This window comes from Nonomuraea sp. NPDC005501, assembly GCF_040605905.1.
Classification (GTDB): domain Bacteria; phylum Actinomycetota; class Actinomycetes; order Streptosporangiales; family Streptosporangiaceae; genus Nonomuraea.
The window spans coordinates 56,849-105,778 of sequence record NZ_JBEXDT010000015.1; the positions used below are offsets into that span (position 1 = coordinate 56,849).

Below are 48,930 nucleotides of genomic sequence, written 5' to 3' on the forward strand. Positions count from 1 at the left end.
AGTCCCGCATCCCGGCCGCAATCAGGTTGGCGACGGGTTCGTCATCGGAGGCGTCGGCTCCGCCGGAGATCCAGCTGAGCAGCCTCCGACGCCACGACTCGGGGAAGAACGGCACCACCGAGCCCAGCGAAACGACGACGACCTTCCAGGTGATCCGGCCGAAAAGGCCGGCGGGATCGAGCAGGCTCAGCGAGGCGATCTTCTCCGGGACGTTCAGGGCGAGGTGGAAAGCGCTCCACCCGCCGATGGACGCTCCGACGAGGTGCACCCGGTCATGGCCGAGCCGGGTCAGCAACTCCGCCAGCCAGTGGGCCTGGTCGGCCGCGCTCGCGAACGCCCGGGTCTGCACCGAGCGACCAGGCTCGCCGAGGAGGTCGACCGTGTACACCGGCCGGTGGGCGGTGAGGCCGGCCAGGTTCGGCTCCCACATCGGAGTGGACGCGGTGCGCCCTGGCAGCAGGAGAAGCGGTACGCCGTCGCCAGTGCCGAAGCGATAGACCCGGACGGTCCCGAAGTGAGTCGCCACGTCCTGGATCTGATCGGGCTCGGGAAGCTCGGCCATCGCAAGGTCGTAGGCGTTCCGGTAGCGGGCGAAGGCGGAGGCGTCACGGAAGTGGCCGAGCCGCCGCCGGCGGAACGCGGCTCCGACATTGGGTTCCACAAGGTCGTTCATGTTCGGACTCCGTTCGCCTTTCACAATACGATCGTATTGCGCCGAATTCACCATACACTCGTATCGCAAAGAGAGGAGGCCAGGGCGTGCCGAAGCAGGTGGATCACGCGGCCCGGCGGGCGGAGATCGCCCATGCCGCACTCAGGCTGTGCGCTCGGGACGGCCTGGCCGGTGTGAGCATCGGGCGCGTCGCCCAGGAGGCCGGCGTCTCCAAAGGGCTGGTGCAGCACTATTTCGCGGCGAAGGCCGACCTGCTGCGCGCGAGCGCACACCTGCTCAGGCAGGAGATCGAATGCCATGTGCGCGCGGCGCTGCGGGACGCCGGCAGCCCGGCCGACACGCTGCGGCGCACGCTGCTCGCCGTCGTGGAGCTGGGCGCAAGCGCTCCCGTGCTCCTGCTCGCCGGACACGCGTTTCTGGCCAGGGCCGTCGCTGACCCTGATGTACGGGAGCTGTACCGCGCAGGCGGCGACGCGGTCCATCGCGAGACCGCCGCGCTGGTGGCCGCCGCCGCTTCGGAACCCGGCGTCGAGGCGGAGGCCGAGGCCCACGTCCTTCTCGGGCTCGCGCGGGGCCTGGCCGACGGCGTGCTGGTCGGGGAACTGAGCGTCGCGGAGGCGACCGCGGTCCTCGACCACCAGCTCGGCCGGATCGGCTTGCCGGCGGACTTGTGACGGGAAGGCGGGTTCCCGAAACATGTGGACGACGGCGGCGGGCCGCGACCAACGTTGCCAGGCAGCAGAGGCTCGGGCCGCGACAGAGCCAGGCCCGAGGGTCATCTCTGGCCGCGCGGCGCTCCCCCGTGCACGGGGAGACCCGCCCCTGACGACGAAACGGACATCAACGCGCGAACAGCCCTGTGGGACATGTCTCCACCGCCCTTCTGGAGGCGGCCCTGCGCACCTGGTTCGGCGGACCGCTGTGAGGTGGCCCGCTGTCAGACGGGCGGTCGTGAGACGGGCGGTCGTGATGCGTGATGGTCGGTTGACGGAGTTAAGTCACATGGCTTAGATAAGGGGGTCGGCCCGAGCGAGGAGAACCCGTGAGCGACGTCGTCCCGGACTACCCCTTCCGCAACCCCTCCGCGCTGGAGCCGCCGCCCGAGTGGGCGAGCCTGCGCGACGGCTGCCCGGTCGCGCCGATCCGGCTGGCCAGCGGCGACCAGGCGCTGCTGCTGACCCGCTACGACGACGTCCGCCAGGTGCTGTCCGACCCGCGCTTCACCCGGCAGCTCGACGCCGGCGACGCCGCCCGCGTGACGGCCAACGAGTCCGGCGGCGTGTTCGGCCGCTCCGACACGGCCTCCTCGGCCGGCGGCGAGGCGCACATGCAGTGGCGGCGCCTCGTGGGCAGGGCGTTCACGGCCAAGCGCGTGCTGGCGATGCGGCCGCGCATGGAGGAGATGGCCGGGCACCTCGTGGACGCCATGGTGGCGCAGGGGTCGCCGGCCGACCTGGTCGCGGCGCTGGGGTTCCCGCTGCCGGTGTGGGTGATCTGCGACCTGCTGGGCGTCCCCGACTCCGACCGCGACCGGTTCTCGTACTGGTCGGACACCATGCTCAGCATGACCCGGTACGGGCAGGAGGAGATCGACGCGGCGCAGGCGGAGTTCGACGCGTACCTGTCGGCGCACGTCGCCGCCAAGCGGGCCGAGCCGGGCGGCGACCTGCTCAGCGAGCTCATCGGGATCGTGGACGCGGCCGACGGGCGGCTGACCGAGCCGCTGCTCGTGGGCACCGCCCGCGGCCTGCTGGTGGCCGGCCACGAGACCACCGCAAACATGATCGGCAAGATGGCCGCGATGCTCCTGTCCGACCGGTCCCGCTGGGAGGCGCTGCTGGCCGAGCCGTCGCTCGTCCACCCGGCGGTGGAGGAGGTGCTGCGCTTCGACGCCAACCCCGGCTTCGGGATGCCGCGCTACCTGACCGAGGAGGTGGAGGTGGCCGACCGCAAGCTGCCCGCGGGCACGACGGTGATCTGCAGCATGGCCTCGGCCAACCGCGACGAGCGGGCCTTCGAGCGAGCCGGCGAGATGGACCTGCGCCGCTCCCCCAACACGCATCTCGCCTTCGGCGTCGGCCCCCACTCGTGCCTCGGGCAGGCGCTGGCCCGCACCGAGCTGCAGACCGTTCTCGACGTGCTGCTGCGTCGGCTGCCGGGCCTGGAGCTCGCGGTCCCGGCGGCCGAGCTGGCGCCCCGCGAGGGGCTGCTGGTCGGCGGGTTGCGGGCGGTCCCGGTCCGGTGGTGAGCACAGCGGGCACGGCGAGCACCGGCGGCCCCGCCCGTACGCGCGGCAGGCCCGAGCGCGGGGCGGGCACCCGCGAGCGGATCCTGGCGGCGGCCGAGCGGCTGTTCGCCGAGCACGGCATCGCGGCGGTCTCCAACCGGCAGATCGGCGAGGCCGCCGGCCAGTCCAACAACTACGCCGTCGGCTACCACTTCGGCACCAAGACCGACCTGGTGCGGGCCGTCCTGCGTCGCCACAACGGCGGCATGGAGGAGCGGCGGGCGCGCATGCTGGAGTCCGTCGGCGACGACTCCGGCGTGCGGGAGTGGGCGTCCTGCCTGGTACGGCCGGCCACCGACCACCTGGCCTCGCTGCCGGCCCCCACCTGGTACGCCCGCTTCCTGGCGCAGGCCGACACGGAGCCGACGATGCGGGCGGTGGTCATCGAGGAGGCGGTCGCCACGCCGTCGGTGGGGCGGATCGTGGAGCACCTGTTCCGGCTGGTGCCGGGGGTGCCGGAAGCCGTCCACCGGCAGCGGACCGACATGTGCCGGGTGCTGGTCGTCCACATGCTGGCCGAGCGGGAGCGCGCCCTGCACGAGAACCCGGCGGCCGACCCGGTGACCGTGTGGCGGGACACGGCGACCGCCCTGGTGGACGCGCTGACCGGCCTGCTGGCCGCCCCGGTCACGCCCTCCGCCGCCTAGCTCCGCCGGGGTCCACGCCGCGGCCGTCAGATCGGCGTCAGGACCAGCTTGCCGCGGACGTGCCCCGTCTGGCTGTCGCGGTGGGCGGCGGCCGCGCCGGCCAGGGGGTAGGTGCGGGCGATGGTGACCGTGATCGTGCCGGCCGCCACGAGTGCTGCGGCTTCGTCCAGGATCCCGCGCATGTCGCCGGGCTCGCCGTAGACGAACCGCGCGCCCAGCGACTCCGCCGACGCGTCGGCGAGACTGATCACGCGGTGGGGGTTTCCGGTCAGCTCCACCAGTGCCGGGAGGGAGCCGCGCCCCGCCGCGTCCACGGCGGCGTCCGCACCGTGTGCGGCGACGGCCCGGACCCGGTCGACCAGGCCGTCGCCGTAGGCCACGGGGATGGCGCCGAGGGAGCGCAGGTAGTCGTGGTTGCGCGGGCCGGCCGTGCCGATCACCGTGAGTCCGCGATGCCGGGCGACCTGGACGGCGACGGTTCCCACCCCACCGGCCGCGCCGTCGATCACGATCGTCTCGCCCCGCTCCAGGCCGAGCAGGGCGAAGGCGTGGTAGGCCGTGGTGGCGGCCACGGGGAGGGCGGCGGCCACCTCCCAGGACACCGCTTCGGGTTTGGCGGCGATGGCATCGAGATTCGCCAGCGCCAGCTCGGCGTAACTTCCGGAGACCGCCTTGCCGAACACGTCGTCCCCGACGGCGACATCGGTCACGCCCGGCCCTACGCATTCGACGACGCCGGCCACATCGACACCGGGAACGGCGGGAAGATCCACCGGCATCACGGCGGCCATGGCGCCGCTGCGGATCTTCCAGTCGATCGGGTTGACGCCGGCGGCGCGGACGGCGATCCGGACCTGCCCCGGGCCGGGCTCAGGCACCGCACGCTCGGCCACCCGCAAGACCTCGGCGTCACCGTACTCAGCGAACATGACAGCCCGGCAGATCCGTTCCATAGCTCCCTCTCTCGACGCGGCGTCCGATCGACGACGTCCCGTCAACAGGCCCCGACCGCGCACTCCCCCCACATCGGGGCTCACCCCGCCACCGGCTCGGCAAGGACGCGGGACGGGACATGAACCGGTCCGCTGGTCCGGTACGATACGGTCCACTGGTCCAGTTATGCAAGGAGGTGCCGCTGTGACCGAACGCGCCGATGCCGCCCGCAACCGCGCCGCCGTGCTGGCCGCGGCGGAAACGCTGTTCCAGCGCGAGGACCTCGACCATGTCAGCCTGGCCCGCATCGCCCAGGCCGCCGGCGTCGGCAAGGCCACGGTCATGCGCCGCTTCGGCGACCTGCTGGGACTGGTCGATGCGCTCATCGCGCCACGCGTCACCGCCCTGCAGAGCCGCGTGCGATCCGGAGAACCCCCGCTCGGACCCGGAGGAGATGCCGCCGCGAGCCTCCACGCCTACCTCGACGCGCTGTTCGACTTCGTCCTCGACAACTACACGCTCATCCGGGCGCTGGAGCACTACGGGCCGCACGCCTACTACGCCAATCCCGCCAGCCAGTTCTGGATCGACGAGCTCGCCGACCGGATCCACGCCGCGCGGCCCACCATCGACGCCGGGTACCTCGCCCACGCCGTGTTCACCGCGCTCCGCGCGGACGTCATCGACTACCTGCGCCGGCATCGACACATGGACACCGAACGCATCCGTGCGGGCGTGCACACCCTTGCCGACCCACCCGACCTCCGGCCCGGCCCCCGCCGATGAGAAGGGGCACGAGACCGGCACACACGAACTCCGGCGGCTTCGCCCGCAACCGGCACCGGCTCCGCGCCTGGCTCCACGCCTGCCTCCGCGCCTGGCTCTACGCCTGGACGAGCCGTTCGCGCAGCGCCTCCAGGTCGGGGACGAACCAGACGTGCCCGCCGCGGTTGCTCTCCACCACGAAGTCGCGCAGCGCGGTGCTGGCCTCGACGTGCCGGGAGATGTCCCCGACGACGGCCACGCCCAGCCGGTAGTTCGCGAACTTCTGCAGGATCTCCCCGGCGACGCGGGTGCGCAGCCGGAAGAAGCCCTCCCCGAGCCGCTCGGCCGGGATCGCCACCCAGGTGGCCTGGCAGGAGAACGCCTCCCCGAGGAGATCCACCGCCTCGCGCTCGCCGCGCAGGGGCTCGCCGTCGGCCGCGCACACGAGAACGGGCGTGCCGGCGACATGCTGGAGGGTGTCAGGCAACGGGATCAGGGCTCCTCGTCCACGAGCAGATCGATGATTTTGAGGAGTTCGGCGGTCCCGTCGAGGTCGCCCAGGACGATGACCTTGAGGCTGGCCCGCTCCTCGTCGTAGACGGTCTCGACGCGCAGCGTGCCGCCGTCGCGGGGACGGCTTCCGGCCGCCGCTATGACGGTGTTGGCCAGCCGGATGACCGCCTCGCGGCCGATGCCGTCGATCCGCACGATGGCGGACGTCTCGGCGTGGGGTCCGCCGCGTGCGGGCGTCGTGGCCGGGCGCCCGGTGAACGCCTCCAGGTCCTCCGCGGCGATCCGGTACTGCCGGCCGATCCGGGTGGCCCTGAGCCGTCCGTCGCGGACGTAGCCGCGCACGGTCTTGACGTGCAGGCCGAGCAGCTCGGCCACCCGCTCCACCGAGTAGTACCGCTCCGCCATCGCCACCCCTCCGTCGAACTCCCTCGCGTTCCCCAACTTAGCACCTTTGGGGGAGTTCTAAGGCTGCATGTCGGCTTCGCAGAGCCGCCGTCGAGGCACTCCCCCGCATCGGGCACCATGGACGCGTGACCGTGAGCGCAGAGGACCGCGAGACGGCGCCGCTCGCCGCCCTGGCCGAACTCGTCGCAGGGGGCGGCCTGGTGGTGCTGAGCGGGGCGGGGCTGTCGACCGAGTCGGGCATCCCCGACTACCGCGGGCCGACCGGACGGGCTCAGCGGGCCGACCCCATGACGTACCAGCGGTTCGTGGGCAGCGCCGAGGCGCGGCGCCGCTACTGGGCGCGCAGCCACGTCGGCTGGCGGCGGATCGGCGAGGCCGCCCCCAACTCCGGCCACCGGGCCGTGGCCGACCTCGAACGGCGCGGCCTGGTCGACGCCGTCATCACCCAGAACGTCGACGGCCTGCACCAGGCGGCCGGCGCACGGCGGGTCGTCGAGCTGCACGGCGGCCTGGACCGGGTGGTGTGCCTGTCGTGCCGGCAGCGCACGCCCCGCATGGAGCTCGACCGGCGCCTGCGCCGCGCCAATCCCGGCTGGGCGGCCGCCGCGACGGCGATCAAGCCCGACGGCGACGCCGACCTCACCGACGAGCAGGTCGCGGGCTTCCAGGTGGTGGACTGCACGGGCTGCGGCGGGCTCCTCAAGCCGGACGTGGTGTTCTTCGGCGAGAACGTGCCGAAGCCGCGGGTGGACGAGTGCTTCGCGCTGGTGGCGGGGGCGCGGGCGCTGCTGGTGCTCGGGTCGTCGCTGGCGGTGCGGTCGGGGCTGCGGTTCGTCGGCCGGGCCGCCGAGCTGGGCATCCCGATCGCCATCGTCAACCAGGGGCCGACGCGCGGCGACGCCGAGGCCGCGCTGCGGCTGGACGCGCCGCTCGGCGCCACGCTCACGGAGCTGACGAAGGACCTCCAGCGGGGTGAGCCTTCGGGGCGCGCGGTCGTCGGCATGGCCGCCTCAGGAGGCGATGCGGCTCCATCCGCTCCGACCGTCCCTGCCGTCCCGGCACAATAGGGGTCATGTCCCGTCGCGAACCCGCCGGCTGCCCGTGCGGCCTGCCGGCCCCCTACCGTGACTGCTGCGGCCGCTTCCACCGGGGCGAGGGCTCGGCGCCCACGGCCGAGCTGCTCATGCGGTCGCGGTTCGCCGCGTTCGCCGTGGGCGACGAGGCGTACCTGCTGCGCACCTGGCATCCGGCCACGCGGCCGGCGCGCCTCGACCTGGACCGCGGGGTCCGGTGGGTGCGGCTGGAGATCCTGGAGAGCGTCCGGGGCACGGTCCTGCACACCGAGGGGACCGTCCGCTTCCGCGCCCACTACGTGCAGCGCGGGCGCGAGGGCTCCATGGAGGAGCGCAGCCGGTTCGTCCGGCTCGACGGGCAGTGGGTGTACGAGGGACCGCGCGACGACGGTCCGCCGGCGCGGCGACTATAGTAAGTCAGGTGACCAACTCAGTTAAGGGCGCCCGAGGCGGCAAGCGGGAGCGCCTGGCGACCGCGGCGGCCAAGGTGCTGCACGAGCAGGGTGTCGAGAAGACGACGCTGGCCGACATCGCGCGCGAGGCGGACGTGCCCGTCGGCAACGTCTACTACTACTTCAAGACCAAGGACCAGCTCGTCGAGGCCGCCATCGACGCGCACGCCGGGGCGCTGCGCGGCCTGCTCGAGCGGCTCGACGGGATGCCCGGCCCGGCGGAGCGGCTCAAGGCGCTCGTGCGCGGCTGGGTGGACCAGCGCGACGTCGCCGCCCGCTACGGCTGCCCCACCGGGACGCTGGCCTCCGAGCTGGACAAGCGGGCCGACGGGCTGGACCAGGCGGTGGCCGCGCTGATGCGGGAGCTGCTGGACTGGATGGAGCGCCAGTTCGCCGCCCTGGGCCGCGCCGACGCGCGCGAGCTGGCCGTCGCCCTGCTCTCCTCCTACCAGGGGATCTCGCTGCTCACCAACACCCTGCGCGACCCGGCGCTGATGAAGGCCGAGGGCGACCGGCTGGAGCGTTGGATCGACGGTCTCGCCTGACGGCGCCGCACCCCGCCGGAGGCCCTCCGGGCGCGTCAGGCGTCTCGTACGCGCAGCAGCACGCCGCCGCCGGCGAGCGCCGCGACGGCCCACGCGGCGAGCACACCGAGGCCCGCCCACGGGCTGAGCGGCAGACTCGCCAGGTTCGTGGTGGCCTGGATGGACATGCCCGCGTTCGACGGCGACAGCCGCCACAGCGCGAGCTGCCAGTCCGGGTCGGCGACCATGAGCGGCAGGATCGCCGACACGTACAACAGCCCGAGCACCACCCCGATGGCCGCCGCCGAGTCCCGCACGGCGAGCGCGATCCCCAGGCTCAGCAGCGCGACGAGCGCCAGGTACAGGACCGACCCGGCGGCGGCCCGCAGCGTCGGCCCGTCGGCGAGCGACAGCGGCGGGTGGCCGTTGCCGGCGGTGAAGCCGCGCCCGGGCAGGATGAGCCGCCCGGCCAGCAGCGAGGCCAGCACGGCGAGGGCTCCGGCCGGCACAGTCACGCCGATCAGCACGGCCGCCTTGGCGGCCAGCACGGCGCCCCGGCGCGGCATCGCGGTGAGGGTGGTGCGGATCATGCCGGTGCCGTACTCGCCCCCGACGACGAGGACGGCCAGCACGGCGACGACCGCCTGCCCCACCTGCACCCCGGTGAGCGCCAGCTTGACCGTGTCGTGGCCGCAGCCCGCGGCGCCGCAGGTCACGCTCGCGCTCACCCCGGCGGCCGCCGCCGCCGTCAGCCCGACCAGCGCCGGCAGCAGCCGGCCGACGCCCGTCTCGGTGCGCAGCTTCGTCCACTCGGCCCGCAGTTCGCGCCTCATCCACCCTCCTCGGCCCGCCTGCCCGCGGCTCATGCGTCCCTCCTGTTCAGGCGGTGCACGGCCAGGGCGAGCGCGAGCACGGCGTAACCGCACAGCACCGCCAGGCCGGCCCACGGCGCGAGCGGGTAGTAGCCCGCCGACGGCACGTAGTTGGCCAGGACCTGCGGGTACGCCGGGATGCTCTGCTGGATCGCGAACCCGGCCGCCGGAGTCAGCCGCAGCAGCCACCGCGCGGCCTCGTCCGGCAGGATCGACGCGGTCGCCAGCAGATGCGGCACCACGACGACCACGACGGCGGCCGTGATCGCCGCCGTGCCGCGCCGGAACAGCGCGCCCAGCGCGAGCGCAAGGACGGCAGCGGCGGCCATCAGCAGCGCCACACCCGCCACCACCCGGACCTGCGTCAGCCAGGACACCGGCAGGACGATGTTGCCGTTGTCGCGCAGGACGCCCGTGCCCAGCGGCACCGTGACGGCTGTGGCCGCCAGACCGGCGGCGAAGGTCACCCCGGCGATCACGACGGCCTTGGCCGCCAGCGCCCGTCCACGCCGCGGGACCGCCAGCAGCGTGGTCCGGATGAGCCCGCGCCGGTACTCCGACGTGACGGACATGACCGCCACGACGATCACCACGATGAGCGCGGTCACCACACCGGTCAGGGTGTTCTCGACGCTCTGCCCGTCGGTGGCCGGCGCGATGTCACCGACGCCGACCACGGTGTACGTGCCGCCGGACTGCCGGAAGCCGCCCGGATGGTGGATCGCCCCGCCGGGCTCCCTGACGGCGCCGATGTCGTCGCCGCTCCACGCCTCGCCCGTGACGCGGCCCGACAGGCCGACCCGGTCGAAGACGGCGGTGGTCTCGGAGAAGCGGACCTGCTCGATGCTGCCGCCGAAGTCGGCGGGCTGCACGGTCAGGTCGCCGGGCGAGGCGGCGAACATCCCGATCTCGGCCGTGGCCGGCAGCCCGGCGAGCCGTGCCGTCCCCACCTTGGTCCACCGCTCGCCGTCGGCGGACTCGTACCCGGTGACGTCCTCGCCCGAGCGGACCAGCCGCAGCCAGCGCGGCGACGACGCCGACACTCCGCCCGGCCGGCCGGCCGTGTCGTGGGTGAAGTCGACCTGCATCCGCACGCCGTGACCGCCCGTCGCCATGACGGCCGCGTACGTCGAGCCCTGCCGGACGCCGTCCTTGATGATGAGCCCGGCCTTGGCCCACGGCACGACCCGGTTCTCGACCCGCCGGACGCCCTGGACGAGGTCCGGCAGCCGTACCTGGCCCGTCATGGACGTGAGGCGGGCGGTGACGGAGCCGTCGCCGGTCAGCGTCCGATGGGCGAAGAAGAAGTGGTCGGTCACCGCCTCACCGCCCGGTCCTACGGGCGGGGCGGGGCAGGCGTCGCCGGGACCGCCGCACGACGTGTGGCTGCCGGCCGCCGTCATCAGCCCGAGCAGCACGGTGACCAGGGCGGCGGCGGCCATGCCGGCCACCCAGCCGCGGACCGTGCGGAACTTCGTCCACTCGGCCAGCACCAGCCGCCCGAACCCGCCACCCCGAGCGGAGTCTCTGCCCGCGCTCATCGCGCCGCTCCGCCGGCCGACGCACGGAACTCGACCGCGTCGCGGGTCAGCTCCATGTACGCCTCCTCCAGCGTCGCCCGGTGCGCCGACACCTCCGAGAACGGCACCCCGCCGGCGTTGAGCAGTCCCACGACCCGCTCGGCCGGCACCCCCGAGACCGTCACCGTGTCCTGGCCGGACACGGCCACGACGGCGCCCGCCCCGGCCAGCACCGTCATCGCCGCGGTCCGGTCGGAGGTGCGCAGCATGACCCGGCCGCGGGAGGCGGCGCCGACCAGATCGGCCACGGCGGCGTCCGCAACCACCCGGCCACGGCCCACCACCACCACGTGCCCGGCGGTGTCCTCCAGCTCGCTCATCAGATGGCTCGACACCAGCACCGCCCGGCCCTCGCCGGCCAGCGAGCGCAGCAGCCCCCTGATCCAGACCATGCCTTCGGGGTCCAGTCCGTTGAACGGCTCGTCCAGCATCAGCGTCGGCGGGTCGCCCAGCAGCGCCGCCGCGATGCCCAGCCGCTGGCGCATCCCCAGCGAGTACCCGCCGGCCCTGCGCCGCGCCGCCGGACCCAGCCCGACCAGGTCGATCACCTCGTCCACCCGCCGGGCGCCCAGCCCCTGCGAGTGGGCCAGCCACAGCAGGTGGTGGCGGCCGGTGCGGCTCGGCTGCAACGCGCCCGCGTCCAGCAGCGCGCCGACGTGCCGCAGCGGCTCACGCAGGCTCCGGTACGGCCGGCCGCCGACCAGCGCGCTGCCCTCGTCGGCGGCGTCCAGACCGAGCACCACCCGCATGGTGGTGGACTTGCCCGCGCCGTTGGGGCCGACGAACCCGGTGACCCGTCCCGGTGACACGGTGAACGTCATGCCGTCCAGTGCCAGGGTCGGGCCGTACCGCTTGCGCAGGCCGGCGACCTCGATGGTGGTTTCCATGGCACCGCAGGCTAGGCGGCGGCGCCGGGCGGGCGCGTCACGCGGGGGAGCGATCATCACCGGTGTGGCATCCCTCGATCGAGGGATGCCACGAACCTGGACGACCAGGACAATGACCAGGGTGGACGGAACGCATGACCAGCCGAAGCGACTCCCCCGGCCGGGAGCCGCGGCCCCGCCGGGCGCCGCCGCCTCGCCGGACGCCGCGGCCTCACCCGCCGTGAACGGACCGGACGCGGACCGGTCCGGAGCACGGGAGTCGTGGGCAGGGCGGTCGTGGGCAGGGCGGTCGTGGGCAGCGCGGTCGTGGGCAGCGCGGTCGTGGGCAGCGCGGTCGTGGGGGGAGCGTCTCGGCGGGTCGTACGGGCCGGTCGTGGTGGGGGCGTTCCTGGTGGCCGGGGCGCTGGTGGAGTCGACGGCACACGCCGTGAGCCCGGCGCTCGCGCTGACCACCGACCGGCCGCTGTTCCTCATCGTGTACGGGCTGCTGGCCCTGGCCACGACGCTGCCGGTGGTGGCGCTGCGGGGGCAGCCGGTGGCGGCCGGGCTGGCCGTCTCGGCGGCGGGCGTGCTGTCCCTGACGGCGTTCCAGACCATGACCGTCGCGGGCGCGGTCGCCCAGCTCCTCACCGGTTACCGCCTCGGCCGGGCAGCGCCGCGGCTCGTGGCGGTCGCGCCGGCGGTGCCGTTCCCGCTGCTGGCGCTGCTGGGCCAGGCCCAGGGCGAGGCGCGGCTGCTCACGCTGGTGCTGGCCTCTCTGGCACCGGCCGCGGCGCTGGCCGGCATCGCGCGGCGGGCACGCGGGGAGGCGCGTGAGAGCGCGGCGGCCCGCCAGGCCGCCACCGAAGGGCTGCTGGAGCACGTGGCGCGGGGCGAGCGGGCCCGCATCGCCCGCGACCTGCACGACGTGGTGGCCCACCACATCTCGATGGTGGCCGTGCAGGCCGAGACGGCCCGGCTGGCCACACCCGGCATGCCTCCCGCGGGCGCGGAGCGGCTGACGGCCATCGGCGACACCGCCCGCGCCGCGCTGACCGAGATGAGGTGGCTGCTCGGCGTGCTGCGGGAGGACGCGGGCGCCGCCCCGGGGGTTCGCAGTCCGCAGCCCGGCCTGGGGCTGGGCGAGCTGAACGAGCTGCTCGACGCGGCCCGCGACGCCTCCGGAACGGGGATGCGCCTGATCCTGCGGGGCCGTCCCGTCCGGCTGGATCCGGGTGTGGAGCTGACGGCGTACCGGATCGTCCAGGAGGCGCTCACCAACGCCCGCCGGCACGCGCCGGGGGCCGCCGTGGACGTCGAGCTGCACTACACGGGCGAGGTGCTGCGGGTCCGGGTCCGCGACAACGGGCCCGGACCGTCCCACCATCCCCCGCAGCCGAATGTCGGGCACGGCGCGCCGGCCGGCCAGGGACCGAGCGGGCACGGACCCGGCGGACATGGGCCGGCTCGTCATGGGCCGGCCGGGCATGGGCCGGCCGGGCATGGGCTCGCCGGGATGCGGGAGCGGGCGGCGGCCGTGGGCGGGCGGCTCACGACCGGGCCCGCGCCCGGCGGCGGCTTCCTCATCGAAGCCACTCTCCCCGGCGCGGCCCCGGGCCCGGACGAGCCTCGAGGAGGCGTGGGCAGGCGGGCGGAGACAGGTGCCGGCGTGGCGGTCGGGAACGGGGGTGCGGGCGGATGACGGGTGCCGGCCTCTCCCCCGCCGTGCGCGTCGTCGTCGCCGATGACCATCTCGTCGTCCGCACCGGGTTCGCCGAACTGCTCGCCACCCAGCCGGACTTCGAGGTGGTCGGGACGGCCGCCGACGGCGCGCAGGCCGTGCGGGTGTGCCGTGACCTGCGCCCCGACGTGGTTCTCATGGACGTGCGGATGCCGGGCATGGACGGCATCGAGGCCACCCGCCGCCTGGCCGCGGCCCCCGGTGAAGGGCCGCGGGTGCTGATCCTGACGACGTTCGACCTGGACGAGTACGTCTACGACGCGCTGCGCGCCGGGGCCAGCGGGTTCCTGCTGAAGGACGTCACCGCCGAGCGGCTGTTCGACGCGGTCCGGGTGATCGCCGCGGGCGAGGCGCTGCTGGCCCCGGCGGTGACCCGGCGGCTGATCGGCGAGTTCGCCCGGCTCCAGCCGGGGCCCGACGCCGGGTCGGCGGCGGCGCTGGCCACGCTCACGCCGCGCGAGACGCAGGTGCTGCGGCTCATCGCCGAGGGCCTGTCGAACCCGGAGATCGCCGCCCGGCTGACCGTCACGGAGGAGACGGTGAAGACGCACGTGAGCCGGGTCCTCGGCAAGCTCGGGCTGCGCGACCGGACGCAGGCGGTGGTCGCCGCGTACGAGACGGGCCTGGTGGTCCCGGGGGCGCGGTCACGTACCCAGGGAAGTGGTTGATCGGCGCCCCAGCCCCGGGAAGAGCACGGCGGCGACGGCCAGGTGCAGAAGGACCAGCGTCAGTGTCGCGGCCGGGCCCACGGCGCCGCCGAGCGGCCCGAGAAGGGAGACGATCAGCACGACCAGGGCCATGATCGTCCAGAGGCGGCCGGGCCTGGCCGAGAACCGCTCCAGGGCGGCCAGCAGCGCCCAGCCCGCCAGACCGGCCAGCAGGCTCGCCAGGGCGATCGTCACCGGGCCGACCGTCTGGGTGACGCCGCCCTGCCGCACCGTCAGCACGACGCCGGCCAGAGGTACCGCCAGGCACCACACGGCCAGGGCGGCGGCGGGTGCGCCGATCACGGTGACAAGGAGTCTCTTGGTGAAGGTGTTCACGCCGTTCAGCCTGGCCGGGGGTGCCGTGCCGCCGCATCGGGCCCGCGGTCGCGCCATGTCCTTCTCCGGAGGGGAGCGCCTCCTCCTTCGGTAGGTGCCGGCGGTGCCGTACCGGGGGCTAGCCTGACCCGATGACCGAGCGCCGGCTCCACAGAATTGTCACTGCGGCGATCGTGGTCGCCGGGATCGGCGGACTCGCGGCCTTGACGCTCCGGGGGCAGGCCGGCACGTCCTCGGCCATGCACGTTCTGGACATCGCGGTCGCGGCCGTGAGCGTGACCGCGGCGGTCGCCCAGCTGTGGTGGCCGATGGCCGGCGCGCTGGTCGCCACCCTCCTCGCGGTCGCCTCGCCGGTGGCCACCCCGGCGGCGACCCTGGGGGCGTTGCAGGTGGCCCAATGCCGGCGCTTGCCCGTCGCGGGCGCGGTGGCGGCGGCCGGCGTCGCGATGCACCTGGCGCAGGGGCTGTGGCGGCCGAACACCGGCATCTCCCTCGGCTGGTGGCTGCTGCTGATCTCCGCCGGGTACGGCGCGATGCTCGGCTGGGGCGCCCTGGCCCGTTCCCGCCGCGCGTTGCTGATCTCGCTGCGCCAGCGAGCCCGCCGTGCCGAGGCCGAGCAGGGCAGGCGGGTGGCCGAGGCGCGGATGGCCGAGCGCCGCAAGCTCGCCGGGGAGATGCACGACGTGCTGGCCCATCGACTGTCTCTGGTGGCCACCCACGCCGGCGCGCTGGAGTACCGCCCGGACTCCTCGCCGGAGCAGCTCGCCCGTGCCGCCGGGGTGGTTCGGGCGGGAGTCCACCAGGCGCTGGAGGAACTGCGCCAGGTGATCAACCTGCTGCGCGAGGACGGCGAGGGGGAGGACGGCGGCCCGGAGCCTCGGCCCACGCTGGCCGACCTGCCGCGGCTGGTCACCGAGGCACGCGAGGCCGGAGAACAGGTCCGGCTGCGCGATGAGGTCGCCGATGCCCTCACCCTCCCGGCCGCCACCGGCCGGACCGCCTACCGCGTCGTGCAGGAAGCGCTGACCAACGCCCGCAAGCACGCCGCCGGCCGGCCGGTCGAGGTGCTGCTGCGGGGCGGTCCCGGGGCGCGGTTGCTGATCGACGTTCACAACCCGATGCCCGAGGCCGGTGCGGCGCCGACCTCTCCGGGCAGTGGCACGGGTCTGGTCGGGCTGACCGAACGCGTACGGCTGGCCGGGGGGCGGCTGGACCACCAGGTCGTCGACGGGCGGTTCCGGCTGCGGGCCTCGTTACCATGGCCTGCGTGATCCGCGTTCTCCTGGTGGACGACGACGCCCTGGTCCGCGCCGGGCTGTCCATGATGCTGGACGGCGCCGCCGGCATCACCGTCGTCGGCGAGGCCGCCGACGGCCGGGAGGCCGTCGCGGCGACCGACGCCCATGCCCCCGACGTCGTCCTGATGGACCTGCGGATGCCGCACGTGAACGGCATCACCGCCACCCGCCGTTTACGCGAGCGCGCCCGCCCGCCCGAGGTGATCGTGCTGACCACCTTCGACACCGACGAGAACATCCTGCACGCGCTGCGCGCGGGCGCCGGCGGCTTCCTGCTCAAGGACACCCCGCCCGCGCAGATCGTGGAGGCGGTCACGCGGGTCGCCGGGGGCGATCCGATCCTGTCCCCGCGGATCACCCGCAGGCTGATGGACCGCACCATCACGCAGGCCGGAGCCTACGAGCAGGCCCGCGCCGCGCTGGCCGCGCTCACTCCACGCGAGTTGGAGGTGGCCCTCGCGATCGCACACGGCCGGACTAACGCGGAGATCGCCGCCGAGCTGTTCATGGGCATCACCACGGTGAAGGCCCACGTCTCCAGCATGCTCACCAAGCTCGGCCTGGACAACCGCACGCAGATCGCCCTGCTCGCGCACGACGCCGGCCTGGCCTGACGCGCTCACCCCGCGCCGGCCATGCTGACGCGCTGGGCGAAGGGACCGCCCTGACTCAGGTCACCGCCGCGCCGGAGCCGCCCGTCCGGCACCCTCAGCCGGACGGGCACGCGCTCAGCCGAGCGCGATCGACCGGAGCGCGTCCTCGAAGACGTCGACGGTGGCGGCGACGTCGGCCTCGGTGTGCGCGGTGGACAGGAACCACAGTCCCCGCGGCACCATGTTGACCCCGCGCTCGAGCAGCGCGGCGTGCAGGCGGCCCATCAGGGCGCGGTCGGTCCTGGCGAAGTCGCGATAGTCGCGCACCGCGGGCCGGTCCGTGAAGTACGTCTGGAAGACCGGGCCCGGCCCGTCCACCAGCATCGGGACTCCCACCTTGGCGGCGGCCTCGCGCAGGCCCGTCATGAGCTGCCGGCCCCGGGCGTGAAGGGTGCCGTAGACCTCCTCGCGCTGCTCGTCCAGGATGCGCAGGGTGGCCTCGGCGGCGGCGATGCCGACGGGCTGCGAGTTGAACGTCCCCGCGTGCGCGACCTTGCCCGAGGAGATGGCGTCCATCACGAACGCCCGCCCGGCCAGCGCGGACACCTGCATGCCGCCCGCCATCGCCTTGCCGAAGACCGACAGGTCGGGGCTGACGCCGAGGTACTCCTGGGCGCCCCCGGGGGCGAGCCGGAAGCCGGTGATGATCTCGTCGAAGATCAGCAGGCTGCCGTGACGGTCGCACAGCTCGCGCACCGCCTGGAGGTAGCCGGGGTCCGGCTCGATGGCGCCGGTGTTGCAGAGCACCGGCTCGGTGACGACGGCGGCGATCTGCCCCGCGTGCAGGTCCATGAGCCGGGTCAGCGACTCCAGGTCGTTCCAGGGACAGATCACCAGGTCGGCGGCGGGCGGCTGGCCCGCGGTCCCGGGCACGGCGCGGGGCCGGTCGTGCGGCCCGGCGTCGTCCAGGGGCGGGTGCACGCTGTAGAGGACCGGGTCGAGCCAGCCGTGGTAGTGGCCCTCGAACTTGAGGATCTTGGGGCGTCCCGTGAAGCCCCGCGCCAGCCGCCAGGCGGCGTGTACGGCCTCGGAGCCGACGGTGTTGAAGCGGACGCGCTCGGCCGAGGGCACCATCGCGCACAGCCGCTCGGCGACGCGGGCCTCGGCCGCGTGCTGGGCGGAGTACACGATGCCGCGGGCCACCTGCGCGGTGACGGCGTCGACCACCGCGGGCGGGCAGTGGCCGAGCAGCGCGGGGCCCTGGCCGAGCACGTAGTCGAGGTAGACGTTGCCGTCGACGTCCCAGAGCCTGGCTCCCGACGCCCTGTCCACGTAGAGCGGCACGCCCGCGGTCCGGCGCGCGTCGCTGGAGACGCCGCCGGCGATGTAGTGCTGGGCAGTGGTGTAGAGGTCGCGGCTGACGTCCAGAATCCGGGTCATGCCGACCATCAAACGGTGCCAGATCGCCCGACGACAAGAAAGACAGCAAGAAGCGGGTCGTAAGCGCAAATTTCGATGCTTGTGGAGGTCGTGGGCCCTTGATGGGCTTACGGACATGTTTCTTGGACGCATTCGGCGTACCCCCTCCAGCCCGGTCGAGCTGGTGGCCCGGCGCGCGCCCGGCGAGCTGGTGAGCCTGGCCGGCCTCGCACCAGAGCTCGACCCGGCGCCCGGCCGGGAGCTCGGAGCGGACCCGGTGGCCGCCCTGGACTTGTTCGGGCTCGACCGCCTGAGCGAGCTGGCGGCCAGCCGCGGCGGCTCCCTCCTGGACGAGAGCGCGGTGCTCTTCGAGCCGCCCGTGGCCACCTGCACGAAGATCTGCTGCCTGGCGCTGAACTACCAGGAGCACGCGGACGAGAGCGGCCTGGAGGTTCCGCCGGAGCCGGTGCTGTTCTTCAAGCCACCGTCCGCGCTCGTGGGCCACAACCACCCGGTCCTCCCCCCCGCCCGCACCCGCCATCTGGAGCACGAGGTGGAGCTGGCCGTGGTCATCGGCAAGGTGACCAGGGACCTGCCGGCCGAGCGGTGGCGCGAGGCCGTCGCCGGATACACGGTGATCAACGACATGACGGCGCGCGACCTGCAACTGGCCAACATCGCCCGCAACGTGCCGTGGGACCAGTCCAAGGGCTTCGACACCTTCGCGCCGGTGGGCCCGTACCTGGCGACGGTGGACGAGGTGCCCGACCCGCAGGCGCTGGAGCTCACCCTGGAGGTGGACGGCCAGGTCAGGCAGCGGGCCAACACCAGGCAGATGGTCTTCGGCCTGCCCCGGCTCATCGCCGACCTGTCCGACGGGATGACCCTGATGCCGGGCGACCTCATCGCGACCGGCACCATCGCCGGCATCGCCCCGCTCAAGGACGGCGACACCATGCGCGCCACCGTGGAGGGAATCGGCACACTGGTAAATACGGTCAAATTCCGGTCAGCCTAAAATGGGGGCATGACATACGCTATGGCCGCCCTGGTGGACATCGACGACTTCATGGTCTCGGAGCAGGTCCGGGGGCGGCCATGGGCACAGCGCCAGCTCCGGCACGCCGACCAGGCGGTGCGCGCCGCCGCCGGGGGCCGTCCGGGGGCGACCTGCCACCCGCGGCCGCCCGAGGAGTGGCTCGTCATGCTGACCGGGGCCGATCCCGCCACGCTGATGTCCGACGCGGCCGCGCTGGCGGAGGACGTCCGCGCCGCGATCGTCCGGGAGACCGAGTGGACCGCCACCGTCAGCCTGGGCTTCCCCAGCGTGGGCTCGGTCGCGGCCGAGCGGGACGCCCGGCGGGTCAACGGCTACAAGCTCGTGCTCGGCGGCGACCGGGTGATCGAGCCGCCGTCCGCCGGCCGGGTGGCCGCCGCACCTCCCGTGCGGATCGAGCGGGAGCTGACCAGGCGTGTGCGCGCGGGCGACCACAACGGCGCGGCGGGGCTGCTGGCGAGCTGGGTCGACAGGTGCGCCCGCGACGCCGACCCCGAGACGCTGCGCAACTGGCTGATCGGCCAGTTGCTGTTCGTCGTGGACGTGGCCAACCGCGCCACGCTGGCCGACGGCTCGACCGACTGGGTCATGACGTGCGCCCGGCTGCCCATCGAGGACATCGTCACGGTCGGCGACATCCACGAGCGCTCCTACCTGCACATGTGGCTGCGTGACACGCTCGGGCGGCTGGTGCCCGAGCCGCCGCGCAGGGACGTGCTCGCGCTCGCGGAGGCGTACATGGACGAGCACTACACCGATCCGGAGCTGCGCCTGGCGACGGTGGCGGAGGCGGTCAGCGCGAGCCCGTTCTACATCTCGCACCTGTTCGCGGAGAAGCGCAGGACGACGTTCCTGCGCCACCTGACGGGGCTGCGCCTGCGGCACGCGCGCCGGCTGCTGTCCACCTCCGGCCTGCCGGTGGACGTGATCGCCACGCGCACCGGCTACCCGACCGCGAAAGCGCTGCGTGGCGCGTTCCGGCGGCACGTCGGCTGCTCCCCCACGGAATACCGCAGGGCCGGGTTCCGGCCCGACCGTGACCAGGCCCGACCGTGACCACGCCTGATCATGACCAGGCCCGATCGTGACCAGGATGGTGCTGATGGACTTGGCGATAGACGGCGGACAGACGGGCCTGCGGCTCGGCCTGGCCGAGCGGGGCAGGATCAAGGAGATCCGCGAGCTGCCCGGCCTGTCGTACGCGGAGGGCTCCCCGGTCAAGGCCGTGCTGGAGCGCATCGGGACGGGATGGGGCGAGCTCGGCACCGTCTGCCTCGGGCTGACCACGATCCTCGACGACGCCGACGCGCTGGCCGGTCACCTGCTCGGCATCGCCCGCCGCGTACTGATCACCACCGATGTGGTCACCTCGCACGCGGGCGCGTTCGCGGGCGGCAGGGGCGTGGTGCTGGCCGCGGGCACCGGAGCCATCGCCCTGGGCGTGGGGGACGGCATCCGGCAGGTGGACGGCTGGGGCTACCTCTACGGCGACGCGGGCAGCGGCTTCTGGATCGGCCGGCGCGGCCTCGACGCCGCCTACCGGGGCTTCGACGGTCGCGCGGAGCCCGGCCCGCTCACCGAGCGCGCTCAGGACGTGTTCGGCGACCTGGCGGGACTGCCCGAGCGCCTCTACCTCGCCCCGGACGCGGTGGCGCGCATCGCGCGCTTCGCCGTCCAGGTCCTGGAGCTCGCGGAAGACCGTACGGCCCGCGCCATCGCCGAGGAGGCGGCCCGCGAGCTGGCGGGCACGGTGGCGGCGGCGGCCCGCTGCTTCGCGGAGGGCGCGGCGGTGCCCGTCGCGTGGACCGGCCGCCTGCTGCGCGACGCGGGGCTCCGCGCCGGGTTCGAGGCGGAGCTGACCCGGCTGCTTCCCCGGGCGGCGCTCCGGCCCCCCGCGGGGGACAGCCTCGCGGGCGCCGCCCTGCTGGCCGCCTCAGCCGTACCCGGCCACTACCAGACGATGATCAGAACGGCGGAACGATGAGAGTGGGTCACGGCACCACCGATCTGCCCGTGCCGGACGGCACGCCGATGGGCGGTTACCTCGACCGGCCAGGGCCGTCAGCGGGTCTGGCCGATCCGCTGACCGTGAGCGCGGTGACCTGGTCGGACGGCGAGCGGCGGTTCGCGCTGGCCACCGCCGACGTCATCTGCGTCAACGAGGACCTGGCCGGACGGGCCAGGTCGGCGGCCGGATGCGAGCTGTGGCTGGCGGCGAGCCACACCCACTCCGGGCCCGAGACCGGCTGCGTGCCGGGCGGCGGGCCGACGCCCGAGCCGTGGCTCGACCGGATCACCGAGGCGGTCCGCACGGCCGTACGGCGGGCGATCGACGGGGAGAGGCCGTGCGAGGGCACGGTGCACCGCGGCGAGCTGCACGGCGTCGGCGCCGACCGGAGCAGGCCACAGGCGCCGGCCGTGGTGCCGCTGGACCTGGTCGCCGTGCGCGACGGCGGGCTCGCCGGGGTGCTGGTGGTGCTTCCCGTGCACCCCACCGTGCTGCCCGCGACGAGCCGCCTGGTCAGCGCCGACCTCGTCGGAGCCGTACGCAGGAGTCTGCGGGAGCGGCTCGGCGGGAACGTCTGGGTGACGGTCGCCACCGGCGCGGCCGGCGACATCAGCACCCGCCACACCAGGCGCGGCCAGGACGCGGCGGAGCTGGAGCGCCTGGGCGCGCTCGTCGCGGACCGGTGCGCCGAGCTGCTGGCCGGTCCGGGGACCCCGCTCTGGGGAGCCGGACCGGCCGGCGGGCGGATCTCCTGGGCCACGCGGCGCCTGACGCTCGAACCCGCCGCCACGACGGCCGACGAGGGCGCGCTGACCGCCGGGTACGAGCAGGCCGTGGCGTCGGGCGATCCGGTCGCCACGCGCCTGGCCCGCAGCCGGCTCGAAGGGGTGCGCGCCCGCACCTCGCCACCCGCCCGCACGGGCGTGGACGTGAACGTCGCCCGCCTGGGCGGGCTCGCCCTCGCCGGACTGCCCGGCGAGCCGTTCCTCGCCGTCGCCGAGCGCATCGCCGGGCGCGACGCCGGGCGCGACGCCGGGCGCGACGCCGACAGTCCAGGTGAGCCCACCGTGGTCCTGGGCTACGTCAACGGCTATCCCGGATACCTGCCGACCGCCTGCGCCTACCGGCGCGCCGAGTACGAGGTGCTGGCCAGCCACGTGGCCGCGGGCAGCGCCGAGCTCATCGCCGACACCGCACGACACCTGCTGGAGGAAGTGTGATCGACCAGGGCGCGTACGCGCTGATCGCCCGATCGGCCGTGGACCGGCTGCTCACCGCGGAGCGCGACGCGATCGAACGGGCCGGCGCGCTCATCCACGCCGCGTTGCGGGCGGGCGGGGTGCTCCAGGCGTTCGGCACCGGCCATTCGAGGTCCGTCGCCCTCGAACTCACCGGCCGGGCGGGCGGCCTGGTGCCGGCCAACCAGCTCGGCATCCGCGACCTCGTCTACTACGGCGACGCCTCACCGCGGGACATCCTCGACCCGAGGATCGAGCGCGAGCCCGGCCTGGCTGCGCGCGTCTGGGCGCTGGCCGACATCCGGCCCGAGGACATCTTCGTGATCATCTCGAACTCCGGCGGCAACGCGGCGATCGTCGAGATGGCCCGCCTCGCCGTACGGCACGGGCACCAGGTGATCGCCATCACCTCCCGCGCGCACACCGCCGAGGTGGCCGTCGAGGAGCGGCTGGCGGACCTGGCCCAGGTGGTCATCGACAACGGCGCGCCGTACGGCGACGCCGCGATGCCGCTGCCGGGCGGCGGCACGGCCTGCGGCGTCTCGACCCTCACCGGCGTGCTGGCCGCGCAGCTCCTGGTCGCCGACGTCGCCGGCCGCTTCGTCGCCGCCGGGGAGCCGCCGCCCGTCTTCCGGTCGGCCAACACCCCGGGCGGGGACGCGCACAACGACCGGCTGCTGGAGAGGTACGGCTCCCGCGTGCGCCTCGGCGACGCCTAACCCCGCACGAGCCGGTACGGCTGGCGGGGCCGGCCGGCCTGGGTGCCCTTGACCGGGGGCAGAGGCCAGGCCAGCCCCTCCTCCGCGAGGCTCTGCAGGACCCTGCGGGCGCTGCGCGGAGACAGCGACAGCACGTCGGCCACGATCTCGGCGTCGACCACCATCGTGTCGCCGTCGTCGAGGCTCTCCACCAGGCGGTCGAGCAGTTTGGCCGCCTTGGTGGCGACGACGGGCCCGCTCTCCTGCGGCCTGCGCCGGCGTACCGGCAGCGACAGCACGGTGCCGTCCGCCCCGACAAGGTACGCGGCGGCGGCCCCCGCCTGGCGCGCCTTCTCGACGGCCGCCAGCGCGTTGGCGTCGGCGTCGCGGGCCGTGCTGCCGAGCCCGATGCCCACCTCGACGGCCACCCCGGCGTCGGAGTGGATCCGGTCCATGAACGGCGCCACCCTGAACCCGTCGGTGGCCTGGCCGAGGGCGCCCACGGTCGCGGTGACCACGTAGCCGTTCTCGTCCCGGGGCACGACGGTGGCGCCCATCAGCCGCGCGTCGGCGAGCAGCGAGCGGTGCAGGGACAGCTTCAGCTCCTGCTGCCAGTAGTTGCCCGGCCCGGAGTAGGCGGGCTTGGCGGAGGCGGCCAGCTCGACGACCACGATGGCGATCTGCGCGTCCTCCAGCCTGCTGCCGGTGCCGAGCAGGGCGGCGGTGTTGAGCGCGAGGCGCAACGTGTGGGAGGTCGGCAGCAGGCGCAGCACGGGCACCCCGGCGGCGGCCAGCCGGTTGGAGACGCTCCTTATCGTGGTGAGCGCCGCGGTGGTCTCCCCCTGGCGGTAGAGCTGCTCGTGGAAGGCGCTGAAGCCGCGCGCCGACTCCGGCTGGTCGTACTCGGACAGGTGCACGCCGCCGGTGCTCACCCCGATCTCGGCGTACGCCTCGTCCACGTCCGCGGCGGGCAGCGAGTCGATGCTCACCCGGGCAGGGTCGATGCCGTGGGTGAGCACCCCGCGCAGCAGGCTGGCGTACAGGCTGGCGCCGCTCATCGGCACGAACGTGGCGGGGATGGGCAGCTCGCCCGCCTTCCTGGCCAGGTCGTGCTGGAGCGGCCCCGTGAACAGCACCACGTCGATGCTGTCGGCGATCTTGGAGAACTTCTCGAAGGTCTCCTGCTCCTCGGCGTGCGGGGCGCCGACCAGCCGCCAGTCGGTCGCGGCCGGGAGCTCGGCGCCGATCATCATGATCTGCTCGACGAGATCGTGCGGTCCCACGACCCCGATCGCCACCCGTGACCGCGTTTCGGAACGCAGCCGATCCATGATCTTGATCACCCCAGTCCGGATCTCCACTGCAGCAAGCGGGTCATCGTCGCACCGAGCACCGCGGCCTGGTCCCCCTCCGCAAGACCACTGAAGATTACCCTCCCCAGCGATATCCGAAGATCGATGAACGGGAAGTCGGACCCGTAGACCACCCGGCCGGTCCCGACCTCCCGCACCATCCTGGCGATGTCGGGACCGGTGTTGTAGGACCCGCACACCTCCAGGATCACCCCTGGGCGCCGCTGCGCCACCTCGATGGCCCGCTCGAAACCGAGCGGTGTGGCGCCCGCGTGCCCCGCGATGATCACCGCGTCGGGGTGCTCCGCCGCGACGGCGTCCACCTGGTCCAGGTCGTTGTACGGGGAGCCGTCGTAGGTGTGGGTGAGCACCGGGCAGCCGGTGCGCTGCGCGAACTCCCACACGCCGGCGTAGCGCCTGCCGGTGAGCGGGTAGTCGTGCAGGTCGGGGTGGAGCTTGATGCCGCCGAAGCGCGGGTCGTCGCCCCACCTGGCCAGCTCGCCCGCGGGATCCTGCCAGGGGTTGACCGTCAGGTAGCCGGTGAAACGGCCGGGCGCGCGGTCCACCGCCTCGGCGGTCGCGGCGTTCCCCGCCGCCGCGTCGAGCTGGATCGCCAGGTGGCTGGAGAGGACCGCGTGGGCCACTCCGCACCTGTCCATCACCCTGACCATCGCCTCGGGGGTCGGCTCGGGGATGAAGAACAGGCTGTAGGGGCCGGTGTGCGCGTGCGCGTCGACGATCCGGACTCCGCTCTGCGGGCGCCGCCGCCACAGCGCGGTGGTGATCGCGTTCACGCCGCCCCCACGGGCAGCAGCCCCAGCAGGGTGCCGGCGGCGATCGTCGCCACGGCCCCGTCGTCGAGCTCCGCCCACAGCAGGCGGGTGACCGCCTCGGCGGGGTCCCTGAGCGGCGCCCCGGTGCCGAAGACGAGGCGGCGCTCGCCGTACCTCTCGACGAGCCATTCGAGGCCGCAGTGCGAGGACAGGTTGGCCAGCCCCAGGTACACGTTGCCGGTGCGCGACAGCACCCCCGCCACCTGCCTGAGCTGGCGGTAGCCGAGCGCGCCGACCACGATCCGCAGCTCCGGGTGCGCGGCGGCGACGGACTCCACGGCGGGCCACGCGGTCTGGGCCGCGTCCACGAGCAGCGGCAGCCCGGCCTCGGCGATCGCGCCGAGCATGGTCGCGCAGTCGGCGCCCGCGAGGTCGTAGCCGTGGTCGGCGGGGTAGGCGCGGACGGCGCACACCCCGCCCTCCAGCGCGGCGGTCACGAACTCGGCCGGGGTGCCGGTCTCCCCGCAGGTGTCGGGCAGCATCACCCAGCAGGGACGCAGCCGGGGCTGCCCGGCGACCAGGCCGAGCAGCTCCCTGTTGCCCGTCGCCGGGTCGTGCAGCCACGACAGGGTGTGGCTGACCACTGCCTCGGCGATGCCGAAGCGGTCCATCCTGTCCAGCGCCTCCGTGATCGAGCCCGTGCCCGTGTCCCTGCGGGGGTGGCGGCCGAGCATCGCGTCAGCGTCGATCAGCATGTACCGTCCAATCGTCGGGGACAGAGGGTGGCTCGTCCCGGTAGGGGAAGATGCCGACGGTGAACCTTCCGTCGGCGCGCCTCAGGCCGAGCGAGTGGATCTCGCCGTACTCGGCGGTCCTGGTGGCGGGGTCGGGGATCCTGGCCGGGCCGGTTCCGTACAGCACCTCGTCGGGCGGCTCCAGGGGGACCACGAGGATTCCCGGGCCGCGGGTGCCCGCGAACGCGCCGTCCCGCTCCGTCCACGGCGACAGGCCGTGGATCTGCCAGACCGCACCGGCGCCGAACCCGTCGGCGTCGATCCGGTCGGTGACGACCCAGTACGGGGCGTCGCCCTTGACGAAGACGATCTCGCGATCGTGCCGCGCGCCGTAGCCGTGGTGGTGCCCGGCGAAGACGTCGGCCCGCGCGGAGACGGAGAACCGGTCGCAGGCGGCTCGGCGGTCCTCGGCGTAGTCCTCGCCCGGCACGAGCAACGTGTTGTGCGCCCTGGTCGCCTGGTACCAGTCGTAGTAGCCGGGGTCGTCGTAGGACGGCGGGCCGCCCCCCTCCCAGGCCAGCGGCACGCCCCAGCCCGTCAGCACGAAGTCGAGCGCCGCGTGGTGGCTGTGCGGTTCGAGCTCGTGGCCGACGTACGGGCCGTAGTTGACGACGGTGTGGAAGTCGCCGTGACGGAAGGTCGCGTAGCCGCTGGCCTCCAGGTTGTGGGAGCCCTCGACCGGCTCGACGCCCTCGGGCCAGATCAGGCCGCTGTCCTGCAGGTGCGGCACCCAGCCGCCGGAGGTCGTCAGGACGCTCAGCCAGTGGTACATGGCCCGGCGGCGCGGGTGGGCGGCCAGCGAGGGCTCGACGGCCACGGCCCGTTCCAGGTTGTCCAGGCACATGAGGTGGTAGCTGGGCGAGCGCTCGTGGTGGCCGCCGTCGGCGCGCACGTCCCGGTCGAGGTGCTCCAGGATGCGGGCCATGGCGACCTCGGCCCACCGCCCCGCCTCGGGGAGGTCGGCGAAGACCCTGGCGGTGTGCAGCAGCTCGCACGCGGCGACGAACTGCCAGTTGCCGTGGCGGAACGCGTCGTGCTCCTCCGCGGTCCACCTGGCGCCGCCGACGACCGTCTTCATCATCCGCAGCCAGCACCCGTCGCTCAGCGCCGGCTCGCCCGCGAAGACGGCCAGCGCCTCGGTGACGTACATGGCGCGGGCGCGGACGCCGAGGGAGTACCAGATCACGTCGAGCCCCGGCCAGTCGCCCTTGACCCGGTCGCGGTCGTCGTACCACTGGCGGAACAGCCGGTCCCACTCGGCGGCGTAGCGGGGGTCCCCGGTCTCGGCGTAGGCCGTGATCAGCGGGGACATCCAGCGCAGGTAGTGGAAGCCGTACAGCAGCGAGCGGCCGTGGCCCCTGTCCAGGAAGTCGACCTCGACGCCGAGCAGGGCGTCCGCGCCCTCCGCGCCGAGGGCCGCCGGGACCGGCCGCCGCCACCGCCAGGCCCTGGCCTCGGCGACGCCGCCCGTCCCGAGCGCGTCGAGGAGCGCCTCGTCGGTGATGTGCCGCATGCGCGTGGGATGCACGTGCGGCGCCTTCTCCACCGACATCAGAGCCGCACCGGCCGTCCGGTACGGGCTGATTCGTGCGCCGCGGCGAGCACGGCCGTCACGTCCCGTGAGCTTTCCACGCTCACCAGCGGCTCGGCGCCGGTGCGGGCGCAGTCCACGAAGTGGTGGATGGCGTCGCGGTAGGCCCCCGCGGGGATGCCGTGCACGACCCGCTGGAGCATGTTGCGCGGGTAGGAGTAGGACTTCTCGGTGGCGAGCTGGATGTTCTCCTTCTGCCGGTCGAGCTGGATGACGCCGGACTCGCCGGCCACGGTGACGTAGCTGTCGACCATGGTCGGGAAGGTGTTCGGGTAGATCCAGGCCGACTCGAAGGTGGCGACGGCGCCCCGGCTGAAGCGGGCCTGGATCTGCATCGCGTCGGGGGTGTCGATGCCCATGCCGCGCAGCCTGCCGTGGCGGGCGGTGGCGAACACCTCCGCCACGCGGTCGTCGTAGAGCCAGGTGACCAGGTCGATGTCGTGGCTCGACAGGAACCAGGCGCAGGTCGTCCGGTCGGCCCAGCCGATCATCTCGGTGGGCACGTGGATGGTGTCGTTCTTGCGGGCGTAGCCCACGACCGGCTCGCCGATCAGCTCCATCTGCTGCTTGGCCTGCGCGTACGCGGGCACCCAGCGGTGGTTGAACAGGCACATCGCGGTGACGCCGGCCTGCCGGATCGCGGCCACGGAGCGGTCCGCGTCCTCGACCGTGGTCGTGAAGGGCTTCTCGACCAGGATGTGCACGCCGGCCTCCGCCGCCGCCACCATCACGTCCGCGTGCAGGTGGTCGGGGGTGGTGATCGACACGGCGTCGACCGTGCCGGAGGCGAGCAGCTCCCGGTAGCCGGGGTAGACGGCCGCGTGGGGAGCGGCGTCGAGGGCGCGGCGGGCGACGGCGGTGATCTCGGCGTCCGGGTGGGCGGACAGGACCTCGGCGTGGCCGCGCCCCATGATCCCGGCGCCGACGATCCCGACTCTGAGCTTAGGCAAGTGCGTCATCCCATTGCTTCTCTGCTGCGTCGAGCGCCTCCTTGGCGCTCTTGGATCCCTGGAGGAAGGCCCTGACCGCCTCGGCCAGCGACTCCGCCAGCTCGCCGTCCTTGGAGGTGCCCAGCGGGACGTACTCCAGCTTCGGCAGGCCCGCGACGATCACCCGCCGGGCCACGGCCATCGGGTCGTCGCCGCCGGTGCCGGCGAAGAAGGCGTCCTTGGTGGAGGAGACCGTCGAGGGGTAGATCGGCACCAGCTTGCAGAAGGCGAGCTGGTTGGCGCCGTTGGTGAAGAACTTGACGAACTCGGCCGCCGCCCGCTGGTGCTTCGACGCCTTGGGGATGGCCACGGTCTGCTGGGCGAGCAGCAGGTATCCGCCGGTCTTCGTCTGGACGGGCTCGGTGACGACCAGGTCCTCGTAGACGTCGGGGGCGTTCTTCTGGATGTTGACCAGCGTCGCCGCCGTCGCGCTCGCCCCCATCGCGAGCTGGCCGTTCTCCAGGGTCTGCGGGTAGTTCCTGACGTCCTTGGAGACCGTTCCGGGCGCGAGGCCGTGCTTGTCGTAGCTCTTCTTGAACGTCTCCAGCAGCTCGGCGACCTCGGGGGTGTTGAACGCCGCCTTCTTCTTGTCGGCGCTCAGCAGCTCGACGCCGTAGTAGCGCAGCACGGCGGCCGCGTTGGGGCCGGGGACGTCGTTGCTGCCGTAGACCTTGGTCTCGGCGTAGACCTTGTCGGCCAGCTCCAGGGCCTCGGCGTAGGACTTCGGCGGGGCCTGCTCGTCGAAGCCGGCCTTGCTGACGACGGACCTGCGGTAGATGCCCACGGGCGTGCCGCCGTTGTACCAGGGCACGGCGTACAGCTTGCCCGACACGCGGAGCGGCTCGATCAGGTTCGGCTGGAAGTCGGCCAGGTCGGCGGGCTTGAGCAGCCCGTCGAGCGGGGCCAGCGACGGGGCGAACCTGCCGAGGTCGGACGAGGCGAGGTTGACCGCGTCGGGGACGTCGCCGCTGGCGACCGCCCCGAGCAGCTTGGTGGCGATGTCCTGCCCGGGCACGTCGACCCACTTGACGGTGACCTTGGGGTGGTCCTTCTGGTACTGGGCGATCAGCCCGTCGACGTAGGCGCCGAAGTTCTTCTTCAGGTTGATCGTCCAGAACTCGACCTCGCCCTCGAACGGCTGGTCGTCCACCGCGGTGGACGTGCCGCCCGACGTTCCGGCGACGCAACCCGACGACATGAGAGCCAGCGCCAGCGCGCCCGCCCCTAAGGTTCTTCTCCTCGACACCGGGACCCTCCTGACAACTTATGGCCGTCCCTAATCATTCTTTTCGGCACCTTGTCACCCGAGAGCTGGGACGTCAAGAGGGGCTTTTGTGCGCTCTTGACGGTCCAGAGGGGCGTATATAGGCTGCGGTCCAAATTCCGGCCAACTCTTATCGAGACTCTGGACGTCACTATTAAACGGCGAAGGATGTGAGGCCGGTGGCCACCAGCCGGATCCCGGGGCAGCGCTGGTACACGCCGTACCTCTTCCCGTTGCCGGCCCTGATCCTGTTCGGGGCCTTCTTCGCCTGGCCGGCCGTCACCGCGCTCCAGCTCTCCTTCACCGACTACGACGGGGTCAGCCCGCCCGTCCTGACCGGACTGGACAACTTCGGCAGGATCCTCGGCGACGCCCGGTTCTGGACCGCCCTGCGCAACTCGCTGGTGTTCCTCGCCGGGCTCTTCCCGCTGCTCGTGGTGCTCCCGCTGCCGCTGGCCGTGCTGGTCAACCAGAAGCTGCCCGGCATCAGGACGTTCAGGATGCTCTACTACCTGCCGGTCGTGACCTCGATGGTCGCGGTCGCGGTGGCCTGGAACTACGTCTTCCACCAGCAGGGCGTCGTCAACTGGCTGCTCACCGGCTTCGGCGTCCTGGACGAGCCGATCCAGTACCTCCTCGACCCCGTCTGGGCGCTGCCCGCGCTGATCCTGGTCGAGGGCTGGAAGAACATGGGCGTCTACATGATGGTCTACCTGGCGGGCCTCCAGACGATCCCGTCTGACCTCTACGAGGCCGCCAAGATCGACGGCGCCAACGGCTGGCACCGGATGCGGCGCATCACCGTCCCGCTCATGGTCCCCTACATCGCGGTCACCATCACGATGGCCATGCTCGACGCGATGCAGGCGTTCACCACCGTCTTCGTGATGACCAAGGGCGGCCCGCAGGACGCCACCCTGATGCTCGGCTACTACATCTGGTCCGAGGCGTTCGAGAAGTACGACATGGGCTACGCCAGCGCCGTCGGCCTCGTCCTGTGGGTGCTGCTGATCGTGATGGCCCTGCTCAACTACCGGCTCACCAGCGGAAAGAAGGACGAGCGTTGACCCGGAGGCTCGGCTGGTGGACGCGGCGCGTCGGCATGTACGTGCTGCTCACGGCGATCGCGCTGGTGTTCGTCGGCCCGTTCCTCATCCTGCTGTCGGCGGCGTTGAAGCCGTCGGGCCAGGCCGTCTTCTCCTTCCCGCCGGACATCATCCCCCGGCCGCCCGTGCTCACCTGGGCCAAGGAGGCGTGGACGGCCATCCCGTTCCCGCGCTACCTCCTCAACTCGATCCTCCTCGTGGCCGTGATGGTGCCGGTCTACATCCTCGTGTCGGCCATGTGCGCGTACCCGCTGGCGCAGATGGTCTTCCGCGGCCGGAGCCTGATCTTCTTCGCGATCCTCGCCACCATGTTCATGCCCGGCGAGGTCATGCTGCTGCCGAGATTCCTGGTGGTCTCCCAGATCGGGATGGCCGACAGCTACCTGGGAGTGATCCTGCCGGGCCTGCTGTCGGCGTTCGGGATCTTCCTGCTCCGGCAGACCTTCGCCGGGGTTCCGCGCGAGGTCGTGGACGCCGCCAGGACCGACGGCTGCCACGAGCTGCGTATCTTCTGGCACGTCATGCTGCCCGCCGCCCGCCCCACCCTGGCCATCCTCGGCGTCTTCGGCTTCATCTCGGTCTGGAACAGCTTCATCTGGCCGATGGTGGTGCTGAAGGACTCCTCCCTCTATCCCATCTCGCTGGGCATCGCCTACCTGGCCGGGATCACCGGCACGGACGTCCGCAGCCTGGCGGCGGGCACGATCATCTCGATCCTGCCCGTGGTCGTCTTCTTCATGATCATGCAACGCCACGTCCTGGAAGGCATGCGCGGCGCGGTCAAGAGCTGACGCCGCCTGCCGCTCGTGAAAGGGTCACACATGCTCACTCGCCGGCAATTCGGCCTCGGCGCGCTCTCCCTCGGGGCGCTGACCGCACTGCCCGGCACGGCCCGCGCCGCGGCCGGCCACGACTACACCTCGCGCGAGACGTTCGACCAGTTCGACAAGCTGTTCCACGAGAGCGGCGCCGTCGGTCAGCCCACCGACACCAACGAGGCCGGCGGCCTCGGCTGGGGCGCGTCCTACGTGCTGGCCGCCTACGTCAGGATGTACGAGGCCTACCGCGACACCGCCTACCTGGACCGGCTCATCCACAACGCCGACCTGGTGCTGGCGGGCCGCGACTCCGAGCGGGGCGTCACCGACTACCGCGGCCTGTCGCTGCCCGCCTGGCGCAGCATCGTCTACAGCGCCGGCGGTGCGAGCCTGCTCGACGCCGCCGGGCAGCCGCTCCTGGAGGTGCGCAGCGCGCTGGCCAACGTCAACGACGCCGTGGCCACCGTACGAGCGGGCTCCTCGGAGGGGCGTTTCACGTTGGAGGTGCGCAATCCGGTCAAGGCGAAGGTGTCCACCTTCACCGACCTGACGATGGACCCCGGCAGCCCCGACTACGCCGTGAAGCGGATCCTCGACGCCTACCCGTCGCCGACCATGGTGACGGCCAAGGATCTGCGGCCCTCGCCCGCGGGGGCCGCGACACCGGCGCAGGGGGCGTTCAAGCTGGCCGCCGCGCCGGTGATCTTCGCGGTGCACACCGGCATGATCACCTACCCGCTCGCGTCGTTCGTCCGGATCGTCCGCCGCGACCCGCGCCTGCTCGCCGACGCCCGCTACCGCGCCAAGGCCGCCGAGTACCTGGAGGCGTGCCGGGCCGCCGCGGCCGCGCACGACCCCGAGTGGATGGCGGGCGGCTACTACATCTGGCCCAAGGGCATGCCCGTCCCCTACGACGGCGTCGAGCAGCCCATCAACCAGAGCGTCGCCCTCGGCCAGACCTACGCGGAGCTGGCGGCGGCGACCGGGGACCCGCACTTCCGCGACCGCACGCGCCGTCTGGCCGCGACGTTCGCCCGCGACCTCAAGGTCAACGACAAGGACGCCTACACCTGGCCGTACTGGCCCGGCTTCGGCAAGCTCTACAGCGGCTACACCAAGGCCGACGGCGTCTCCGAGTGGACCCCGTCCTACGGCTCGCCGCCCAAGGGCGCGCAGCAGGGCGAGGACCTCAGCCACGGCGGGATCGACATCGAGTTCGCCGCCGCCGCGCACCGATGGGGCCTCGGCTTCACCGGCAGGGACATGGTCCGCTTCGCCCGCTCCTACACCAGGAACATGGCCACCACCGACAACGGCGTCGCCACGACCTTCCTGAGGGTGGACGGCAGCGGCGGCCTGGCCCCCGCCGGCCAATATCTCCAGGCGCCGCGCTTCATGCCGGTCGCCCGGTGGGACGAGGCGCTGTTCCCGCACGCGCTGGCGGTCTACGCCGACCACGCCGTCGAGTCGCAGTACGGCTCCACCCTGCTGTCGGTCGCCTACCTCAACTGGCAGGGCCGCAGGTAGCCGGGCACGGAAGGGGCTCGCCGCGTGATCGACGGCGAGCCCGCCGGCCGTTTGCCGGCCGTTCGCCGGTCAACCCATGCCGAGACTCTGGGCGAAGGTCCGCACGTCGGAGATCACCCAGTACTCGGCGACCCTGCCGCCCTCGACGCGCAGGATGTCGTGCCCGCTGAACGCGACCCGCGTGCCCGCGGGCGCCGTGGCCCCGTCCAGGCCGCCCCGATAGGACCCGGCGAACGTCCAGCGGGCGGCCACCGTGTCGCCGTCCACGATCGGACCGACGTCGAGGGTGACCGTGACGCCCGTGAACGGGGCGTGCCCCTGGGCGAGGACGGCGGCCAGCTCGGCCGCTCCCCGGACGTCGTGCCCGGGCCAGTGGCCGACGAAGCCGGGAGTGACGAGGTCGTGGGCCAGCGCGAAGTCCCCGGCCCACATGTCCAGCAGCCAGCGTTCGTACAGCTTCCTGATGCCGTCGTTCATGGATGACTCCCGGGATCGTCCTGGATGGCCGGTCCCCTCCTACCCCTCCGGGGCCGGGGCGTGCGCCCGCGTGCCCGCTGTGTCGCAGAAATCCTGATTGCGGGGGGAAGGCCCGTCCCGGCATCATCCCGGCATGGATCTCCTCGCCTCCCTGCCCGCCTTCGCCGTCGCCGTCGTGCTCATCTCGGCCTCGCCGGGCCCCGCGATGGCCCTCATCCTGCGCCGAGCCGCGGTGCGGGGGCTCTCCGGCGCGGTCCCCACGGTGCTCGGCCTCGAAGCGGGGCTCTACGTGTGGGCGCTGTGCGCCGCCGCCGGCCTGGCCGCCCTCGTCGCCGCCTCCGAGGTGGCCTTCGTCGTCCTGCGCGTGGTGGGCGCCGCCTTCCTGCTGTACCTCGGGGTGAAGTCCTGGCGGTCGGCCTGGCGCAGCCGCGCCGCCACGGAGGAGGCGGAGGTGGAGGAGGAGCCCGTGGCGGCGTCCGGCCGCGGCGCCTGGTGGAAGGCGTTCGGGGAGGGCGCCGTCGTGATGCTGGCCAACCCGAAGGCCGCCGCCTTCATGATCGCCTTCTATCCCCAGTTCGTCCCGGCCGACCGGCCGCTCCTCACCACCACCGCCCTGCTGGCCCTGCTCCAGGTGGCCATGGAGACGGTCCTCTACCTCTCGCTGGCGGCGGTCGTGGGCCGCGCTGGCGCGTGGTTCCGCCGCCCGGCCGTCCGCCGCCGCCTGGACGCGGTGAGCGGGACCGTGCTCGTGGCCCTCGGCCTGCGCGTCGCCGTCGAGGGCCGCTGACCGGCCTTCCATAACTGTGGCTTCTGGTAACCATCCCTAACATCTCTTGGACTTCTGACTCCCCGCCGGGCACCCTGGACACAGATCCACCGGAACCTCGGCAGGGAGCACCCATCATGGCCACCTTCGTCCTCGTCCCCGGCATGTGCCACGGCGGTTGGAGCTTCGAGCCGCTCACCGAGCGGCTGCGCGCCCTCGGCCACCGTGTCCACGCCGTCACGCTCAGCGGAGTCAGCGAGCGCCGCCACCTGATGGCCGGCGGGGTCAACCTCGACACCCACATCCAGGACGTGACCGCCCTCCTGGAGGCCGAGCAGGTCGAGGACGCCGTGCTCGTCGCGCACAGCTACGGCGGCATGGTCATCACCGGGGCCGCCGACCGCGCCCCCGGCCGGGCCGGCTCGCTGGTCTACATCGACGCGGTCGTCCCCTCCGACGGCGACTCCTGCTGGTCCCTCGTCCGCGACGAGGAGCGCCGGTGGTACACCGACGTGGACGAGACCGGGTTCGGGGTGCGCCCGCAGCCCTTCTTCGACCCGCGGGCCACGCCGCACCCGCTCGCCTCGGTCCTGCAGCCGCTCCGCCTCACGGGCGACCTCGCGCACGTGCGCCGCAGGGACTACGTGTACGCGGCGGGATGGGACGGCGAGTCGCCGTTCACCGTCTTCCACGAGCGGCTGCGGCAGGACCCGGCCTGGACGGCCCACGCGGTGAACGGCCGCCACAACCTCATGCGCGACGCCCCGGACGAGCTGCTCAAGATCCTGCTCGGCGCGGCCTGATCTGCGAGGCGCGCAGCAGCGTGGCGGGAACGAGCGTGGCCAGGGCGGTCCGCCACGGCACCGCGTCGCGGGTCCGCACCAGGGACGTCAGCACGGCCGACCGGACCGCCGCGCGCCCGAGCCGGACGCCCGTCAGGGACGGTCACCGGTGGCGATCTTGAGGCCGAGGCCCAGGAGAACGGACCCGACCAGGCGGTCCAGGATCTTCTCGAAGCGGCGATGGCCGACCAGCCGGGCGGTGTGGTGCGCGGTGATCGCGAAGGCGAACTGGCCGGTCAGGTTGGCCGTGGCGGCGATGAGTGTCAAGCCGATGATCACGGGGATCGCCGTGCCGTCGTGGGCGGTGACGAACTGCGGCAGCAGCGCGGTGAAGAAGGCCGCAGCCTTGGGATTGAGCAGGTTGGTGGTCAGCCCCTGGCGGAACAGCGCCGGGGACGAAGCGGGCGCCGGCACCGGCGGCGCATCCGCGGCCGACTCCTTCGACTCCTTCGAGCGCCAGGACCGCCAGAGCATGCGGGCGCCCAGGTAACCGAGGTAGGCGGCTCCGGCCAGCTTGAGCACGGTGAACGCGATGGCGGAGGCGGCGAGGACCGCGGAGATGCCGGCGCCGGCGGCCAGCCCCCAGAGCAGCAGGCCCGCCGCGCTGCCCAGGCCGGTCCGGACTCCGGCGCCCCACCCCTGGCGCATCGCGTTCCGTACCACCAGGGCGGTGTCGGGCCCAGGCGTGATCGTGATCATCCCGACGATGGCCAGATAGGCGAACAGCGCCTCACGCGTCATGATCCCAGCCTAGTGTCCGGGTGATCGGCGAGAGGCGGGAATGCCCGAGGGGGGTGGGGTGTTGAGCCGGGCATCAGTTGAAGTTTCAACGAACCGGAGGGAATCATGCCCGCCATCACCGCCGACACGCTGACGCTGCCGCGCATCGCCGTACCCGACCCGGCCGCCGTCGCACGGCGGCCCGTGCGGTCGGTGACGACCGCGCCGAGCGGGTTCGAGGGCGAGGGCTTCCCGGTTCGGCGCGCGTTCGCCGGGGTGCCGCAGTCGCTGCTGGACCCGTTCATCCACATGGACCAGATGGGCGAGGTCGAGTACGCGCCCGGCGAGCCCAAGGGCACCGCCTGGCATCCGCACCGCGGCTTCGAGACCGTCACCTACATCATGGACGGCATCTTCGAGCACCAGGACTCCAACGGCGGCGGTGGCACGATCACCGACGGCGACACCCAGTGGATGACCGCGGGGGCGGGGCTGCTGCACATCGAGAAGCCCCCGGAGCACCTGGTGGTCTCGGGCGGCCTGTTCCACGGCGTCCAGCTGTGGGTCAACCTGCCTCGCGCCCACAAGTTCCACCTGCCCCGCTACCAGGACATCCGCGGCCGGCAGGCGGCGCTGCTGGCCTCGGCCGACGGCGGCGCGCTGCTGCGGGTGATCGCCGGTGAGCTGGACGGGCACGCCGGTCCCGGCATCACGTTCACCCCGATCACGATGGTGCACGCGACCGTGAGCCCCGGCGCGCGGCTGGAGCTGCCGTGGAACCCCGGCTTCAACGCCCTCGCGTACGTGCTGGCCGGGAACGGCTTCGCCGGTGAGGAGCGCACGCCGGTGCGCAAGGGGCAACTGGCCGTCTTCGGCCCGGGCGGCGCGCTCACCGTCGCCGCCGGCCCGCCCCAGCCCCAGGCCGAGCCGAACCTGGAGGTGCTGCTGCTCGGCGGGCAGCCGATCCGCGAGCCGGTCGTGCACTACGGCCCCTTCGTGATGAACAACCGCGCCGAGATCATCCAGGCGATGGAGGACTACCAGGCGGGCCGCCTCGGCGTCGCCCCCGCCGAGCGCCTTCCGCACACCGGCGGGCCCGTCCCGGGACAGGAGTGACCATGCAGATCGAGACGACGGCCGAGGAGTACGAGCGGGCCCGCCTGTTCTTCGACTCGCAGGACTACATCGGGGCCGCGCGCATCCTGGCCCGGGTGGTCGCGGCCGCCCCGGAGAACGTGGCGGCCCGGCTGCTGCTGGCCCGCGCCTACTACCACTCCGCCCAGCTCGGCCGGGCGGAGGCCGAGCTCCGGCTGGTCCTGGAGCGCGACCCCGCCGAGGGGTACGCGTACCTGCTGCTCGGCCGTACGCTGCAACGCCGCAACAGGCCACAGGACGCCGAGCCGTACCTGCGTCTCCATGCGGCGATGACCGGCGAGTGACGCCCCCGGCCTGAGGAGCCGCCCCTCCTCAGGTCACGGGGTCACCCTCCTGAGCACCACCATGTCGCTGCGATGGTCGGCGCCGACGGGCTCCCAGGCGGCGGGCCGGATGCCCACGGCCATCAGCGCGGAGCCGTGCCACCGCGAGCCCTGGACCAGCCGGCCCGGCACCGTCTCGGCGGCGTCGCCGCCCAGCACCACCTCGTACCGGGCGTCCGGGTCGAGCCCGGCCAGCCGCAGCCACCGAGGACCCCGCTTGGCGTTGCCGGCGGGGTTGTAGACGAGCGCGACGACGTCGCCGTCCAGCACGTACTGCACGGCTGAGCGCTCCTGGCCCGGGGTGCCGGCCAGCCGGTACAACCGGCCGTGCTGGATGACGTGGCGGACGGACTTGTACTGCTCGATCAGCTCCGCCGCCTCCGACAGCTCGGCCTGCGGCCAGGCGGCCAGATCGCCGCCGACGCCCAGCACCCCGGCCATGGCCACGTGGAAGCGGTAACGCAGCGGCATGGAGCGGCCGACGGTGATGTTGGGCGAGTCGGTGACCCAGGCCGACATGGTGCACGGCGGGTAGATCTGGCTGAAACCGTGCTGGATGGTCTGCCGGTCGCGGGCGTCGGTGTTGTCGGAGGGCCAGAACTCGTCGGTGTGGCGCAGCACGCCGAGATCCACCCGGCCGCCGCCTCCGGAGCAGGACTCGATCCGCAGCCGGGGATGGGCCTGCCGCAGCCGGGCCATCACCTCGTAGACGTTGCGCGTGTAGTCGATCCAGAGCCGGTCCTGCGCCGCTCCCCGCTCGGGCCAGCCCGCCTGGGTGAACGGCCGGTTCATGTCCCACTTGAGGTAGTCCAGGTCCAGCTCGGCGACCAGGTCGCCGAGCCAGGCCAGCGCCCAGTCGCGGACGTCGTCGCGGGCGAAGTTCAGCACGAGCTGCTGGCGCTTCTCGTCGCGGCGGCGGTGCTCCATGTGCAGGACCCAGTCCGGGTGGGCGCGGTACAGCTCGCTGTCGGCGTTGACCATCTCCGGCTCGACCCACAGGCCGGCTCGCATCCCCATGCCGTGGATGCCGTCCATCAGCGCGCGAAGTCCCTGCGGGAAGCGCTTGCGGTGGGGCCACCAGTCGCCCAGCGACCGCGTGTCGTCGTCGCGCTCGCCGAACCAGCCGTCGTCCACGACGAACAGCTCGACGCCGACGGAGGCCGCCCGCCTGGCGAGCTCGAGCTGGCCGGCCTCCGTGACGTCGAAGTCGGTGGCCTCCCAGGAGTTGTAGAGCACCGGGCGGAGCTCGTCGGGGGCCGGGAGGACGTGCCGGCGGGTGTACTCGTGCCAGGAGCGGCTGGCCGCGCCGAACCCATCGCCGGTGTAGAGGCCGAGCACCGGCGGGGTGACGAGCTCCTCGCCGGGCCCCAGCGTCCAGCGCGGCCCGTCGTGGCCGAAGCCGGCCGAGACGGAGACGCCGCCCTCGGGCCGGTGCGTGGTGGTCAGGCGCCAGCTGCCGCTCCAGGCCAGGGCCACGCCCCACACCTCGCCGTGCTCCTCGACCGCCTCACCGGCGTCGATCATGATCCAGGGGTTGGCGTGGTGGCTGGTGATGCCCTGGCGGCTGGTGAAGACCAGCTCACCGACCGGAAGTGGTCCGCGCTGGAGCTGGAACTCCTCCGCCCACGCACCGAAGACGCCGCTGTAGCGGTACGCGGTGGCGTCCGGGACGAACCAGCTGCCGGAGTCGAGCCGGGTGACGCCGACGGCGACGGGCGCCCCGCCGGTCAGGTGCCGGACGGTGGTCCAGCGTTCGATCACGTCGGTGTCCTCGCGGGCGCGGACGGACAGCACCACCTCGAACGGATGGTGGGCGTCGCGCAGGACGATGTCGAGCCGTTCGGCGCCCGCCCCCTCGTCGGCCACGGCGGCCTCGACGAAGTGGAGTTCGAGCGAGCGGGCGTGGTCGAAGGAGACCTGCAGGGACGGCGATCCCCACCGCTTGCCTCCGTCGACCGGCAGCAGCTCCTCGATCTCGGCGGGTGTGGAGAAGCTGGAGATGTGGCGCCGCGCCCCCCACGGGGTGGCCGGTCCGCCGCTCGCGGTCGCCGCCTCGCGGGCCGCCTCCGGGGACAGCCGCGGCCCCCAGTACTTCTGCAGGACCGCGGCCTCGCCGGTGACCGGGTCGAGCTCCACGCCGATCAGGTACGTCGAGGAGGGCGTCATGACCGCCCACAGGTTTCCGTGCTGATCGAGGGGGGTTACGGGCATCGGGCAGTCTCCTGGCTTCTGAAACGGTCAGGCGGCTGGAGGCTAACCCCGTCTCGTGCACGGCGTCAACAAATCCGCCCCGCTATTGTGGGACTTCTCGGTCGATCTTGTGAGCGATGCCACATCTTTACTTGACGCGATGCACAAACGTGGGAACGATAAGCGCCGTGTTCTCACATGGCGGAGATCTCCCTGTGCGGCTCACCGACGCGATGCGCTCCGTGTTCGTCGAGCTGCTGGTGCACGGCCCCCTGTCCAGAGCGGAGGTGGCGCGGCGGCTGACGCTGTCGCCCTCCGCGCTGACCAAGGTCACCAAGCCCTTCCTCGAGGCCGGCTACCTGCGCGAGCAGGCCGCCGGGGAAGGGACGGCCACCGTGGGCCGGCCGTCGCAGCCGCTGGAGGTCGACGCCTCCCGCATGTCGTTCGTCGGGATCAAGCTCACCGCCGACGAGCTGTTCGCCGTACGGACCGACCTCGCCGCCACCGTCCAGGCCGAGACCTGCCGGCCGCTGGCCGACCACCGGATCGGCACCGTCCTCGGCGAGATCACCCGGGCCGTCACCGAGCTGACCAGCCCGGGGCTGCCACCGCTGTCCGGCGTCGGCATCAGCCTGGCCGGCACCGCCACCCCGAGCGACCCCGTGGTGCACACCTCGCCTTTCCTCGGCTGGAGCCAGTTACCGCTGGCCGCGCTCGTCGAGGAGGCCGTCGGCGTGCCCACCGTGCTCGACAACGACGTCCGCGCGCTGACGGCCGTGCAGCAGTGGTTCGGCGAGGGCGTCGGCCACTCCTCCTTCGCGCTGATCACCGTCGGCGCCGGCATCGGCTGCGGCCTGGTCATCGGCGACCGCCTGGTGACCGGGCAGTCCGGAGCGGCCGGGCTGGTCGGCCACCTGTCGATCGACGACCGGGGCCCCATGTGCGAGCAGGGCCACCGCGGCTGCGCCCGCGCCTACGTCAGCTCGCCCGCCGTCCGCCGCTCCGTCGCCGGCACCCTCGAACGGCCCGAGCTGACCTTCGACGACTGTCTCGCCCTGGCCCGCGACGGCGATCCCGTCGCCCGCCGCGTGCTCGGCGAAGCCGGATCCGCCCTGGGGCAGGTGGTGGCCACCGTCGCCAACATCACCGGGCCCGAGCTGGTCATCCTGTCCGGCGAGGCGGTCCACATGTACGAGCTGTGCGCGGACGCCTTCCAGGCCGCCCTCGCCCGCCACACCCACTGGACGTCCACGCCCGTCCGGGTGGTCGTCAAGCCCTTCGCCTTCAACGAATGGGCCCGGGGAGCGGCCGTCACCGCTCTCCAGCACCAACTGCTGCACGGCTGATCGGCACGGCCGGGGCCCCTGCCCGGCCGGACGACCGATCGGCAGGAGGAGGTCACATGACCAGCCAGACCATCCAGGCCCCGCCGCGCCCGCCCACGCCGGCCGCGCCCCGGGGAGCCCCTCCACCCCTCCTGCGACGCCTGGGCGACCTTCCCGCCGCGTTCCTGTTCGTCCTGCCCGCCGCCGTCGGCTTCGCCGCCTTCTACCTGTGGCCCGCGCTGCGCGGCCTGTACCTGAGCCTGACCAAGTACAACGTCCTCACCCCACCCCGCTTCATCGGCACCGAGAACTACGAGCGGATCTTCGGCGACCACCTGTTCTGGAACGCGCTCAAGGTCACCGCCGAGTACGTGCTGATCAACATCGGCACGCAGACCGTGGCCTCCCTGCTGCTGGCCGTGCTCCTGCACCGGCTCACCAGGTCCCTGATGGTGCGCGGCGTGGTGCTGCTGCCCTTCCTGGTGGCCAACGTGGTCGTCGCGCTCGTGTGGTTCTGGATGCTCGACTACCAGCTCGGCGTGGTCAACCACGCGCTCGACTGGCTGGGGCTGGACAGGGTGGCGTTCTTCGGCGACTCCGACCTCGCCATCCCGACCATCGCGCTGGTCAACACCTGGCGGCACCTCGGCTACACCGCCCTGCTCATCTACGCCGGGCTGCAGATGATCCCGCCCACCGTGTACGAGGCGGCCGCGCTCGACGGCGCCTCGGAATGGCGGATCTTCTGGCGGGTCACGCTCCCCCTGCTGCGCCCGGTGATGGCGCTCGTCCTGGTGCTGACCGTGATCGGATCGTTCCAGGTCTTCGACACCGTCGCCGTCACCACGGCGGGCGGCCCCATCAACGCCACCCGGGTCATCTCCTTCTACATCTACGACCTCGCGTTCAACCGCTTCAACTTCGGTTACGCCGCCGCGCTGTCGTCCGTGCTGTTCGTGCTGCTGGCCGGCGTCGCCTACCTGCAGCTCCGCCTCACCCGGGCGGGCGAGTCCGACCTGAAGGAGTCATGATGGCCGCCACCACCGCTCCCCTGGTCCGGCCCGCCCGGACCCGCTCGATCCGCTGGGGACGGGTCGCCGGCTGGGCCGTGCTCGTCCTGGTCATGTTCGCGACGCTTTTCCCGTTCTACTGGATGCTGCGCACGTCGTTCTCCAGCACCCGCTCCCTCGCGACCGGCGCCACGGACCTGCTGCCGGTGGACTTCACGCTCGGCGCCTACCGCCGCGTGCTGGGCCTGTCCACCACCGCGGAAGCGGTCGCCGAAGGCGGGTCGAGCGGCACCGTGAGCTTCTGGCTCTTCCTGCGCAACTCGATCATCGTGGCCACCACGCTCACCGCCGGGCAGGTCTTCTTCAGCGCGATGGCCGCCTACGCCTTCGCACGGATGCGGTGGCCCGGCCGCGACGCCGTCTTCCTGCTCTTCCTGACCGCGCTGATGGTGCCGCCGATCTTCACGACGCTGCCCAACTTCGTGCTGATCAAGGAGCTGGGGCTCCTCAACACCTACCTGGGCATCGTGCTGCCCGGCCTCCTCATGACCCCGTTCGCGGTGTTCTTCCTGCGGCAGTTCTTCCTCGGCGTCAACACCGGCCTGGAAGAGGCCGCCCGCATCGACGGAGCCGGACACGCGCGGATCTTCTTCCGCGTCATCCTGCCGGTCAGCAGAGCGCCGATCACCACACTGGCCATCCTCACGTACATCACCAGCTGGAACGACTACTTCTGGCCGCTGCTGGTCGGCAAGGACGAAAGCGTACGGGTGCTCACCGTGGCCCTGGGCATCTTCCGCTCCCAGACCCCGCAGGGCAGCCCCGACTGGGCGGGGCTCATGGCCGCGACGCTCTTCGCCGCCCTCCCGATGATCGTCCTGTTCGCCCTGCTCGGCCGCCGGATCATCGACTCGATCGGTTACACCGGCACCAAGTGACCCCCACCACCCCCCGTATCGCACTGCAAAGAAGGTTGTTGTGATGAAGAGTCACCTGCGCTCTCTCACCGTCATCGCGGCGGCGGCGCTGCTCCTGACCGCCTGCGGAGGTCAGGACACCGGCGGCCAGGGCGCCGCCGCCGGTCCCGTCACGATCGACTACTGGCTCTGGGACACCGCCCAGCAGCCGCAGTACCAGGCCTGCGCCGACGCCTTCCACAAGGCCAGCCCGCAGTACACCGTCAAGATCACCCAGTACGGCTGGGACGACTACTGGAACACCCTCACCACGGCCTTCGTCTCCGGCACCGCTCCCGACGTGTTCACCAGCCACCTGTCGCAGTACCCGCAGTTCGCCGCCCAGGGCCAGCTGCTGCCGATCACCGAGCAGGTCGCCAAGGACAAGATCGACCTGTCGGCGTACCAGGACGGCCTCGCCGATCTCTGGGTCGCCAAGGACGGCCAGAGGTACGGCCTGCCCAAGGACTTCGACACCACCGCCGTCATCTACAACACCGACAAGCTCAAGGACGCGGGCATCAAGCCGGAGGAGATGGCGAAGCTGACCTGGAACCCCCAGGACGGCGGCACGTACGAGGACGTCATCGCCCGGTTGACCGTGGACGCCAACGGCAAGCGCGGCGACGAGCCCGGCTTCGACAAGAAGCACGTCGCCACCTACGGCCTCGGGCTCGCCGGCAGCGGCGGCGGCTTCGGCCAGACCGAGTGGAGCATGTACGCCATGAGCAACGGCTGGCAGTACGGCGACCGGAACCCGTGGCCGAGCAGGTTCAACTACGCCGACCCGAAGTTCAAAGAGACGATCAAGTGGTTCACCTCGCTCATCGACAAGGGCTACATGCCGAGCATGGAGATCGCCTCCTCCGGGGTGAGCCAGATCGACGCCTACGGCGCCGGCAAGTACGCGATGACCACCGAGGGCAGCTGGAACACCAAGACGTACTGGGCGCTGAAGGGCGTGAAGTCCGCCCTCGCCCCGACCCCGATCGGGCCTGCCGGTAAGCGGGCCAGCCTGTTCAACGGCCTGGCCGACAACATCTCCGCCGGCACCGACAACCCCGAGGCCGCCTGGGCCTGGGTCAAGTTCCTGGCCTCGCCGGCCTGCCAGGAGGAGATCGTGGCCAAGGAGGCCGTCGTCCTCCCGGCGCTCAAGACCGCGACGGTCAAGGCGGAGCAGGCGTTCGCCGACACGGGGATCGACGTCAAGCCCTTCACCGTTCACGTCCAGGAGGGCACGACCCACCTGGCGCCCATCGCCGAGCACTGGGCCGACGTCACGGCGATCATGACGGAGACGATGGACTCCATCTTCTCGCGGAAGAGCGACGTCAACGCCTTGGACGAGGCCAACACCAGGGTCAACGGCCTGTTCGGCTGACGGCGGTCTCCGGACCGGCGGGCCGACCGCCGGTCCGGAGCGGACGCCTTTACAACGTAGATCAGAGAATTGGGAGCTTCTGCCGCCTTGCCAGGGCATGATCCGGAGTTTAGGTTAGGCTTACCTAAGACTTCGGAGGCAGAAGCTCCATGTCCGTGCAGTTCCCGCCCTCCGCCGCGCCGCGCTCCGCCTACCCCGCGGATGTGCTCCCCGCCCGGCTCCGCCGTCTCCTCCTCCACCTCGCCGCGACCGGCATCCCCGTCTCGGCCTACGTCTACGACGGGGAGGTGGCCGCCGAACGGGCCCGCGAGCTGCGGGCCTCCTTACCGGAGTGGGCGGCCGTCCACTACGCCGTCAAGGCCAACTCCTTCCCCGGCGTCGTCGCCGCCCTCGCCCCGCACGTGGACGGATTCGAGGTGGCGTCGCGGGCCGAGCTGGACCTCGCCCTCGGCGCGCGTCCCACGACGGGCGCGCCCGCTCCCGTCGTGGCCGCCGGACCCGCCAAGTCACCACCGTTCCTGGCCGCGCTCATCCGGGCCGAGGTCGAGGCCGTCAACGCCGAGAGCCTGCTGGAGCTGCACCGGATCAGCCGCATCGCCGTCGCCGAGGGCCTGCGCGCCCGGGTCACCCTGCGGGTGAACCCCGCGACCATCCCGGTGACCGGCTCGCTGCGGATGGGCGGCGTGGCGTCCCAGTTCGGGGTGGCCGAACCCGACGTGCCGGACGTGCTGCGCGAGGCGCTGCGGCTGCCCGGCCTGGACGTGGCCGGCTTCCACGTGCACGCCGCCTCCGGCAACCTCGACGCCGACGCCCACGCCGCGTACCTGCGCTGGTGCGTCGAGTGGAGCACGCGCACCGCCCGGGCCTGCGGCGTCGACCTGCGGCTCGTGGACGTCGGCGGCGGCATCGGCGTCGCGTTCGAGGGCGAGAAGCCGTTCGACGTGGCCCGCTTCGGCGAGCTGGCCGCCCAGGTGGAGCCGCCGTCCGGCGTGAAGGTGCTGCTGGAGCCCGGCCGCTACCTGGTCGCCGACTGCGGCTGGTACGCCGCCGAGGCGATCGACGTGAAGACCTCGTACGGGACGACGTTCGTGCTGATCCGCGGCGGCATCAACCACTTCCAGCTCCCCACGTCGTGGGACATCGTGCACAACATGGCGGTGCTGCCCGTCGAGAGCTGGCCCGAGGACTGCCCGCGTCCGGCCGCCGCCGGGACCGAGGTGACCGTCACCGGCGAGCTGTGCACCCCCGAGGACACGCTGCTGCGCGACGTGCGGGTGGACCGCGTGCGCGCCGGCGACCTCGTCGTCTTCCCGTACGCGGGCTCCTACGGCTGGGAGTTCGCCATGCACCGCTTCCTCGGCCACCCCGTCGCCGAACGCCACCTGCTCTGAACCTGCTTCGAAACCCTGCCCCCATGTCCTGTCCCCCCATGTCCTGTCCCCCCATGTCCTGGAGACCCATGACCGCGCATCCGGCCGACCTGGCCCCGGACTCCGCCCTCGACCCCTCTCCCCTCTCCGGTTCTCCCCTCTCCGGTGCGGTCCTGCGCCGGCAGCGTGACCGCGAGTCGTCCGCCCGCACCTACGCCCGGTCCTTCCCGATCGTCCCGGTACGGGCGGAGGGAATGGTGATCGAGGGCGCCGACGGCCGCCGCTACCTCGACTGCCTGTCGGGCGCGGGCACCCTCGCCCTCGGCCACAACCACCCGGTGGTCCTGGAGGCCATCCGGCGCACGCTCGACAGCGGAGCCCCGCTGCACGTCCTCGACCTGGCGACGCCGGAGAAGGACGCGTTCGTGGAGGAGCTGTTCGCCACGCTGCCCCGCGGGTTCGCCGACCGGGCGCGCATCCACTTCTGCGGGCCCGCCGGCACCGACGCCGTCGAGGCGGCCCTGAAGCTCATGCAGACCGCGACCGGCCGGCGCGGGCTGCTCGCCTTCACCGGCGGATACCACGGCATGACGCTCGGCGCGCTGGCCGCCACCGCGAACGTCGCGGTCAAGGAGCCGGTGGCGGGCATCGCGGCCGACGTGACGCGGCTGCCGTACCCGTACCCGTACCGCTGCCCGTTCGGCGTGGGCGGGCAGGCGGGCGCGGAGCTGTCGGCGGCGTACACGGAGCGGCTGCTGGACGACCCGGCGGGCGGCGTCGTGCCGCCCGCGGCGATGATCGTGGAGGCGGTGCAGGGCGAGGGCGGCGCGGTGCCGGCCCCGGACTCCTGGCTGCGCGAGATGCGCCGCGTCACCGCCGAGCGCGAGATCCCGCTGATCGTGGACGAGGTGCAGACCGGCGTCGGACGTACCGGGGCGTTCTGGGCGGTGGAGCACAGCGGGATCGTGCCGGACGCCATGGTGCTGTCCAAGGCGATCGGCGGCAGCCTGCCGCTGGCGGTGATCGTCTATCACGAGGACTACGACGGCTGGCTGCCGGGCGCGCACACCGGCACGTTCCGCGGCAACACCCTGGCCATGGCGGCCGGCACGGCGACGCTGCGGCACGTCGCCCGCGAGGGGCTCGCCGGGCGGGCCGCCGCGGTCGGCGCCCGGATGCTGGAGCGGCTCGGCGCGCTGCGGGACGAGCTGCCGGTGGTCGGCGACGTGCGGGGGCGCGGCCTGATGATCGGCGTCGAGCTGGTCGACCCGACGGGGACGCCCGACGCGTGCGGCGCCTTCCCCGCGGCGCCGCGGACGGCGGCCGCGGTCCGCGCGGCGTGCCTGGAACGCGGGATCATCGTGGAGCTCGGCGGGCGGTACGACTCCACGGTGCGGCTGCTGCCGCCGCTGGTCATCTCGGACGAGCAGGCCGAGACGGTCGTGGACCGGCTGGCCGACGCGATCGCCACGGTGACGGCTCCCCGCCTGGCCGGGCGGCCCGCATGACGGACACTCTCCGGCAGGACGGCGCCGCCACGCCCGCACGAACCGGCACCGCCACGCCCGCACAGACCGGCGCCGCCACGCCCGCACGACTGCTGTCGCGGGCGGGCGGCGGGGAGCTGGAGCGGGCGGTGCGGGTCGTGCTGGACGGACTGGCCGCCGGGACGGCGCGGCGCGGCGGGCCCGTACCCGCCGGGCCGCCGCGGGAGCTGGCCGCGCACGTCGCCGGCGCCTTCGCCGGGACGCGCGGCGAGGAGGCCCTGGGCCGCCTGACCGAGCTGCTGGCGTACGGCGGGGCCGACCCCGCCGACCCGGCCTGCGCCGCGCACCTGCACTGCCCGCCGCTGGCCGTCGCCGTGGCCGCCGACCTGGCCGTGTCCGCGCTGAACCCGTCCCTCGACTCCTGGGACCAGGCTCCCGCGGCGACCGAGCTGGAGACGCTGCTGGTGATGGAGCTGGCCGGGCTCGTCGGCTACCCGGGCACCGCCGCGGGCGTGCTGACCTCCGGCGGCACCGAGTCCAACGTCATGGGGCTGATGCTGGCCAGGGACCGGGTCCTGGGCCGCGCGACCGGCGGCCGGATCGAGCTGGCCGGGGTGCCCGGGAACGGGCCGCGCCCGAGGATCTTCGCCTCGGCCGCCGCGCACTTCTCCGTCCGGCGGGCCGCCGCGCTGCTCGGGCTCGGCGAGGACGCGGTCGTCGCCGTCCCCGTGGACCGGGCGCTGCGGATGGAACCCCAGGCGCTGGCGAGCGCCCTGCGGGACCGGGCCGGGCGCGGCGAGCTTCCGGTGGCGGTGGTGGCCACGGCCGGCACCACCGACACCGGGGCGATCGACCCGCTGCCCGAGTGCGCCGCCCTGGCCGCCGAGCACGGCGCGTGGCTGCACGTGGACGCCGCCTACGGAGGCGGGGCGCTGCTGTCGGACCGGCTCGCGCCGCTGCTGGCGGGCGTCGAGCTGGCCGACTCGGTGTCCCTGGACTGGCACAAGCTGGGCTGGCAGCCCGCCGCCGCGGGCGTCTTCCTGGTACGGCGGGAGGAGACGTACGCCTCGCTGGCCCGGCGCGCCGCCTACCTCAACCCGGCCGACGACGAGGACGCGGGCTATCCCAGCCTGCTGGGACGGTCGCTGCGCACCACGCGCCGGGCCGACGCGTTCAAGATCGCTGTGACGTTGCGGACCCTGGGGCGGGACGGCCTGGGCCGCCTGGTCGACGCCTGCCACGACCTGGCCCTGGCCGGGGCGGCGGCGGTGCGCGCCCACCCGCGCCTGGAGCTGCACGCCGAGCCGGTGCTGACTGCCTTCCTGTTCCGCTACCTGCCCGCGGACCCGGCCCGCGCGGACCAGGTCAACGCCGCCCTGCGCCGCCGGCTCCTGCGCGAGGGGCGCGCGGTGATCGGCCGCACCGAGCTGCCTGCCGATGGGCCGCCCGGCGACGGGCCGGGGCGCGTCCGGCTGAAGCTGACGCTGCTGAACCCGTACACGACGGCCACCGAGGTGGAGCGGCTGGTGCACGTGGTGGCCGCGGCCGGCGAGGCCGAGGAGGCGGTGCTGTGAGCGCCGCCGACCCGCTCGACCACCCCGACGCGTCGCGGGCCGGGGAGGCGGCCGCGACGGAGACGCTGCTGCGGGCGTACGTGCGCGACCTGGCGATCCCGGTGCCCGCCGCCGAGGAGGAGCTGATCCTGGACTTCCCGGCGACCGGGGTGCGGCTGCGCGTCCCCGTCCGGCACCGCTCCCCGACCGGCTGGCACCGCTTCGGCGAGCCGCTCCTGGCCGGCGGCACCCCCGAGACCGCGGCCATGGAAACCGCGGCACCGGGGACGGCGCCCCCGGAGACGGCGGTCCTGGAGACGGCGACCTCGGAGACTACGACCCGGGCCGGGGCGACCCAAGCCGGGGTGGCGCCGGCCGGGGTGGCGCTGGTGGCGGCCGTCGTGGTCCGGGAGACGGCCGTGCTCGCGGGGCTGCCCGCGCACCGGGTGTCCGACGCCACCGCCCGCGTGCTGGAC

At 73.2% G+C, this 48,930-nt stretch carries 49 protein-coding genes (1 of these 49 running past the window's edge); 31 read left to right on the forward strand and 18 right to left on the reverse strand.

Features of this window, described 5'->3' with window-relative positions:
• Window positions 1-697, reverse strand: the 5' portion of a protein-coding gene (locus ABZS51_RS11170; protein ID WP_355438688.1) for an alpha/beta fold hydrolase. Its footprint begins 269 nt before the window's first position; the window shows 697 of its 966 coding nt (coding positions 1-697); the start codon lies at window positions 695-697; its stop codon lies beyond the left edge, outside the window.
• Window positions 698-759: 62 nt separating this feature from the next.
• On the opposite strand from ABZS51_RS11170, the gene ABZS51_RS11175 reads away from it, so the two are divergent.
• The 3 genes from ABZS51_RS11175 (at window position 760) to ABZS51_RS11185 (ending at window position 3,607) form a co-directional block, all read left to right on the forward strand.
• Window positions 760-1,347 (forward strand): TetR family transcriptional regulator, encoded by a 588-nt coding sequence (locus ABZS51_RS11175; protein WP_355438690.1) that lies wholly within the window; start codon window positions 760-762, stop codon window positions 1,345-1,347.
• A 368-nt stretch (window positions 1,348-1,715) separates the two neighbouring features.
• Window positions 1,716-2,921, forward strand: coding sequence for a cytochrome P450 (locus tag ABZS51_RS11180; RefSeq protein ID WP_310715364.1), 1,206 nt, complete (start codon window positions 1,716-1,718; stop codon window positions 2,919-2,921).
• Window positions 2,918-3,607, forward strand: a complete 690-nt coding sequence (locus ABZS51_RS11185; protein WP_355438692.1) for a TetR family transcriptional regulator — start codon at window positions 2,918-2,920, stop codon at window positions 3,605-3,607. Before ABZS51_RS11180 ends, ABZS51_RS11185 begins: the two co-directional genes overlap by 4 nt.
• Window positions 3,608-3,633: 26 nt before the next feature.
• Here ABZS51_RS11185 and ABZS51_RS11190 read toward each other — a convergent pair whose 3' ends face one another.
• Entirely contained in the window at window positions 3,634-4,536 is a 903-nt protein-coding gene (locus ABZS51_RS11190; RefSeq protein ID WP_355438694.1) for an NADP-dependent oxidoreductase, read from the reverse strand.
• A 208-nt stretch (window positions 4,537-4,744) separates the two neighbouring features.
• Here ABZS51_RS11190 and ABZS51_RS11195 point away from each other — a divergent pair, with 208 nt between their 5' ends.
• Window positions 4,745-5,326 (forward strand): TetR/AcrR family transcriptional regulator, encoded by a 582-nt coding sequence (locus ABZS51_RS11195; RefSeq protein ID WP_355438696.1) that lies wholly within the window; start codon window positions 4,745-4,747, stop codon window positions 5,324-5,326.
• 97 nt (window positions 5,327-5,423) lie between these two features.
• Here ABZS51_RS11195 and ABZS51_RS11200 read toward each other — a convergent pair whose 3' ends face one another.
• Window positions 5,424-5,792, reverse strand: a complete 369-nt coding sequence (locus ABZS51_RS11200) for a DUF4180 domain-containing protein (RefSeq protein WP_355438698.1) — start codon at window positions 5,790-5,792, stop codon at window positions 5,424-5,426.
• A 5-nt stretch (window positions 5,793-5,797) separates the two neighbouring features.
• Window positions 5,798-6,259 (reverse strand): helix-turn-helix domain-containing protein, encoded by a 462-nt coding sequence (locus ABZS51_RS11205; RefSeq protein ID WP_355438700.1) that lies wholly within the window; start codon window positions 6,257-6,259, stop codon window positions 5,798-5,800.
• Window positions 6,260-6,348: 89 nt separating this feature from the next.
• Between ABZS51_RS11205 and ABZS51_RS11210 the strand changes: the two genes are divergently transcribed.
• From ABZS51_RS11210 to ABZS51_RS11220, 3 genes are read left to right on the forward strand one after another with little or no spacing between them, the layout of a single operon-like run.
• Window positions 6,349-7,290 (forward strand): NAD-dependent protein deacetylase, encoded by a 942-nt coding sequence (locus tag ABZS51_RS11210; protein WP_355438702.1) that lies wholly within the window; start codon window positions 6,349-6,351, stop codon window positions 7,288-7,290.
• Window positions 7,291-7,295: 5 nt separating this feature from the next.
• Window positions 7,296-7,709, forward strand: a complete 414-nt coding sequence (locus ABZS51_RS11215) for a YchJ family metal-binding protein (RefSeq protein WP_355438704.1) — start codon at window positions 7,296-7,298, stop codon at window positions 7,707-7,709.
• A gap of 8 nt (window positions 7,710-7,717) precedes the next feature.
• Window positions 7,718-8,293: a TetR/AcrR family transcriptional regulator gene (locus ABZS51_RS11220; RefSeq protein WP_355438706.1), complete on the forward strand. Its 576-nt coding sequence runs from the start codon at window positions 7,718-7,720 to the stop codon at window positions 8,291-8,293.
• 35 nt (window positions 8,294-8,328) lie between these two features.
• Here the strand turns inward: ABZS51_RS11220 and ABZS51_RS11225 are convergent, their stop codons facing one another.
• From ABZS51_RS11225 to ABZS51_RS11235, 3 genes are read right to left on the reverse strand one after another with little or no spacing between them, the layout of a single operon-like run.
• Entirely contained in the window at window positions 8,329-9,105 is a 777-nt protein-coding gene (locus tag ABZS51_RS11225) for an ABC transporter permease (protein WP_355438708.1), read from the reverse strand.
• A 29-nt stretch (window positions 9,106-9,134) separates the two neighbouring features.
• Window positions 9,135-10,685, reverse strand: a complete 1,551-nt coding sequence (locus tag ABZS51_RS11230; protein WP_355438710.1) for a hypothetical protein — start codon at window positions 10,683-10,685, stop codon at window positions 9,135-9,137.
• Window positions 10,682-11,611 (reverse strand): ATP-binding cassette domain-containing protein, encoded by a 930-nt coding sequence (locus ABZS51_RS11235; protein WP_355438712.1) that lies wholly within the window; start codon window positions 11,609-11,611, stop codon window positions 10,682-10,684. Before ABZS51_RS11235 ends, ABZS51_RS11230 begins: the two co-directional genes overlap by 4 nt.
• Window positions 11,612-11,984: 373 nt before the next feature.
• On the opposite strand from ABZS51_RS11235, the gene ABZS51_RS11240 reads away from it, so the two are divergent.
• Window positions 11,985-13,292: a sensor histidine kinase gene (locus ABZS51_RS11240; protein WP_355438714.1), complete on the forward strand. Its 1,308-nt coding sequence runs from the start codon at window positions 11,985-11,987 to the stop codon at window positions 13,290-13,292.
• Window positions 13,289-13,999, forward strand: coding sequence for a response regulator transcription factor (locus ABZS51_RS11245; protein ID WP_355438716.1), 711 nt, complete (start codon window positions 13,289-13,291; stop codon window positions 13,997-13,999). Before ABZS51_RS11240 ends, ABZS51_RS11245 begins: the two co-directional genes overlap by 4 nt.
• Here ABZS51_RS11245 and ABZS51_RS11250 read toward each other — a convergent pair.
• On the reverse strand, window positions 13,976-14,374 hold the full coding sequence (locus tag ABZS51_RS11250) for a DUF6069 family protein (protein WP_355438718.1): 399 nt from the start codon (window positions 14,372-14,374) through the stop codon (window positions 13,976-13,978). The two genes, ABZS51_RS11245 and ABZS51_RS11250, sit on opposite strands and share 24 nt — an antisense overlap.
• Before the next feature lie 131 nt (window positions 14,375-14,505).
• On the opposite strand from ABZS51_RS11250, the gene ABZS51_RS11255 reads away from it, so the two are divergent.
• Entirely contained in the window at window positions 14,506-15,645 is a 1,140-nt protein-coding gene (locus ABZS51_RS11255; protein ID WP_355438720.1) for a histidine kinase, read from the forward strand.
• Complete coding sequence (locus ABZS51_RS11260; RefSeq protein ID WP_355438722.1) at window positions 15,633-16,286, forward strand: response regulator transcription factor; 654 nt, start codon at window positions 15,633-15,635, stop codon at window positions 16,284-16,286. The genes ABZS51_RS11255 and ABZS51_RS11260 overlap by 13 nt, the downstream gene beginning before the upstream one ends.
• 114 nt (window positions 16,287-16,400) lie before the next feature.
• Here the strand turns inward: ABZS51_RS11260 and ABZS51_RS11265 are convergent, their stop codons facing one another.
• Window positions 16,401-17,705, reverse strand: a complete 1,305-nt coding sequence (locus ABZS51_RS11265) for an aminotransferase class III-fold pyridoxal phosphate-dependent enzyme (protein ID WP_355438724.1) — start codon at window positions 17,703-17,705, stop codon at window positions 16,401-16,403.
• Between the two features lie 115 nt (window positions 17,706-17,820).
• Between ABZS51_RS11265 and ABZS51_RS11270 the strand changes: the two genes are divergently transcribed.
• Genes ABZS51_RS11270 through ABZS51_RS11290 form a run of 5 tightly spaced genes read left to right on the forward strand, consistent with a single transcriptional unit; the run spans window position 17,821 to window position 22,706 of the window.
• Window positions 17,821-18,702, forward strand: coding sequence for a fumarylacetoacetate hydrolase family protein (locus ABZS51_RS11270; protein ID WP_355438726.1), 882 nt, complete (start codon window positions 17,821-17,823; stop codon window positions 18,700-18,702).
• A gap of 9 nt (window positions 18,703-18,711) precedes the next feature.
• Window positions 18,712-19,797: an AraC family transcriptional regulator gene (locus ABZS51_RS11275; RefSeq protein WP_355438728.1), complete on the forward strand. Its 1,086-nt coding sequence runs from the start codon at window positions 18,712-18,714 to the stop codon at window positions 19,795-19,797.
• A 46-nt stretch (window positions 19,798-19,843) separates the two neighbouring features.
• The gene (locus tag ABZS51_RS11280; RefSeq protein WP_355438730.1) at window positions 19,844-20,725 is read left to right on the forward strand and encodes a BadF/BadG/BcrA/BcrD ATPase family protein; all 882 of its coding nucleotides are present in this window, start codon (window positions 19,844-19,846) and stop codon (window positions 20,723-20,725) included.
• The gene (locus tag ABZS51_RS11285) at window positions 20,722-21,969 is read left to right on the forward strand and encodes a hypothetical protein (protein ID WP_355438732.1); all 1,248 of its coding nucleotides are present in this window, start codon (window positions 20,722-20,724) and stop codon (window positions 21,967-21,969) included. The genes ABZS51_RS11280 and ABZS51_RS11285 overlap by 4 nt, the downstream gene beginning before the upstream one ends.
• Complete coding sequence (locus tag ABZS51_RS11290; protein ID WP_355438734.1) at window positions 21,966-22,706, forward strand: SIS domain-containing protein; 741 nt, start codon at window positions 21,966-21,968, stop codon at window positions 22,704-22,706. The genes ABZS51_RS11285 and ABZS51_RS11290 overlap by 4 nt, the downstream gene beginning before the upstream one ends.
• On the opposite strand, the gene ABZS51_RS11295 is transcribed toward ABZS51_RS11290, so the two are convergent.
• Genes ABZS51_RS11295 through ABZS51_RS11320 form a run of 6 tightly spaced genes read right to left on the reverse strand, consistent with a single transcriptional unit; the run spans window position 22,703 to window position 29,430 of the window.
• Entirely contained in the window at window positions 22,703-24,016 is a 1,314-nt protein-coding gene (locus ABZS51_RS11295; protein WP_355438736.1) for a transcriptional regulator, read from the reverse strand. The genes ABZS51_RS11290 and ABZS51_RS11295 overlap by 4 nt on opposite strands.
• A gap of 8 nt (window positions 24,017-24,024) precedes the next feature.
• The gene (locus ABZS51_RS11300) at window positions 24,025-24,831 is read right to left on the reverse strand and encodes an amidohydrolase family protein (RefSeq protein WP_310715320.1); all 807 of its coding nucleotides are present in this window, start codon (window positions 24,829-24,831) and stop codon (window positions 24,025-24,027) included.
• A complete protein-coding gene (locus ABZS51_RS11305; RefSeq protein ID WP_355438739.1) occupies window positions 24,828-25,565 on the reverse strand; it encodes an amidohydrolase family protein in 738 nt (245 codons plus the stop codon). Before ABZS51_RS11305 ends, ABZS51_RS11300 begins: the two co-directional genes overlap by 4 nt.
• Complete coding sequence (locus tag ABZS51_RS11310) at window positions 25,549-27,156, reverse strand: heparinase II/III family protein (RefSeq protein WP_355438741.1); 1,608 nt, start codon at window positions 27,154-27,156, stop codon at window positions 25,549-25,551. Before ABZS51_RS11310 ends, ABZS51_RS11305 begins: the two co-directional genes overlap by 17 nt.
• Window positions 27,156-28,154 (reverse strand): Gfo/Idh/MocA family oxidoreductase, encoded by a 999-nt coding sequence (locus ABZS51_RS11315; RefSeq protein WP_310715315.1) that lies wholly within the window; start codon window positions 28,152-28,154, stop codon window positions 27,156-27,158. Before ABZS51_RS11315 ends, ABZS51_RS11310 begins: the two co-directional genes overlap by 1 nt.
• Window positions 28,138-29,430 (reverse strand): sugar ABC transporter substrate-binding protein, encoded by a 1,293-nt coding sequence (locus tag ABZS51_RS11320; protein ID WP_355438744.1) that lies wholly within the window; start codon window positions 29,428-29,430, stop codon window positions 28,138-28,140. The genes ABZS51_RS11315 and ABZS51_RS11320 overlap by 17 nt, the downstream gene beginning before the upstream one ends.
• A gap of 197 nt (window positions 29,431-29,627) precedes the next feature.
• Between ABZS51_RS11320 and ABZS51_RS11325 the strand changes: the two genes are divergently transcribed.
• The 3 genes from ABZS51_RS11325 to ABZS51_RS11335 are packed head-to-tail and all read left to right on the forward strand — an operon-like array spanning window position 29,628 to window position 32,899.
• Window positions 29,628-30,515 (forward strand): sugar ABC transporter permease, encoded by an 888-nt coding sequence (locus tag ABZS51_RS11325; protein ID WP_355438746.1) that lies wholly within the window; start codon window positions 29,628-29,630, stop codon window positions 30,513-30,515.
• A complete protein-coding gene (locus tag ABZS51_RS11330; protein WP_355438748.1) occupies window positions 30,512-31,345 on the forward strand; it encodes a carbohydrate ABC transporter permease in 834 nt (277 codons plus the stop codon). The genes ABZS51_RS11325 and ABZS51_RS11330 overlap by 4 nt, the downstream gene beginning before the upstream one ends.
• Window positions 31,346-31,375: 30 nt before the next feature.
• Window positions 31,376-32,899: a hypothetical protein gene (locus ABZS51_RS11335; RefSeq protein ID WP_355438750.1), complete on the forward strand. Its 1,524-nt coding sequence runs from the start codon at window positions 31,376-31,378 to the stop codon at window positions 32,897-32,899.
• A 69-nt stretch (window positions 32,900-32,968) separates the two neighbouring features.
• On the opposite strand, the gene ABZS51_RS11340 is transcribed toward ABZS51_RS11335, so the two are convergent.
• Window positions 32,969-33,376, reverse strand: a complete 408-nt coding sequence (locus ABZS51_RS11340) for a nuclear transport factor 2 family protein (RefSeq protein WP_310715306.1) — start codon at window positions 33,374-33,376, stop codon at window positions 32,969-32,971.
• Between the two features lie 133 nt (window positions 33,377-33,509).
• On the opposite strand from ABZS51_RS11340, the gene ABZS51_RS11345 reads away from it, so the two are divergent.
• Both ABZS51_RS11345 and ABZS51_RS11350 read left to right on the forward strand, forming a co-directional pair.
• A complete protein-coding gene (locus ABZS51_RS11345; RefSeq protein WP_355438752.1) occupies window positions 33,510-34,163 on the forward strand; it encodes a LysE family translocator in 654 nt (217 codons plus the stop codon).
• A gap of 116 nt (window positions 34,164-34,279) precedes the next feature.
• Window positions 34,280-34,945, forward strand: a complete 666-nt coding sequence (locus ABZS51_RS11350; protein WP_355438754.1) for an alpha/beta fold hydrolase — start codon at window positions 34,280-34,282, stop codon at window positions 34,943-34,945.
• A gap of 132 nt (window positions 34,946-35,077) precedes the next feature.
• Here ABZS51_RS11350 and ABZS51_RS11355 read toward each other — a convergent pair whose 3' ends face one another.
• Entirely contained in the window at window positions 35,078-35,725 is a 648-nt protein-coding gene (locus ABZS51_RS11355; protein ID WP_355438756.1) for a LysE family translocator, read from the reverse strand.
• 105 nt (window positions 35,726-35,830) lie between these two features.
• Here ABZS51_RS11355 and ABZS51_RS11360 point away from each other — a divergent pair, with 105 nt between their 5' ends.
• Complete coding sequence (locus ABZS51_RS11360; RefSeq protein ID WP_355438758.1) at window positions 35,831-36,820, forward strand: pirin family protein; 990 nt, start codon at window positions 35,831-35,833, stop codon at window positions 36,818-36,820.
• Window positions 36,821-36,822: 2 nt separating this feature from the next.
• Entirely contained in the window at window positions 36,823-37,143 is a 321-nt protein-coding gene (locus tag ABZS51_RS11365) for a tetratricopeptide repeat protein (RefSeq protein ID WP_355438760.1), read from the forward strand.
• A 33-nt stretch (window positions 37,144-37,176) separates the two neighbouring features.
• On the opposite strand, the gene ABZS51_RS11370 is transcribed toward ABZS51_RS11365, so the two are convergent.
• On the reverse strand, window positions 37,177-39,393 hold the full coding sequence (locus ABZS51_RS11370; protein WP_355438762.1) for an alpha-galactosidase: 2,217 nt from the start codon (window positions 39,391-39,393) through the stop codon (window positions 37,177-37,179).
• A gap of 194 nt (window positions 39,394-39,587) precedes the next feature.
• On the opposite strand from ABZS51_RS11370, the gene ABZS51_RS11375 reads away from it, so the two are divergent.
• The 8 genes from ABZS51_RS11375 to ABZS51_RS11410 all read left to right on the forward strand — a co-directional run.
• The gene (locus ABZS51_RS11375) at window positions 39,588-40,718 is read left to right on the forward strand and encodes an ROK family transcriptional regulator (RefSeq protein ID WP_355438764.1); all 1,131 of its coding nucleotides are present in this window, start codon (window positions 39,588-39,590) and stop codon (window positions 40,716-40,718) included.
• A gap of 56 nt (window positions 40,719-40,774) precedes the next feature.
• Window positions 40,775-41,728 carry a sugar ABC transporter permease gene (locus ABZS51_RS11380; protein WP_355438766.1) on the forward strand — a complete coding sequence of 318 codons (954 nt, stop codon included), beginning with the start codon at window positions 40,775-40,777 and terminating at the stop codon, window positions 41,726-41,728.
• The gene (locus ABZS51_RS11385; RefSeq protein ID WP_355438768.1) at window positions 41,728-42,645 is read left to right on the forward strand and encodes a carbohydrate ABC transporter permease; all 918 of its coding nucleotides are present in this window, start codon (window positions 41,728-41,730) and stop codon (window positions 42,643-42,645) included. Before ABZS51_RS11380 ends, ABZS51_RS11385 begins: the two co-directional genes overlap by 1 nt.
• A gap of 43 nt (window positions 42,646-42,688) precedes the next feature.
• Window positions 42,689-44,044, forward strand: coding sequence for a sugar ABC transporter substrate-binding protein (locus ABZS51_RS11390; RefSeq protein WP_355438770.1), 1,356 nt, complete (start codon window positions 42,689-42,691; stop codon window positions 44,042-44,044).
• A gap of 149 nt (window positions 44,045-44,193) precedes the next feature.
• Window positions 44,194-45,435, forward strand: coding sequence for a hypothetical protein (locus ABZS51_RS11395; RefSeq protein WP_355438772.1), 1,242 nt, complete (start codon window positions 44,194-44,196; stop codon window positions 45,433-45,435).
• A 68-nt stretch (window positions 45,436-45,503) separates the two neighbouring features.
• Window positions 45,504-46,922, forward strand: coding sequence for a diaminobutyrate--2-oxoglutarate transaminase (locus ABZS51_RS11400; RefSeq protein ID WP_355438774.1), 1,419 nt, complete (start codon window positions 45,504-45,506; stop codon window positions 46,920-46,922).
• Window positions 46,919-48,475, forward strand: coding sequence for a pyridoxal-dependent decarboxylase (locus ABZS51_RS11405; RefSeq protein ID WP_355438776.1), 1,557 nt, complete (start codon window positions 46,919-46,921; stop codon window positions 48,473-48,475). Before ABZS51_RS11400 ends, ABZS51_RS11405 begins: the two co-directional genes overlap by 4 nt.
• The coding region (locus ABZS51_RS11410; protein ID WP_355438778.1) for a hypothetical protein at window positions 48,472-48,930 on the forward strand (459 nt) is incomplete at its 3' end. The genes ABZS51_RS11405 and ABZS51_RS11410, both read left to right, overlap by 4 nt.

Excerpts from the sequence above, each read along its gene's own strand:
- ABZS51_RS11190 (WP_355438694.1), bottom strand. The coding sequence starts at position 4,536 with ATGTTCGCTGAGTACGGTGACGCCGAGGTCTTGCGGGTGGCCGAGCGT.
- ABZS51_RS11215 (WP_355438704.1), top strand. The coding sequence starts at position 7,296 with ATGTCCCGTCGCGAACCCGCCGGCTGCCCGTGCGGCCTGCCGGCCCCC.
- ABZS51_RS11225 (WP_355438708.1), bottom strand. The coding sequence starts at position 9,105 with ATGAGGCGCGAACTGCGGGCCGAGTGGACGAAGCTGCGCACCGAGACG.
- ABZS51_RS11230 (WP_355438710.1), bottom strand. The coding sequence starts at position 10,685 with ATGAGCGCGGGCAGAGACTCCGCTCGGGGTGGCGGGTTCGGGCGGCTG.
- ABZS51_RS11235 (WP_355438712.1), bottom strand. The coding sequence starts at position 11,611 with ATGGAAACCACCATCGAGGTCGCCGGCCTGCGCAAGCGGTACGGCCCG.
- ABZS51_RS11245 (WP_355438716.1), top strand. The coding sequence starts at position 13,289 with ATGACGGGTGCCGGCCTCTCCCCCGCCGTGCGCGTCGTCGTCGCCGAT.
- ABZS51_RS11255 (WP_355438720.1), top strand. The coding sequence starts at position 14,506 with ATGACCGAGCGCCGGCTCCACAGAATTGTCACTGCGGCGATCGTGGTC.
- ABZS51_RS11260 (WP_355438722.1), top strand. The coding sequence starts at position 15,633 with ATGGCCTGCGTGATCCGCGTTCTCCTGGTGGACGACGACGCCCTGGTC.
- ABZS51_RS11265 (WP_355438724.1), bottom strand. The coding sequence starts at position 17,705 with ATGACCCGGATTCTGGACGTCAGCCGCGACCTCTACACCACTGCCCAG.
- ABZS51_RS11270 (WP_355438726.1), top strand. The coding sequence starts at position 17,821 with ATGTTTCTTGGACGCATTCGGCGTACCCCCTCCAGCCCGGTCGAGCTG.
- ABZS51_RS11275 (WP_355438728.1), top strand. The coding sequence starts at position 18,712 with ATGACATACGCTATGGCCGCCCTGGTGGACATCGACGACTTCATGGTC.
- ABZS51_RS11280 (WP_355438730.1), top strand. The coding sequence starts at position 19,844 with ATGGACTTGGCGATAGACGGCGGACAGACGGGCCTGCGGCTCGGCCTG.
- ABZS51_RS11285 (WP_355438732.1), top strand. The coding sequence starts at position 20,722 with ATGAGAGTGGGTCACGGCACCACCGATCTGCCCGTGCCGGACGGCACG.
- ABZS51_RS11295 (WP_355438736.1), bottom strand. The coding sequence starts at position 24,016 with ATGGATCGGCTGCGTTCCGAAACGCGGTCACGGGTGGCGATCGGGGTC.
- ABZS51_RS11305 (WP_355438739.1), bottom strand. The coding sequence starts at position 25,565 with ATGCTGATCGACGCTGACGCGATGCTCGGCCGCCACCCCCGCAGGGAC.
- ABZS51_RS11310 (WP_355438741.1), bottom strand. The coding sequence starts at position 27,156 with ATGTCGGTGGAGAAGGCGCCGCACGTGCATCCCACGCGCATGCGGCAC.
- ABZS51_RS11315 (WP_310715315.1), bottom strand. The coding sequence starts at position 28,154 with ATGACGCACTTGCCTAAGCTCAGAGTCGGGATCGTCGGCGCCGGGATC.
- ABZS51_RS11335 (WP_355438750.1), top strand. The coding sequence starts at position 31,376 with ATGCTCACTCGCCGGCAATTCGGCCTCGGCGCGCTCTCCCTCGGGGCG.
- ABZS51_RS11340 (WP_310715306.1), bottom strand. The coding sequence starts at position 33,376 with ATGAACGACGGCATCAGGAAGCTGTACGAACGCTGGCTGCTGGACATG.
- ABZS51_RS11345 (WP_355438752.1), top strand. The coding sequence starts at position 33,510 with ATGGATCTCCTCGCCTCCCTGCCCGCCTTCGCCGTCGCCGTCGTGCTC.
- ABZS51_RS11350 (WP_355438754.1), top strand. The coding sequence starts at position 34,280 with ATGGCCACCTTCGTCCTCGTCCCCGGCATGTGCCACGGCGGTTGGAGC.
- ABZS51_RS11355 (WP_355438756.1), bottom strand. The coding sequence starts at position 35,725 with ATGACGCGTGAGGCGCTGTTCGCCTATCTGGCCATCGTCGGGATGATC.
- ABZS51_RS11360 (WP_355438758.1), top strand. The coding sequence starts at position 35,831 with ATGCCCGCCATCACCGCCGACACGCTGACGCTGCCGCGCATCGCCGTA.
- ABZS51_RS11365 (WP_355438760.1), top strand. The coding sequence starts at position 36,823 with ATGCAGATCGAGACGACGGCCGAGGAGTACGAGCGGGCCCGCCTGTTC.
- ABZS51_RS11370 (WP_355438762.1), bottom strand. The coding sequence starts at position 39,393 with ATGCCCGTAACCCCCCTCGATCAGCACGGAAACCTGTGGGCGGTCATG.
- ABZS51_RS11380 (WP_355438766.1), top strand. The coding sequence starts at position 40,775 with ATGACCAGCCAGACCATCCAGGCCCCGCCGCGCCCGCCCACGCCGGCC.
- ABZS51_RS11385 (WP_355438768.1), top strand. The coding sequence starts at position 41,728 with ATGGCCGCCACCACCGCTCCCCTGGTCCGGCCCGCCCGGACCCGCTCG.
- ABZS51_RS11390 (WP_355438770.1), top strand. The coding sequence starts at position 42,689 with ATGAAGAGTCACCTGCGCTCTCTCACCGTCATCGCGGCGGCGGCGCTG.
- ABZS51_RS11395 (WP_355438772.1), top strand. The coding sequence starts at position 44,194 with ATGTCCGTGCAGTTCCCGCCCTCCGCCGCGCCGCGCTCCGCCTACCCC.
- ABZS51_RS11400 (WP_355438774.1), top strand. The coding sequence starts at position 45,504 with ATGACCGCGCATCCGGCCGACCTGGCCCCGGACTCCGCCCTCGACCCC.
- ABZS51_RS11405 (WP_355438776.1), top strand. The coding sequence starts at position 46,919 with ATGACGGACACTCTCCGGCAGGACGGCGCCGCCACGCCCGCACGAACC.